Annotated in this window: 33 protein-coding genes (1 of these 33 cut by a window edge); 27 read left to right on the top strand and 6 right to left on the bottom strand. The window is 36.8% G+C overall.

The features are described 5' to 3' along the window. From D1Z92_RS11740 to D1Z92_RS11665, 16 genes are all read left to right on the top strand, one after another. Positions 1-130 (top strand): transposase (locus D1Z92_RS11740; RefSeq protein ID WP_206099752.1); only part of this gene is annotated, 130 nt, incomplete at its 5' end. A 171-nt stretch (positions 131-301) separates the two neighbouring features. Beyond that, positions 302-757, top strand: a complete 456-nt coding sequence (locus D1Z92_RS11735) for a hypothetical protein (protein ID WP_128895865.1) — start codon at positions 302-304, stop codon at positions 755-757. 806 nt (positions 758-1,563) lie between these two features. Then, a complete protein-coding gene (locus tag D1Z92_RS11730) occupies positions 1,564-1,740 on the top strand; it encodes a thiazolylpeptide-type bacteriocin (RefSeq protein ID WP_128895864.1) in 177 nt (58 codons plus the stop codon). Between the two features lie 282 nt (positions 1,741-2,022). Continuing rightward, a complete protein-coding gene (locus tag D1Z92_RS11725) occupies positions 2,023-4,656 on the top strand; it encodes a lantibiotic dehydratase (protein ID WP_128895863.1) in 2,634 nt (877 codons plus the stop codon). Between the two features lie 2 nt (positions 4,657-4,658). Next, on the top strand, positions 4,659-5,744 hold the full coding sequence (locus tag D1Z92_RS11720) for a hypothetical protein (protein WP_128895862.1): 1,086 nt from the start codon (positions 4,659-4,661) through the stop codon (positions 5,742-5,744). Further along, positions 5,741-7,348, top strand: a complete 1,608-nt coding sequence (locus D1Z92_RS11715) for a hypothetical protein (protein WP_128895861.1) — start codon at positions 5,741-5,743, stop codon at positions 7,346-7,348. Before D1Z92_RS11720 ends, D1Z92_RS11715 begins: the two co-directional genes overlap by 4 nt. A gap of 4 nt (positions 7,349-7,352) precedes the next feature. Next, the gene (locus tag D1Z92_RS11710) at positions 7,353-9,050 is read left to right on the top strand and encodes a YcaO-like family protein (protein WP_128895860.1); all 1,698 of its coding nucleotides are present in this window, start codon (positions 7,353-7,355) and stop codon (positions 9,048-9,050) included. A gap of 8 nt (positions 9,051-9,058) precedes the next feature. After that, positions 9,059-10,402, top strand: a complete 1,344-nt coding sequence (locus tag D1Z92_RS11705; RefSeq protein ID WP_128895859.1) for a nitroreductase family protein — start codon at positions 9,059-9,061, stop codon at positions 10,400-10,402. Continuing rightward, positions 10,399-11,262, top strand: coding sequence for a thiopeptide-type bacteriocin biosynthesis protein (locus tag D1Z92_RS11700; RefSeq protein WP_128895858.1), 864 nt, complete (start codon positions 10,399-10,401; stop codon positions 11,260-11,262). The genes D1Z92_RS11705 and D1Z92_RS11700 overlap by 4 nt, the downstream gene beginning before the upstream one ends. Next, positions 11,255-12,031, top strand: a complete 777-nt coding sequence (locus tag D1Z92_RS11695; protein WP_128895857.1) for a SagB/ThcOx family dehydrogenase — start codon at positions 11,255-11,257, stop codon at positions 12,029-12,031. Before D1Z92_RS11700 ends, D1Z92_RS11695 begins: the two co-directional genes overlap by 8 nt. 5 nt (positions 12,032-12,036) lie before the next feature. Further along, positions 12,037-13,086 (top strand): hypothetical protein, encoded by a 1,050-nt coding sequence (locus D1Z92_RS11690; protein ID WP_128895856.1) that lies wholly within the window; start codon positions 12,037-12,039, stop codon positions 13,084-13,086. Continuing rightward, on the top strand, positions 13,043-13,795 hold the full coding sequence (locus tag D1Z92_RS11685) for an ABC transporter ATP-binding protein (protein ID WP_128895855.1): 753 nt from the start codon (positions 13,043-13,045) through the stop codon (positions 13,793-13,795). The genes D1Z92_RS11690 and D1Z92_RS11685 overlap by 44 nt, the downstream gene beginning before the upstream one ends. Further along, positions 13,767-14,495, top strand: coding sequence for an ABC transporter permease (locus D1Z92_RS11680; RefSeq protein WP_164931592.1), 729 nt, complete (start codon positions 13,767-13,769; stop codon positions 14,493-14,495). The genes D1Z92_RS11685 and D1Z92_RS11680 overlap by 29 nt, the downstream gene beginning before the upstream one ends. 176 nt (positions 14,496-14,671) lie before the next feature. Continuing rightward, a complete protein-coding gene (locus D1Z92_RS11675; RefSeq protein ID WP_128895853.1) occupies positions 14,672-15,193 on the top strand; it encodes a peroxiredoxin-like family protein in 522 nt (173 codons plus the stop codon). A gap of 105 nt (positions 15,194-15,298) precedes the next feature. Next, positions 15,299-16,147: a MerR family transcriptional regulator gene (locus D1Z92_RS11670; protein ID WP_128895852.1), complete on the top strand. Its 849-nt coding sequence runs from the start codon at positions 15,299-15,301 to the stop codon at positions 16,145-16,147. A 106-nt stretch (positions 16,148-16,253) separates the two neighbouring features. After that, the gene (locus D1Z92_RS11665; protein ID WP_128895851.1) at positions 16,254-17,243 is read left to right on the top strand and encodes a C45 family autoproteolytic acyltransferase/hydrolase; all 990 of its coding nucleotides are present in this window, start codon (positions 16,254-16,256) and stop codon (positions 17,241-17,243) included. A gap of 152 nt (positions 17,244-17,395) precedes the next feature. Here D1Z92_RS11665 and D1Z92_RS11660 read toward each other — a convergent pair whose 3' ends face one another. From D1Z92_RS11660 to D1Z92_RS11650, 3 genes are read right to left on the bottom strand one after another with little or no spacing between them, the layout of a single operon-like run. Further along, on the bottom strand, positions 17,396-18,592 hold the full coding sequence (locus D1Z92_RS11660) for an ABC transporter permease (protein ID WP_128895850.1): 1,197 nt from the start codon (positions 18,590-18,592) through the stop codon (positions 17,396-17,398). After that, the gene (locus D1Z92_RS11655; protein ID WP_128895849.1) at positions 18,589-19,455 is read right to left on the bottom strand and encodes an ABC transporter permease; all 867 of its coding nucleotides are present in this window, start codon (positions 19,453-19,455) and stop codon (positions 18,589-18,591) included. The genes D1Z92_RS11660 and D1Z92_RS11655 overlap by 4 nt, the downstream gene beginning before the upstream one ends. A gap of 12 nt (positions 19,456-19,467) precedes the next feature. Then, complete coding sequence (locus tag D1Z92_RS11650; protein ID WP_240666705.1) at positions 19,468-20,406, bottom strand: ABC transporter ATP-binding protein; 939 nt, start codon at positions 20,404-20,406, stop codon at positions 19,468-19,470. Positions 20,407-20,728: 322 nt separating this feature from the next. Between D1Z92_RS11650 and D1Z92_RS11645 the strand changes: the two genes are divergently transcribed. Then, positions 20,729-23,311 (top strand): outer membrane protein assembly factor BamB family protein, encoded by a 2,583-nt coding sequence (locus tag D1Z92_RS11645; RefSeq protein WP_128895847.1) that lies wholly within the window; start codon positions 20,729-20,731, stop codon positions 23,309-23,311. On the opposite strand, the gene D1Z92_RS11640 is transcribed toward D1Z92_RS11645, so the two are convergent. After that, a complete protein-coding gene (locus D1Z92_RS11640; protein ID WP_128895846.1) occupies positions 23,308-23,730 on the bottom strand; it encodes an HIT family protein in 423 nt (140 codons plus the stop codon). The two genes, D1Z92_RS11645 and D1Z92_RS11640, sit on opposite strands and share 4 nt — an antisense overlap. 396 nt (positions 23,731-24,126) lie before the next feature. On the opposite strand from D1Z92_RS11640, the gene D1Z92_RS11635 reads away from it, so the two are divergent. The 6 genes from D1Z92_RS11635 to D1Z92_RS11610 all read left to right on the top strand — a co-directional run bounded on the left by D1Z92_RS11635 (position 24,127) and on the right by D1Z92_RS11610 (position 33,555). Then, positions 24,127-25,284: a sensor histidine kinase gene (locus D1Z92_RS11635; RefSeq protein WP_128895845.1), complete on the top strand. Its 1,158-nt coding sequence runs from the start codon at positions 24,127-24,129 to the stop codon at positions 25,282-25,284. Positions 25,285-25,286: 2 nt separating this feature from the next. Then, positions 25,287-25,943: a response regulator transcription factor gene (locus D1Z92_RS11630; protein ID WP_128895844.1), complete on the top strand. Its 657-nt coding sequence runs from the start codon at positions 25,287-25,289 to the stop codon at positions 25,941-25,943. A 125-nt stretch (positions 25,944-26,068) separates the two neighbouring features. Then, positions 26,069-27,070 carry an ankyrin repeat domain-containing protein gene (locus D1Z92_RS11625; RefSeq protein WP_128895843.1) on the top strand — a complete coding sequence of 334 codons (1,002 nt, stop codon included), beginning with the start codon at positions 26,069-26,071 and terminating at the stop codon, positions 27,068-27,070. 167 nt (positions 27,071-27,237) lie between these two features. Beyond that, the gene (locus D1Z92_RS11620) at positions 27,238-30,411 is read left to right on the top strand and encodes an ankyrin repeat domain-containing protein (protein WP_128895842.1); all 3,174 of its coding nucleotides are present in this window, start codon (positions 27,238-27,240) and stop codon (positions 30,409-30,411) included. A gap of 199 nt (positions 30,412-30,610) precedes the next feature. Continuing rightward, a complete protein-coding gene (locus D1Z92_RS11615; RefSeq protein ID WP_164931591.1) occupies positions 30,611-32,023 on the top strand; it encodes an ABC transporter substrate-binding protein in 1,413 nt (470 codons plus the stop codon). A 179-nt stretch (positions 32,024-32,202) separates the two neighbouring features. Then, complete coding sequence (locus tag D1Z92_RS11610; RefSeq protein ID WP_128895840.1) at positions 32,203-33,555, top strand: ABC transporter substrate-binding protein; 1,353 nt, start codon at positions 32,203-32,205, stop codon at positions 33,553-33,555. 99 nt (positions 33,556-33,654) lie between these two features. Here D1Z92_RS11610 and D1Z92_RS11605 read toward each other — a convergent pair whose 3' ends face one another. Together D1Z92_RS11605 and D1Z92_RS11600 are read right to left on the bottom strand one after the other, a co-directional pair. Continuing rightward, positions 33,655-34,419, bottom strand: a complete 765-nt coding sequence (locus tag D1Z92_RS11605) for a TspO-related membrane protein (protein ID WP_128895839.1) — start codon at positions 34,417-34,419, stop codon at positions 33,655-33,657. Between the two features lie 368 nt (positions 34,420-34,787). After that, positions 34,788-36,470 (bottom strand): L-lactate permease, encoded by a 1,683-nt coding sequence (locus tag D1Z92_RS11600; RefSeq protein WP_128895838.1) that lies wholly within the window; start codon positions 36,468-36,470, stop codon positions 34,788-34,790. A gap of 453 nt (positions 36,471-36,923) precedes the next feature. Between D1Z92_RS11600 and D1Z92_RS11595 the strand changes: the two genes are divergently transcribed. From D1Z92_RS11595 to D1Z92_RS11580, 4 genes are all read left to right on the top strand, one after another. Then, entirely contained in the window at positions 36,924-37,964 is a 1,041-nt protein-coding gene (locus D1Z92_RS11595) for an ABC transporter substrate-binding protein (protein WP_128895837.1), read from the top strand. Between the two features lie 56 nt (positions 37,965-38,020). Continuing rightward, positions 38,021-39,079, top strand: coding sequence for a FecCD family ABC transporter permease (locus D1Z92_RS11590; RefSeq protein ID WP_370741273.1), 1,059 nt, complete (start codon positions 38,021-38,023; stop codon positions 39,077-39,079). Next, positions 39,079-40,113, top strand: a complete 1,035-nt coding sequence (locus D1Z92_RS11585; protein ID WP_128895835.1) for a FecCD family ABC transporter permease — start codon at positions 39,079-39,081, stop codon at positions 40,111-40,113. Before D1Z92_RS11590 ends, D1Z92_RS11585 begins: the two co-directional genes overlap by 1 nt. A gap of 105 nt (positions 40,114-40,218) precedes the next feature. Continuing rightward, a protein-coding gene (locus D1Z92_RS11580; protein ID WP_164931590.1) for an ABC transporter ATP-binding protein crosses the window boundary here: on the top strand, positions 40,219-40,863 show its 5' portion. It continues 171 nt past the right edge of the window; only the first 645 of its 816 coding nucleotides appear in the window; it begins with the start codon at positions 40,219-40,221; the stop codon falls past the right edge of the window.

The raw sequence follows: 40,863 nt of genomic DNA, 5'->3' as shown, positions 1-40,863 counted from the left end.
TGACTACCCCTTCATTCGAAAAAAGCTTTGGAAAGAAATGTTTTGGTCAAGAAGCTTCTGCTTAATGACAACGGGTCGTGCTTCCATAGAAACCATCAAACAGTACATTGAAAAGCAAGGAAGAAAGTAGGTGTCCGTGATGTTGAAAGCATTAAAGAAGCTACAAGAGAATTGGTTCGTGCCAAAGATGACATTATCGTGTATCATACAGAGAAAAAAATATTGAAATTGAAATTAAAATAGCTTTGGCTTTAGGGTGCGATCATCATTTCATAGACAATAGAAAAGGAAGTTAAATGTTATGTCTTCAAACAAAAAATTCATTTTAATTGTAATTTTACATATATTATTATTTTTTGGGTATTTTGTATATAACTTTACAGATAAACCTTCTGAAATCATTGATCAAGACTTACTTAATGTAAATAATATAGAACGAATAGAATTTTATGATTTAAGAAATGCGCAAATTGATAATAAAGGCATAAAGGATGATACAGAATATATAATAACAAATCCATATAAAATAGCTGGTATCCTTCATTTCTTATCAAAAATATCTGATTCCAACGAAACCAATATACATTTCTCAGATAAAGAATTAATTTTCATGGTTATTGTTAAACAAAAAGGATTCTATCCTGATAACCCATTCCTCATCTATCATTCAGGATTGAATTATGGAAATTCCGACATTTCAATATCAAGGGACAGCTTAAATGATTTTATCCAATATATCGATTTCATACTGAAATAATTATCATTCAGGAAGTCAGATATTATATGTACCGAGTAAATGGATACAAACCTCACTACGAATGGTATAAACCAGAAGCATTTCGAGGAATGGGATCAGGTACTATAAGACGATAAGCGTCTTTTTATTTTTAATTGTAAAATAATCAGAAAATACAAATATTTTAAATAAATGAATTGAAATCATTATCATATAATGGTATTATTTTATAAAATAACATATTTTATTAAAAATATACGCTGAAATGTACTCGGAAAATATATTCTATTCAACAATACTACGATTCTATTATTATCTTTTTTAATAAACCTTCCTTTATTTATACTATCCGCTGCGGTTTAACCGTCACTACATCAAGATAAATATCTTAGTTCTTTTTGCTTTTTATCGTATGCATAATGATCCACCGCATGCATAACGATTCACCGTATGCAGAACAAAAGACAACAAAAGATATTTGTCACACACATCCTTAGTTTAACTTTTTCACACATCCATCTATTACTGAATGACTTAAGTACAATGAAAATACATCCATGATGCGGTCTTGAACGTTATCTTTTTTCATAGAAAATGGACAAGCTGTGCAATGACCTTTACTGTCTGTGTTTACCATCTTTTATTGGTAAAGTATGTACTAGTTTCCGTTACCCTCAGTCTATTAGTCTATGTTAAATAGATTATATTTCATACGTTGTGATACATGTTGAAATGAAGTGAAGGAGGTGATGTGAAGTAAGCATAGTAGTTTTATGGACAAGGTCTCATTTAGGTGTCAAAAAAATAGGATAAAGGAGGAAGAAAATATGAGTACAACGACAACGTTAAAAAGTATATTAGATGAAATTGACAGCATTGAAATTATGGAGGTTTCAGAAGGTAGATTACTATCTGAAACGGCAGCTACTAGTGGTTCCAGCTCTAGTGGTTCGACGTCATGTTGTGGTTCAAGTTCATGTGTGAGTTGCGGTGGTGGAAACTAATAACTTCTCTGATACGTCAACATATTGATATTAGGTGTACATGCTCTATGTTCAAGTCTATTTGCATACAAGATGATGTTTTAAAACAACTTGCATGCAAATAGACTTCCTTCACAAAGTTTAGTTCATTTTCATTTACGAAGTTTAGCTCATTTTTTCATTTGCTAGAGTACAACATAGCAATCGTGGCATTTCAACCCCGATTCGTAGTAGGGTACAGATACTGATTCACTTTATTTATATTCATTACTATAAGCATATGCGTAGATTGGAGTGGATAGGATGAACGTGTTTCCTTGGTACATGATTCGAAAAAATCCCATATCGATGCATCGCTTCCACCACTTTAGAGATTCGGAATGGATAAAGGCTGTTGTGGATTGGCAGGATGCTGTGCAGATGAAAGAAAATAGGAAAGCGGACGTCATTGCGCTGCTTGAAAAGCTATTTAAAAACACACAAGATCATACGCTGTTAACGTTGAAAAGGCGCATATACAATGATAAAAACATAAACTGGGATAAGTACTCTCCTGACATTGTACAAGCATTGTCATCCTTTAAAAAAGTGGATGAAGATTGCGATGAAGCGTATGAGAAAATGCATCAACTATATGAAAATAAGCTCCAGTTAGATAGAGCAGCATTGCAGCGAATGTTTCAACAATATGATGCGTTATCTATTCCTTTACCGCTCATTAATCCAGATATGCATTTTAAGTACAAAAAATATATACATACTCCAAGTGAGGCACATAATGCTAAATTAAGAAAATTAGACTATCCGTTGAGTCGAATTTTAGCGAGGTCTGCAGTGAAATCTAGTCCGTTTAGTTCTTTTACTAGTGTGGAATTGGTAAAGATAGGAACAGAGCCTAACGAGAATAGGAAGACCACGGAGACCACCAAGACCACGGACACTAAGGAACCGACGGAAACGAGAAAAACGGAGGAAACGAAGAAAACGGTTAACAGCATGAAGGATGCTCCATATGTGCGGATGCAAGAACAGGAGGAGCCGGTTCAACGATTAGTAACAGAAATTAATTATTTCATATTACAAAAAATTGTACAGTTGTTAGCGAACGACTTGTATTATGCAAAACAGCTATCGTATCGAAAATCTTTTTCTATGAAAGACAATCAAGATCACGTTCATTTTATTATTCAAGTTGATATGAACGGAGGAAAAGTATTTAACAACGTGGAGAAAAAGATATCGATGAAAAATAATTTTATATTAGACATTCTTTTCGATGCTTTGCAGCAAAAAGGGACGCTAAGCTACAGGGAGTTGGAATCATTGCTACGTCCTCATGCAGATGAAGAGACGATAACAAAATTGTTATTTCATGGACTGATTCAAAAAGGAATACTTTATCCAGACATCTGTGTGAATGAATATAGTGAGCACGTGTATGAACATTTTGAGCATACATTGCGAAGTTTTGATGATAAGCCAGGAAAAGTAGCTGCAACACTGGAGCATACGAATAAAATCATGGATTTACTACATGAATTTGAACATGCAACTGGGGGACAGCGATTTGATATTCATGCAAAAATGATATCGGAAGTAAAGTGCTTGGAGAATTTGCTGCACTACACCTTTCCGAAAGATTTAATGTTGTATGAAGATGCAGTGGTGTCTCACTCCGGGGAACATTATACGTTAAGCAAAGAAACGCAGAGGGACATACATGATGTACAAAAATTAGCACTCATTTTGAATCCAGCAGTGTCATTTCAGCTGGAATTTGCGCATCATTTTTACGAGCGATACGGCATGAAGGAGGTAGCATTAACGGATATAGAGGTCAGATCATTATATTTGGAGGTGCTACAGAAATATGATAGTTGGAATAATGTGTTGGCTCCTGTACACTTGCAATCCAAAACGGCATCACAGCTTGAGCAGATCAAAGATGAAATACGCACCTATTTCCTTTCCATGAAAAACAGACAAGACGGAGTTTATGCTGGTATAGATAAAAAACAAATTGCGACATGGTACCAAACGTTTAAAACGATGTATCAGCGTGAAGAGGTTTTATCATCCACGGTACTATTGCAACAGTTGAATGGGGAGCCAGTACTAAATAAAATGTATACGGGCAGTTTGCGATTGTTTGCGCGCTTTTTCGAGCATGAACCGTCTATATACGAGGATAAAGACTTCCAATCTTACGTGAACACGTTATTTGGTGATCAAACGATCAACATTAGAGAGAGTTACGGTTTTAATGCGAACCGGCACCGAAATATCTTGCCTACTAGATTAATATTTGACAACAGTAGAGGAACGGAAAATGAGAATGAAACCGTTCACATGAATCAGCTATGTTTTGCTTTTAATGAACAACTGGGGTTAGTAGATATCAAGCAAAAAGAGACAGGTGAGACGGTAAAAGTGCTAAGATTAGGCAGTTTAGTGGATGTGATGCTGCCGCATACGGTGCAAATCGTGCAAGATGTGATTAGTCCTATTTTTGATATGAACCTCATGGATTTATGGGATAACTCGAAAAAACATTTCGTTACCGATCATATTCCTCGCATGTATGTAGGAAATACGATCATTGGTAGGGAAAGGTGGCTACTAGATACGAGTTATTTTGATTGGAATGCACCTTCCAATGAAATTGCTGTACAATTGGCCACGTATTTTATGCAACATGCATTACCGATGGAATTTTTCTCGCGACCACATACGGCGCAAACGACGATGAATTATTTAACCATGAAAAGAACGGAGTTAAAACCGCAGTATTACAATCTTTTTTCACCGCTATTTATAAAAGGTTTCGTCAAACTGTGTTCCAATTATACACACGTCATCGTAGAAGAAGCATTTCCTTCACTATCAGACTACGCTAACAATAAAGAATATCAATTTGAAGTGATCATGGGGGAATGAGTATGAATGAAAAGTGGATGGAGGTAAAAGCATATTTTTTCGGAAGTGAAGCACAGAAGGAATACACGTATTTTCACTTTATCATCCCTTATTTTAAAAACATAGTTGGAAATTACTTTGCAGATCGAGGCTGGAACGGGGGGCCACATTATCGAGTGGTGATACCAGAAAAGTTTGCCTACATGCTGGCTCCGTTGCAACAACAATTCCAAGACTTTGTCACGTCCCATTTTGGGCAGTTATCGAAGGAAGAAATTAAAGCGAATTTACAAAAATACGAAAAACAAAATAGTACGATATCGCAAATGGAGAGCGTGCAATATGAACATATAGATGTTCAGCAACATGTAAAAGTAAACATAGCGCCTTACAGCGAAACGTATTTACATCAAACTTTCAATTCGTATCATCATTTCCTAGTACATCATCATTGCTTATTCCAGATGCAAACGTTTATTAGTTCCAACGGGGAAAGATTTATTCAAATAGATGATGACACGAAATTACGTTATCTCATTCGCATGATGTATGATGTGTTGACGTTTTCTGCTTTTTCTCCTAAATACGCTGTACTTGTCTACGTTTCCAACATAGAAGGCGTGATGGCCTTAGCAGAAAAATACGGAAAGAAAGAGCTGTTCGAAAAGTCCTATCAAAGTCTGTATGAGAAAGTGGATGTCGATGCTGTATTTGAGGATAGTCAATATGAAAGAGAGATTGGAGCGGCGTGGAATGAAGTGATCGGCTCCAACTTTGCATATATTAAAGAGCAAGCATCTCATTTATTTACGGACGAACCTGGTTACTATACATCAGATAAACAAAAGCAAACGTTGATCGACAATATGGAAGGAATCCCAAGTGAATTTCATCATTATTTGCTGTCTAATGAACTAGATCAAACGATTCAGCACGAGGAGCATATTATTTATCGGGTCTTGATGAATATCGTATATCGTGGTATTTACATGCTGCAATTTAGCTTTTCAGAGAAAAATTTTGCATGCTATGCAGTATGTCAGTACATGATGGACAAGCACAACACATCGTGGAAAGAAATTTTGCAGGAAAGAAGAGGTGTCTTATGAGTCCTATGAGGTGGAAAACGAAAACCAACTTTTTTCTCAAACATACGGATCAAACCTTGCTTATCCGCAAAGATACTGGAGCACTGGAGGCAAACATAGGAACAGAAGATTATGAGACGTTATTACATATGCTCATTGAATTGAAAGATGGAAAGGACATTGATTTGCATGCATGGACAAAGCAAGAGCTGAAACTATTTAAACTAGCGGTGACATTGAATTTAGTATATGAGGTGAAACAGAAATCGTATCGCTTTTCCACTTATGTTATACATCATATGGAGAATGCTTTTGAACGGCATGATGAGGTATTAGAGCAATTGGAAAACGTGACGTTTTCATTACGAGGTGCACCTACGCATGTCGTTGACTTTTTTAGAAGTAATGGGTTGATGCATAGCACTTGTGAAAAAACGGTTTCGGTATATTGGAATGATGACATGTTCGGAGCGCCTTTAGGTAGCTTTATCGTTCTACATCATGAAGGACATTATATGATGTTCAAAAAAACAACGCATGCATTGCTTACCCAGTGGAATGCCATATTACAGTCCACGCAAGGAAATAAAGGATATTTAGGCAATATGATTATTCCTATGGTGTTATTTCGTTTTATGATGGAGCAATTATTTGCAAAAGAAAAATACAATATGGACAGACAGAAAGAGCTTTACAATCAACATGCAGCAAGTATTGTTTTTTCTGATGGGTCGATGCAAACGATACAACATCCTGCGAAGGTAACAAGTACGTTTGAGTATTATGAACGGATCATGGGGAAGGAGGAAGTGAAGGAAGACAATACATTAGCATTTGTGCAGCATGTGGAGTCGATGTTATTGGAACAGAAATCGTTAGTGAGGGGAATGAATAGCGTAGAGACAGCGAGAAAGAAGCAGCTGTTTGTTTCTCATTATCAAGTCGATTTTGTAGACAGTTTTTCCTCTTTGACGGTGGATACCGCTTTTATTTCAGCGGCCGAGTTTGGATTAGTACAAGCACTGGAATCTTATTTGCAGTGGAAAGAAAACGAAAACGAACTACATCAACAACATGCTACAGCTTCAACTAGTCCATCCATTTGGATAGGGGATAGGAATGAAACTCACTTTTATTTGCGCGGTATGGCTGCTTTTGTGGAAGAAGACAAGCCTTTACGTATCGTAGTGTCTTTACCAGCATCGATACAACATTTAATACAGTTTTTGAAAGAGCAAACGGGTGTTGAAGTACGTATAGCACTTAAATCTATCGTTGGAGAAGATATAGGTCGCATGTATGTCGTAAAGGAACAAGGCGAAGTGCTTTATGAAAGTGAAATCACCATGACATTGTTAGCGGCAATGAGAAGAGGATTGTGTAAGGTTATTAGTGATACGGTGAATGATATACAACAGGAAAGCGAATGGAAATTAACACGACCAACCATCATGAACAGTAGCATTCCTTACTCTATGCTCAATAGAAGAAGTAGTGACGAAGTGCAGCGGGCATTAATGAAGCAATTAGAAGGTAGAACCATTGTAGAAAAGCCTTGGATACAACAGCCATTATTTCAGCAGCAACGTATATGGATAGGGAAGTTTACGGAGAAAGGAGGATAAGAGTATGGCTATCGCTGCGGAACAAAATCACCTTATGCCGATACATACGTTTGCTAATGGCACTGCGTACATGGAGAGAGGCAGTTACGTCTTTATCGGTCCGTTAAAAATGAGAGACGAAGATGCATGCGTACAGTGCTTTTTGACAGCATTGGAGCAGAACGATAGTGACTATTTGTATGCCCTTCGATATGAGCCAGTAAAGCAGGATTGTGAAGCTTGGTTTGAAGCGCAGTGGCAAAATGTAGAGGAAAAGCTAGTGAATACGGTCTATGTATGGAACAAACATACTTGCCATATGCAGGTGAAAAGCATATATAAACACCCACTTTGTCCCGCTTGTGTGGAAGACGATGTATGTACTCATGATGATACGGAAGACTTGCAGCACACGCTGCCCTTTCACGATGGTAGGACAAAAAATGTACTGCACATCATGGAGCAAATGGAGCAAATGGAGAACGTGCTTTTGGATGCAGACACAGGCATAGGCAAGCGGTTGTTCCGAGATGTGGAGTCCAGCCTCATTCCCATGTACGGGATACAGTCGTATATGGGATCTTCGCCGTACCATTCCTATGGTCGTTCTAGTAGTTTGATCACTTCGAAAATGGCGGCAAAGTTAGAAATGATAGAAAGATTCGCTAGTATGGTTCCTTATTTCAAACAGGACATACGTGCATCGTACGATGACTTACTGGCACAGGGTAAGGAGGTCATCGATCCAACTACATTTGCGTTAGAGGGTGGAACGTATACACAACTCCACTATACTTATGATCCTACTAAAGCATATTACTGGACTTCTTGCTTCCATTGGAGAGATGAACAAGCGGTGCTGCTGCCAGAGCAATTCGTTTATTATGATAATCAGCTGCTGCATCAAGAAGAGCGTTTTCTGTACGAAACGTCGAACGGTACAGCACTGGGTGGAACGTTACAGGAAGCGATTATATATGGGGTATTCGAAGCGCTCGAACGCGATCACTTTCTCCTTCACTGGTACACGCAGAAGCTGCCACGTAGAATCGACGTGACATCCATTAAAGATGACCGTATACATGGTATTTTATGTTTGCTAGCAGCACATCAATTCGAAATGTACTTATTTGATATCACGCTCGAAGTGGGCATTCCAACCGTATGGGTACTCGCACGTAGTCAGAGTGAGCACCATCACATTCACCTATACAATGCAGCGGGCAGTAACTACGATCCAGAAAAAGCGATATTTTCAGGCTTAGTAGAAGTCGTTACGTCCATTTTTGTGTATGACAAATTATATGCCAATAAGGAAGAGGAACTCGCAGCATGGATTGGCAATCCTCAACGCGTAGTCAGTATGGAAGATCATATTAAATATTACGCATTAAAAGAAAATGCCGGTGCATTTGATTTCTTATTTAATCATATACAGCAATGTCAATGGATTACGACAGAAGAAATGAAGCCGTCATTTGAATTTGATTATGAACAGATTAAGCAGCGGGTGTATGAGTATCATCCTGATATTTACGTGGCGAATATGAGTAATCAGATAACGAAACAAATGGGGCTGTATGTGGCCAAAGTATTCATTCCCTCCTTACAACCTATCACATTCGGAGTGCAAAATGAAAGAATCAACTGGGAGAGACTATCACAATATGGAGGGGCAGCGTTTATACCATATCAGCACCTACAACCACACCCGTTCCCATGAGTATGACATTGGATCAGCTGACTATACGGAGGAGGGAGGAAAATGTAACGCTACCGTTATCGAGATTTGTTTCTTTTATCGGAAGTGAGATGGAGTGTCATGACGGCCAACTACCACGTGCACCACAACACATCGTAGAAGATGAAGTGTTTCAACATTGGTTGAAGTGGATAAAAGCACATTTTCAGTTTCAATATTTTAACGATGGGAGTCCGTATCCCTTTCAAAAGCATATTCCGTCGGCAAGAAGTATTCATTCTCTCGTGCCATTTCTGATTTATAGTGGACATCTCTTTATGTATAGTGACAGCAGCAATATGCTGCATTACATAGGGTATCACGAAAGCAAGCGGCACGATGTGGAATTAGTGGTTGGGGTGGATGTGTGGAGAACGTGCAGTGTGTATGGAAGTTTTGGCTTAGCCTTGTGTTTATTAGAGCTTGGTCATATGATAGGCAGCTTGAAAATAGAAGCAAAATTGAAGAACATGAGCATGCACAAGACGCTCTATATGTTTCATCGATCTCATTATTTGAAGTTATTCGGGATGGAGTTACCAAGCGATATGTTGATGGGCTGTGTTTGTCAGTTTCATGTTCCTGCCAACGCATCGGAATGTCATGCATCAGCACATGCCACACGTACTTTCCTACACGATTATAGGAAAAGGTATACGTATCAGCAGGAACTCATGCACATTGGTGTACTGCATTATATGACAGATGATGCTTTAAACAGTGAGGTTGAAGAAGATATGGTTGTTCAGTCTGATTGGAAGTTGCCCGATGCCCTACAACATACGAGGATGGAGCGAAGTTCAGATCATACCTATACTGGGTTACTAGATTTAAGCAAACCGATGAAAAAAGAAGTTTGGGATGACATCCTGACTTTGTTGGAAGAGGTGAGACAGCATTTTATTTATGCAGATCGATTTTCTATTTATGTGGTAGTACAACAAGTAGAAGGAGTAGAAAGAGGGGTGTATGACGTCGAAAAAGGGAAGTGCACATTGCGTAATGCTAACGTCCATTTACGTGAAGTATGGTTAGACCCATACGATTATATGAACGTAGATGTCATGCCCAGTTTCTTCTATGTGACGTACAAGGCAGAAGAAAAGAGGGAGAGTAGAGACATCTACTATGCACACGTCTTTGCGGGAGAAATGATGCAAAGTATGTCTAGGTATTTATCGTCAACATGCAACATGTATGTACGTCCTGTAAAAAGTTATCGCGACGACATACTAGCAGAAATCACTAGATTGGATCACAAAGAGAGAATTATTTATGGAGTACTGGCAGGGACAAGTCATGCTAGTAATAAGATAGGAGTTGGTGAACATTGAAGTGGTATTCCTATCATCTGTTTATTCACGATCATCAGTATCATGATACGTTTGTGAAACATACATTACGAGATTGGGTACAGGATCAACAATCGTATTTGCATCAATGGTTTTTTATACGATATTGGCAAGGTGGACCGCATATTCGAGTTAGGTTTAAAACATATGATCCACCACAAACGATAGCAAGCTTAACTTCTCATGTGCAGTCTTTTTTACAAGATTATGATCCTCAAATCCAGGTAACGAAAGCACAATATTATCAAGCTCATTCCTTCGATGGAGTTAAACCACAGGAAGAGGCGCTGTATTGGATGGAGGATCGCTCTTTTGTTGAGATAGATTATGAGCCTGAGGTGGAAAGGTATGGAGGGGAGAGTGCGTTGCCTTATTCCGAATCTCTTTTTCATACGTCTAGTAGTCTTGCAGTGGAAGTGATGCAGCATATGTCCAAGCGTAACATGCTCAATACATTAATTTTGGCAGCAGATTTTTTTCATATAACGAAAACACTGCTCAGTCCATCAGAGTTACAGCAATTGACGCAGCACTATCACACATTCTGGCTTCGTTTTAGAAAAGAAGAAGCAGAGAAACATGAAATCGCACAATGGAAACGTGTGTATAAGCAGAGGCTCTCACATGGTTTACCAGAGCGTGATGCAATCTATGTTCCCATGTTGCAAGCGTTACAGGATACAGTGAGTAAAATAAGAAAGGAAACGTCATCACAAACGACATTGTATATTTTACTGTCCCAACTTCATATGTACAATAATCGCATCGGATTGCCTCCACAGCTAGAATACATGGTTCCCCTCGTGATGACACATCAAGAAGGGAGGTTAAATAATGTTTAGTTGGGATTTCTCGCAGCAAGTACCGGAAAAACCGCATTATCGTACGTATCATTATGTATCGAATCAAGCACCACAAACGCAAATGATTGCCGCACCGAGAGAGAAATATGAAGTTGCAGACATCATACAACCAGACAGAGAAATCTATATGCATCTTCCCTCGACAGAAGAGGAGCAACAGCATCAAGTACAGTTGACATTAAGCGACGCGCTGTATAAGCGAAGAAGCTCATGGCAATTTAAAGGGAAAGACTTGAGCAAATTCACCTTAGCTCAATTACTGACTACAAGTTTTGGGTTGAGTCATCAAGAGAAGGGACTTAGAACGTATCCCAGCGGTGGTATGTTTTACAGTGTGGATATTTACATGATTCCTACTAAAAGAACGATAAATAGCGGGCTGATGGAAGCCAAAGTATATCATTACAATGTAGAACAAAAAAGAATAGATGTAGTGAGGTCTCTGGACATGGAACATATGCATCACATTAGCTCATTTACGGATATTGGCCACTTTTCCATCGACGATGCACAGGTCGTCCTCTTTTTAGTCGCCAATGACACCAATGTAAGCAAAAAATATATGGAGTACACGTATCGTATTTTACTGTTAGAGGCTGGGCATATGGCACAAAACTTTTTGTTAGTATCTACTGCATTAGGATTGTCTTGTGTACCGTTAGGAGGATTTCACGAAGTCATAGTCAAAAAAGTGTTGGGATTAGAGCAACCGCAATATATGGTCTTATATACTTTGCTAGGAGGGTGAATGCGATGAATATGAATGGATGCATAAAGCTGCAACCGCATATTACGATCTTCGAAGATGATGATATTCATCATGTATTATTAGTGTATAATGTAAAAGAGGAGAAAATTTTCTTGAAAATACCACTTACTAAGATCCCAGCTTTCTCTATCGTAGAGTTGAAAACGATATTGTATCGATTTACCTCCCTTGAAGTCGTTACCAAATCAAAATATGCATCATTAGTGTTATCTCTTTACTCTAAATATCCAGACATATTTGTGTATAGTGATGAACCCTCTTTATTGAAAAAAGATGCAATGCGGTACGAAATGGAGCAAACCATGGATGTTAGCAAATTGTATGCGACGTATCCGTTCTCCATGGATAACATGTTGAATAAACAGTTGGTGTTATGGGGTGGTAGCAAGGCGAATGTATATGTATATGAAAGTGCAAGAGGAATGGGGGTTCCTGTCACATTTGTTCTTTCCATGGACGAAGTGATAGAACCTAATGATATGTTACATGCTGAAGAACAGGTCGGTACAAGAAAAATAGAGCTCATTCAAAAGATGATTGCCGATGATGAACACGCTAAACTTTATGTGTTGGAGGAGGAGTTATATAAAGAAGAGGTTAGTAAAATACATAGCTTACACGTTTTATGCTGCAATTGCTTTTCAGCCCCACAAATTGATCACATCAATGAAATCATACAACAAGATCACCAACATCTACTGTATTACGGGATGTATGAATCCGAGCTCGTTATTGGACCGCTAGTCATCCCAAACCAGACGCAACACTATGCCGATTTTGAAAAACATGATGTAAGTCATAAAATTCCATTCCCCACTATTTTCCATCACCTAAGTGCTGGAATCATTCAGAGAATATCATATTATGTATGGATGGATGCTTTAAAATATGTTGCAGAAGATGCCCAACTTCCTTTAAATTCGATATTTGTCATTCATCAACGTTCGTTATTAGGAACGTCTAAAAAATGGAATGAAATGAGGATGGTTCATGAAAGTAAAAGTGGAGCAATTACAGAAGCATTATGGCAATAAGCAAGTATTAAAAAATATAAATTTTTGTATTGAACATAACGAAATCGTTTCCATAGTAGGTCCTAACGGTGCGGGAAAAACCACGTTACTAGAAATATTAATGACGCTAAGAAGTTGGGACGAAGGTAGTGTGGAAGTGATGGGGTACAATCTGAAACGGGAATCACAAGTGCAAGCATTGCGTGGTGAAATGGGTGTCGTTATTCAAGAAGGTGGGATGTACGCCTATTTGAAAATAAAAGAAATTCTCGATTTGTTTGCAGGACTGTATAAAGTCCCTTCATCCCGTGTGAAAGAAGTCATCACTTTGTTCTCTTTGTCCTCTCATTTAAATAGTAAATATATTAAACTATCAGGTGGATGGAAGCAGAGAGTGTTACTGGCGATATCTTTCTTACATCATCCTACGCTTCTCTTTTTAGATGAGCCAACGACGGGGTTAGATCCTAAAGCTACCAGAGATTTGTGGGAGATTGTTCATACAGCAAAAAAAAGAGGAACGACCATTCTATTATCTACACATTCACTAGAAGAAATTGATATGTATGCCGATCGGGTCATGATGTTAAACGAAGGGAAGATCGTAGAATACGATACACCTTCTACCTTAAAAACAAAATACAATTGTACTTACTTTAAAGATGTTTACTTTGGTGTCATGGAAGGAAGGGGGAACCAACGTGATAACGTCGCTCAACAGGCTAATTAAATATGATTTTATTGTTTTTTTTCGTGAACCATTTTTTGCACTTCCTATTCTAGTGTTACCAGGTTTATTTTACTACATTTTCATGTCTATCTATGGGATAGAAGGGACGGAATCGGTTGGACAATATATCCCAACGTACGGTTTATTAATTTGTTTTCTTATTTTGTTTTTTAATATTGGGGTGCAATACGTTACGGAGAAGGAGAGAGGTATTCACAAGCGGCTCACCCTTTCCTCGATTACGACGTTTCATATTATTTTGACGTACATTATTAGGGGCGTTGTGTTATCGTTAGTCGGATTAACAGAAATACTGTTTATTGCTGTTTTTGTATTTAAAGGCCAACTTACCGATCATTTTATCCTCTTCTTTCTTAGTTTCTTATTTGTCATTGCTGTTACGTTTTTATTTAGTTTGTCTACACATAATTTCTTCAAAACATCTAACCAAGTGTATCCTTACACGATTATTATGTTTCAATATGTACTTTTCGCTTCGGGGCTGATGTTTCCAGTAGAATCTATACCAGATGCATTTCAATTTATCGTGTACATTAACCCGTTCTATCATATGAACATACTGCTCATCGCCGTGTGGAATGGATTGCAAGTGGAATGGAATCACATTGTCTATTTTGCTATTTTTATTCTTTTCTGTTTTGGTCTATTATTTTTCAAAAATCGAAGAAGAGAAAAATAATGCGTTTAAAAATAGTATAAAACCTCCTTCTATAGCACAACAAACCCAAAGTATTGTTAGTATATTTATTAAAAGGTATATTAAAAGTAATATAAAAAGAAATTTCTTTAAACTCAGACAATAATATGTATAGGTTCATACTTTGGGCGACAAGTATATAAGGAGGGATACAGCGTATGAGATTGCAAGAAGGTCAAAAAGCAATTCCTTTTATGGTTAAAGATATTTTTGGTCATGAAGTATCTTTGCAGAAATTTGAAAACAAAAAAATATTGCTTTCTTTTTATCGTTTCGCTGCTTGTCCATTATGCAATTTAAGAGTGGATGAATTGATTACCTTGTATCCATTTTTTGAAAAAGAAAACATTGAAGTTGTAGCTGTGTTTCAATCATCCATAGAGAGAATAAAAGAATTCGTAGGCAAACAAAACCCTCCATTCCCTATTGTTTCAGATCCAAAAAGTAAGTTATTTGAGCAATATGGTGTGGAGAATTCTACTATAAAGACGATCAAAGCATTGTTCAAACCAAAAAAATTTGTAGATGCTTACAAAAAGGGATTTAAAGGTGGAAAAGCGGATGGTGACTTGACAAGAGTCCCTGCTGACTTTCTCATCGGAGAGGATGGAATACTTCGAAAAGTATATTACGGCAAATATATCGGAGATCATATGCCGATACATAAGCTAGTGGATTAACAAAAGATAGCCATGTTATGATGCATATGAACATGATATTATATCATCATTTATAACATTGTTTTTATATCATTTCTATTTTGTGAAGCTAGGGGGGTAGATTAGGTGTACACGATAGGTAAATTTGCTGAAATATGTGACGTTCCAGTTAAGACTATTCGTTATTATAGTGATATTGGTTTAATCCAACCATCCTATACAGATCCTATTACAAACTATCGCTATTATGATTACGATAAAATTAAGAAGATGGAAAGAATAAAGATTTTAAAGGAATGCAACTTTTCATTAAAGGACATCAAAGCTTATGTAGAGAAGGAAATAGATAAGCTAGAATGGCAGCATTTGCTAAAGCATAAAATAGCAGAACTGCAGGAGCAAAAGGAGCAAATAGATACACAAATCCAACAGATACAACGGTGGAAAGAGCAAGGAATAGAGGAAGGTTCCTTGTTATCTGGTGCGACGCTATCGGATATATATACGGAACAACGTAAAGTGGTCACTGTTTACTCTATTCGTGAGAAAAAAGACGTCATGCTCATGGATGATCTCGTACAGATGTTATTTGATCGTGTATTTGCTTTTAATCTTAAAGTGGATGGCAAACTAATGTCTATCTTTCATGAGAAAGGAACCTCCCCCAAGCAATCAGATATTGAAGTATTGATTCCAGTCCAGAAAGATCAGCAGATCGAAGGATGTAAAACTGTAGCAGGCGGGACGTATGCTTGTATCACGGTAAAAGGACCTTATTCAGAGCTAGTACATGGGTATCATGCTCTGCAGCGTTGGATGAAAGAAAATGATGTCATGGAAGCAGGACACGCGTTGGAAATATATGAAGAAGGACTTATTCCAGCGGAGTACCATCCAAGAGATATCAAACCAGATTTAGATCTACATCCTTCGGCATTTGTAACAAAGATTTGTATTCCAATCATGAAAAAATAAACTTAGATGTATACGCATTCATCTTATTCATCTAAAAAACACGGTAAACTCTCCTGTAAATGGAGGGTTTATTCTTGTTACACATGAGTATATAGGAGGAATGTACATGTATCATCCGAGATTAAAAGGAAATGCGTATGAAGCAGGGAAGCATTATGGTTCTATACTATGGAAAAACGGATTTGTATTGCCCGAAGTGAGCGAAGAGAAATTACGTTACGGAACTTCATGCATACCTATACTAGAAGATTTTGACCCGCATGTCGTGAAGGAAATAAAAGGGTTTGCTGATGGGTGCCAGGCTTCTTATGAAGAAGTATGTTCATTTCTGTTAAGCTTGGGCGTGTTGCAACCCAGTGGGCAGTGTAGTATTTTTGCTGCTTTTAATGGGGATGACATGATCGTGGGTCGAAACTATGACATGTTATTTGATTTAAAGAAATTTACGGAGTCTTCTCTCGTTTGTTATGAAGACAAGCATAAGTATATTGGTCATTCTGATTGTTTTATCGGTAAAGTGGATGGAGTCAATGAGCATGGGCTTTTTGTAGGTATTTCATCTGTTCCGCATGTGGGTGTAAAGCCAGGTTTGAATTTTTATTTCGCTGTAAAATATATTTTAGAAAATTGCAGTACAGTGCAGGAAGGCATAGAAGTACTGCAACAATTCCCTAGCTCCGTTTCCAACAATTATTTATTAGCAGACAAGTCAGGGCAGATGGCAGTGATGGAAGTATCCCCGGATGGTTACCAAGTAAGAAAGCCGAAAGGTCATTATATTCATTGTACGAATCATCACGTGAATATGATTTCTCCTGAAGGTTGGAATTGGAGTAAATCAGAAGAACGCTATGCCACACTGGATAGTAGGTTGAAGGAAGAAGCTGGGCATATGGATGTTGACATTGCACAATCCATCATGTCTGGAACAAAAGGCCATGTGTGCTTGAATTTGAAACAGCAAAAATTTGGAACATTATATTCGGTCGTGACAAACTTAAATGCATTACAACTATTCAGAGCAGAAGGACAACCCAACAAGGCAAAGTACATTCTAGATGAGAGATTGAACAAAAGCATAGCGAAGTCGATGTAACGAAGTCAGTCTTTCCAAACGATATTTGATATTTTTTTCTCTAATACTTGATAATTAAACGAAAGTACAATATAATAAACAAATATTAAATAATTTAAACAATATAATAAATTCCTTTTCTAGTGTTGTGCATAGTACGCAAGGGAGTAAATTTATATGTTACTCCCTTTGTATACCTTATCCTTTGCTAATGATATTTCGTCTGGCTTTAATAACATCGATCCAGTTGTAAGCAGTACAATCGCAAATAATATTAAATTAAGCAAATGCATTTTAACATCCCCTATATTATTTGTTGAAGAGAGAATGTGTACTGCGTTCGTTGCCCATGTTTCAGGAAGGAAGAAAGCAATGTTTTGTAAATATGGTGGCATGGAAGAAGTAGGCCAATGACATCCTCCAATCATGCAAGCCGGAATAAAAATAAAACACTGTACCACAGTTAAATATCTTGTTTTTACAAAAGAAGCAATGGCAGCCGTCATTCCGAACATAGCTAACAAATAAGTAAAAGATATAAAAAATAATAAAAAGAATGAGATGCCAAAATCGTATCGAAATAAATAGGTTGTTATCGTTAAAAATAGGAGGACCTGAATGACTCCTAATGCAATAGCCCCTAAAAAATATCCTAACGTAATTTCACGATGTTTTATCGGGTAATAAAATAAGCGACTTACGGTTTTATTTTTTAATTCTTCTACTATAGAGGAAGTATATAGAATCGAAGATATGGTGATAAACATGGCAATGTAACCAAAAATAATTCCGTTTTGTACTTCTTTATCAATATGAAACGTGATGGAATCATGTAGCTCCCTATCTTTGTTTTGTTGCTCGTTTAACCATGCCAACACGCTATTACTTAATTCGTTAGAAACATCTGCATCTTCTTTCGTTGCTTGGATTGCTTGTTGAATGTCACTCGTTTGTTGCTGCAATAGGGATTGTATTGTCGTATAATCTTTTGTTTGATCTGACACATATAGCGTGGGCTGTAATAAATCTCCACTCATATTGTCCCTAGTAAAATAAGGTGGGATATAAATAATAAAATGAATTTCTCCAATTGCTAGACTGTCTTTTGCTCTTGATATATTTTTTGATGGTTCCCATGATATATTCGTTTTTGCTATGGTTTGTGTTAGCAAGTACTCTGAAATAAGTGTGTTATCCTCATCGATGTACACACCTTTAACGGATAAAATCTCTGATATGTCTGCATCTATAAAAACGATTGCCGTAAGCAGAATCATACAAGGAATAACAAGTAGCATTAAAATTTTTGTCTTCGTTCCTAGCATCTTTTTTATTAAATGCATCGCAATATATAAGCTGTTCTTCATCATTTATAAAAATCTACCTTTCGATAACCTATTAGAGCGATAATATAAAGCATCATTGCTGTACCCATCAAAGGAATGATATGATACATTGCTTCTAAGATATGATAATCTAACATCCCTTGCAATAAGCTTTTGAAAGCCCAATGGTGTACAGTATATGACCCTATAAACTCAAGTTGATTACTTAAATCTTTGATCATGCCACCGCTTATAAAAGTCATAACGATAATAAAAGTATAAAAGAAACTATAAATAACTTTCACAGATTGAAAGAGAAAAGTAACATGAAGCGCGATTAACATAGAAATACAAATGGTAAGTAAACATGTGATCGTAAGAATTTCTATATGCTGGCCCCAGTCGACTTGAAAAAGTAAGGTAGATATCATAATAATCCATAACGATTGGATCAGACATATCAATGCATTGCCTACTAACTTTCCTGTTAATATCGTAGATGTTTTCATGGGTAGCATTCGTAATCTGGTAAAAGTCTTGTCCTTTCTTTCATCTATAATAGAAATAGCTGCTCCTAGTCCTTGAAAAAGGATGCAGGTCACAAGTGTGGAAGCAGTATAATATTGCAACGGTGACAACGCAGTAACTTGTTCAACGTTGATCTCGTTTATCGATAACGTATTCTCATTTGTTGTCGATGCGATGGTTGGCTCTGCACCTGAATGAGTGGATTGCATGGTTGATTTTGTTTCTACGTATCCTTCCTCATATATCATGATGTTGACTGAGGAAGTCATACTAATGATAAAAATAAGCATAAATGGCAGCGCAAATATGATTAATGCAAGCGGCCAAGACCTGAAAACTTGTAGTAGTTCATTTTTACTGATTAAAGCAATATGTCTCATACTACTGTCCCCTTATTGATGTGATGTGCCACTTGTTAAGTTTAAAAATAACGTTTCTAAATCCACTTTTTCAATGTGTAGGGACTGTACACTGATTTCATATTTCGATAATAAAAACAAAATATCTTGCAAGATGAGTTGAGCAGATTGTAGTGTAATTTCTAATTGCTGATTTTCCCACAAGACATTGCTAACTTGCATATGATTTTCTAGCTCTTCTTTGGCCGCGCTATTCATAAGTGAAGAAACTTGAATGTATACTTTTTCGTGAAGATCTAATTGGGACAACAATTCTTTTTTCGTCCCATTTGCGATGAGCTGACCATGATCTAAAATGGCAATCTGATTACATAACACTTTAATTTCTTCTATATAATGACTAATGTAAATGACCGTGGTTCCTTGTTTGTTTAGCTCTTTCACCGATTCAAGTATGTGGTTCCTGGATTGCGGGTCAATACATACCGTAGGCTCGTCCATAATAAGATAAGCAGGGTTGTGTGCAACAGCACATGCAATATTTAGCCTTCTTTTCTGTCCTTCAGAGAAACGAGTTATTTTTTCATGTCTAAGATCGTATAGTCGAACAAATTGCAATGCATTGGCAACATTTTCTTTTAATTGATTTCCTTTTAAGCCATACAATTTAGCGAAGAAAGTAACATTTTCTTCTGCCGATAAATGATCATATAGGGCAATATGTTGAGGTACAACACCAATCAATTTTTTAGCTTCTAGTACATGCTGTTTTACAGATATGTCATTAATGGTAATGTCTCCGTAATCGATAGGCAATAGTCCACATAACATATGAATGCAAGTACTTTTTCCAGCACCATTTGGTCCTAATAATCCGAGAATATCACCTTGATTAATTTTTAAATTTAGGTGATCCACTACAATATGATGATCAAATCGTTTGATAACGTCTTTAAAATGAATACCGCTCAAGATAACACCCCTTCTTTCTGCCATAACTTCTATAAATCGACTTTAAGTTATCTATTATTAAAATAACAGAATATGTGAATAAAATCATCATTTTAATTGAGTTAGCATTATTTTCTTTTGATGATTGATAAGTGGAGTGAACTTGTTTAATCAAAACTTATTACCACAAATCATAAGATGGAGAAAATTCGATTAAAGCAGGATAGAAACTTATGGTAATATAAAGCGTATTGTAAATAACAGTCATTTTTTATAATATTTTTAGGATAATACAAGTGTGCCGGGTGTACCATCATTTCAATGTTAAGGGGCGATTGAATAGATGTTTGAGAATCAAATGAAAAATAAGTTGAAAATATATTTCTTTATAAGTACATGTGGATGTACTATCTTGCTCATTGCTTTTTTTATGTATACTTCACTGTCAACCCCAGACGTACTGGCCTCAGCTGACAAGTTGATACAGAAGGAAGGGCAAGCAAAGAAAATGAGCGCTATGAACAATATGAATGATCAAGGAAATCAGGAAAACCTTCTTCATGAAGAAGGTGAGTATTCTAATACAGATGTAGGGGAGTTCACGCCATCGGAGCTGGCAACATGGATAAGTTCAGCTAATATGACACAAACCAAAGTTCAAGAAGTATTGGGTAAAGCGCAGGATGAGAAGAAGGATAGGAATAAAGGAGAAACCATATGGCGTTATGATTTCGATTCTACTACATATTCACCTGTTACACACAATGCACTACCTGATTTTGCGGGAATACGTGATGGTGATATCAGTTCTCAACTATTTTTACATTGGGACGATAACAATAAGTTAGTGACGTATCGCATTTATTTCAAAGATGATGAGGATCAAATCCAATTGGAATTAGGCTTGCCACTAGCGAACATAACATATGATTCTACGCTGATTCATGCTAACTCCTCTATGTCATGGCATATAGGGCAGTCGGTGCAAGTGGAGCACGACGATGCGTTTGTGGTAGAAGAAAGCGCTGCAATATTAAAGGGGAAGTATACGGACGTTGCATGGTCGAGGGATACAGTTGATCCTGATAGGACCTATACCGTGACGGCAGTACATCCCTTTTTCGTTGAATTAGATTACCGTATGTGGATCTCTATATGGCATTTGTCTCAGGAGAAGCAACAAGTGGCACGAACTTCTTTACAGGAAGTAGAAGTGGAGCAAGCAGACGGTAAACTACTTTATTTATATCCTAATGGACCCGTTATCAATACATTAGAAAAAAATCAAAAGCTAGTCATTTTTGCAGAGTGGGAAGACTGGTATGCTATTGATGAGTACGATAATCAAGAAGCTGAAAGTTCGATGTATACACAGTGGGTACGTAAAGATGTGTTGGACGAAGAGGAAATAAAGGAAGTTACGTATTTGAAACTAGAATCACCTGAACAAATGACGGCTTATTTGTCTCATATGTTATTAGAAGGAACAACACAAGAGCACGTAAAGGAGCAGCTAGATGAGCCGACGTTTATAGAACAGCTTCCAGCAAGTAGCGATCGCCCTATTACGTTTAGCGAAACATGGACATATGAACAACCAGACATGAAACTCACTATTGAATTTAATGACGAGAGACGTTTAACGGATTGGTCTATGACATGGTTTACTTCTTGGTATCAATCCATGTATGGTGAGAAACAGGAAAGAACATGGCAAGCATTTGTCCCAACGAAAGAAGCAGACTGGTCATGGAAAGTAAACGGCGAGTTATCACATAACTATATCGTAGATATGATGGACCCTATTATGTTAGTTTATGGAGATGACGGCTATATTTCTGGAATGCATTATTACTCTCACTTGTCTGCTCTGGATATGAACACTGGGGATACAGTATGGACGATTGAGGCAAGTTTCTGGGGGTTTGATTATGCTATTTCCTCAGATCGCAAAACAGTAGCAGTCTATACAGACTTTAATGATCCGACATGGAGAATGGTGGATATCCGCACGGGGGATATTCTATTTGAGCAACAACTAGAAGGGAATTATTATCATAACGAATTAATTAAAGGAAACAATACGTTTGCTATGGTAGTTCAATCGGGTGATGAAGAAGTTCAAGAAAAGTGGATACACGTATATGATGATGTTACTGGACAACAGAAGTGGTCAAAAGAGTTAGCGTTAGATGAAACGGCTGTAGAGGGTCATTCTGGAGATGATTTTATCGTTGTCGGTCCGGATCGAATAACATCGTATGATACGGACAGTGGAGCAGTGGTTTGGTTTTTAGAAAAGGAAGGATTACAACCACATGTTAATAAGAGTATAGATGCGCAAGTCCGTGGGTTTGATAAACCGCCATCTGTTCAGGGGAATTGGTTTTTATTTGAGCGTGAGTTGTGTGAGATTCAATTGATAACAGGTACGGTCGTGCAATGTATTGCTGTAGAAGAATACGCTAAATATGAAATTATAAATGATACGTATATTGTTCTTCGTTCTGCTGGAGAAATAAAAAGTGATGTAGCAATATATGATGTAAATACAGCAGCACTTGTATGGTCTGGTGAAGTGAAAGGATGGTTAAGTGAGGTAAATGCAATCAACAACAAAATATATTTTCACGCTTACACAGACCAAACGATATTGTATGTGCTAGATGTGCAAACAGGAATGTTGCAAGAAAAACCAAATAATCATTTCTTCCCTAGTTATATCGATGAGTCCAACTATTTTGCCATACAATCTGATGAATATTTCTCCAATATGTACGCGGTAGATAGGGAGAATGATGAAATACTGTATCGAATAAACAACGTCAAACTAAACAGTAATTTATACTCTCTCAGTATTGTTCCTTACGATGGCCACTACTATATCGCAACGGAAAATGGTGTTATAGGTAAAGCTTCTTTTTAAAGCTCGCGAATGATCACTTGAGATAAGGCTTGTAATTCCTGTAAAGAAGCTTTTTTAGCATTGGCATGGAGATCCATGTGAACAAAATCATTTTCGTATCTCGGAATAATATGAAAATGAACGTGCTGGATGTCTTGATCTGCTAGTAGTCCGTTGCTTTGAACGATAGAATAATCTGTGCATACATTAGCCTTGATCATAGTGGAGCTTACCCGTTGTAATGATTCTATTAAGTCATGCAATACGGATCTGTTTGTCATTTCTTCAAATGTTTCATAGTGTTGCTTAGGAATGATTAATATATGTCCTCTTGTTGCGGGATAAATGTCCATCAATGCAAGTGTGTGATGGCTTTCTAGAATCGTTACGGATGGTTCCTTTTTTTGAATAATATTACAAAATACGCAGTTATTCTCCATTTATGTTCTCCTTCGTTTTAATTTTCCACTACATTCCCCATATTTCATCTCGAAAGTCATCATTTCTACATGACAAAAGTCATATCTTAAGGAAATTGTATTTCAATACATATGAACAACGCTATAATATATAAGATAAGAAATCAATAAATACAAGTTTACGCCTCAGAAGCCAGGCGTAAAGGTCTAGATAAAGAAATTTCTCAATCTTATGCATAGTGGTAATAATTTGCTTGAACAAGTTCATTCAAATTATTTATAAGATAAGAAATCATTGAAACATAAGTTTACGCCTCAGTAGCCAAAAACTACTTACTGTATTCGCCTAAACGTTTTCATTAGATTATAATGTATATTTGTAATGCTAGCGACAAGGCGAAGGAGCACTTATGATAGATGAAAAATCTTTTTCTTAATTTAAAACTAATTTTAATCATCATTCCAGCGATTGCTACCATTTTTATTTCCAATATAGCAGATGTTTCTTATTATATTTTTTCTGTGTTGTTACTGCTTTTTATTGTGGTATTTCGCTGGGTAGGAATGATACCCACAAAATATTATATTTTTTTAATTTTGATAGAAGCGGCAGCTGTCATATGGATTTGTTATCAATATAAAGGAATAACGTATTTACTTGCTTATTCTATTCTTATCTCTGTATGGGAAGAGCTAAATATTAAGCATAAACACACGTATTCTTTGTTGATTTTAATTGTGATGGATTTTTTGTTTCTATCTGAGGGTGTCCTCACATTGTTTATGATGAATTTTATATTTATAATTTTTAGTTTCTTGTTTTCCTCCCATACGTTTACAAAAGAAAAACAAGATGAGCTGACTATCATTTATGATCAATTAAGGAAGAAGCATTACGAGTTAGAAGAAGCAAAAAAACAAGTAGATAATTTTGCGAAACAAATTGAAAAATACGCGCAAAATGAAGAGAGAGAAAGAATATCTAGGCAATTGCACGATGATTTTGGCCACCAATTAATTCGTTTGAAAATGATGATGGAAGCAGCTGTTCAAGTGTATGATACAGATCAAGAACAAGCACGTACCATTGTTGTCAAAGTACGAGATCAATTAACGGATAGTATGAAGTCGTTACAGCAAACGGTGAGAAAAATGCATGATACAACGACGAACCAGTATGAATTGCGTACTTTAATTGACGAATTTGTGCAAGATTGTGGTGTTCATGTTCAATACGATATGCAAGGCATACCTTATGAATTGTACCCTAGCGAAGAAATGATATTATACAACAATGTGAAAGAAGCAATGACGAACGCTGTGAAGCACGGCAATGCAACAGAAATAACCGTAAGTTTGCAATATGAACAACATGCTTTTACATTTTCTATTTCTAACAACGGTGTACTACCTACAAGCATTAAGCGAAAAGGGCTGGGTTTACTCAATATGGAGGAAAGAGTGAAATTGCTGAACGGAGAAGTTTCCTATTCCATGCAATATCCATTTACAGTGATATGTCGCTTGACTCGGAATGTTAGAGAAGAACACGAACATATAGAAAGGACGACATGAAGATGAATCGAGTTGTCATTGTAGACGATGATCCTTTTATAAGAGATAGCCTAGAAATGATTATTAATTTGAATGCTTCATTTCAAGTCGTGTATACATGTGCAAATGGAGACGAAGCATTTCAATATGTACAAGAAAATCATGAAGCCATTGATATCGTTTTAATGGATATACGAATGCCTATTTGTGATGGAGTAGAAGGAACGAAAAAAATAAAACAATCTTTCCCTCATGTTGCGGTCATGATCCTGACTACGTTTGATGATGATGATTACATTGTGCAGGCAATCAAACATGGAGCGAACGGATATTTACTGAAAAATATCCCTCCAGATCAAATTATTCAAGGTATCTCATCTGTTTTACAAGGAAATTTATTAATTCATCCGCATATTGCGAAAAAAATAAGTTCTTTTATTCAGTCACCAGTTGGATCTGCTCATTCAAAAGTGAATCAAACGTTAGAAGAAATGAAACTAACAAGTAATGAGCAAAAAATTGTAGAAAAAATAGCAGATGGCTATTCTAACAAAGAAATTGCTTCTGCATTATTTTTAAGCGAAGGAACGGTTAAAAATTACATCAGTGATATACTTCATAAACTGAAATTGCGAGATCGAACGCAAATTGCTATTTTTTACTTAAAACAGAAGATCTAATTTCCACCTCTTTGTAAAGACATAAGATCATGAGATCACATTTCATTTTAAAATACTACGTTTTATAACGTTATGTAGTACTATGTATCAAAAATGTGAAAATCATTAAGTATGAGGTGATCCAATTGAAAATTAATGAAGCTTATATTAAACAGGTGAACAATGTCATTGAAACAGGAGGGAACATTAATATACAGGATGAGCACGGTAGAACTGCATTATACTACGCGGCTTGGAACGGGGATATGCAGCTGGCAAAGAGTTTGATTGAAGTAGGGGCAGCAGTGGATGCAAAAAATAAAGGATATTGTGAAACGGCTTTGATGGTAGCCGTTCAAAGGAGGCATTTTGACATGGTTAGTTTATTTGTTGAATCTGGTACGGATGTGAATAATCAGAATGTGTTCGCTTTACTCCATGAGAGTTATCAATCTATAGCGATGCTAGAGCAGTTAGTGGAAGCGGGTATAGCATTAAAGGGAGAGGATACATGTAGAACGAGAGTATTGCTAGATGCTATAGCTTGGTATCATGTACACCCAGATTGTTTGAAAGCCATCGATCTTTTGCTTAAAACAAACATTGATGTCAACATGCAGACGTATAGTGCATATAGGGAGATGGGGAATACTGCCCTCATTGTACTAGCGAAACAATTACAACGTAAAGATAAAAATAATGTATTGCTTAGTGCAGCAGAGAAGTTAATAGAAGCTGGTGCGGACGTAAATAAAAGAAATGATTTCGGTGTCTCTCCGCTGGAAGAAGCCGTAAAAGCAAATCATGTGGGTATGGTAAAGTTATTGATGAAAGCCGGAGTGGATATACAAATTGTTTTTTCAAGTGGCAGAACGGCATTAGATGAAGCGATACATTGTGGGGATCAAAAAATGATCGAACTGTTATTGTATACGGATTCCACGATGGATGAAAAAGACATTGTTTTTTACAACGGGGTTAAGGCAATAATTAACGAAGACACGGAATTACTACAACAATTGTTAGTTAGTGGATACGATGCTTTTTACAGAAGCACTTCAGGAGAAACATGGTTAGGAGTGGCTGCTGAAAGAAGTAAACTATCGCTCAATGTGTTATTAAACAACAATAAATGTGTTCATCCATAATACGTGCTTTTTATACACCTAGCTAAGCTTCATGAGCTAGGTGTTTTTGTTTTACCTATTTTACATAGATTGGTATGTTGCCGATATGTAAGTAGAAAGGTTAAATGTATATCATGTTTTGTACTGACAGCAAACTATAATATTCAATAGCGAGAGAAGGGTAAAAGATGAAGAAATTTAAGTTTATGATGGTGCTATGTATATTGTTTACTAGCGTATTAAGCATAGGGATGCATAGTGTCGTAGCGGATGAAGAAAGAGCACCAAAGATATATGTAAGCACGTGGGATCAACAACTACGTGATCAACTTGGACCTCCTATCATAAAAGAAGATAGTAAGCTAATACCATTTATTTCACTGCCAAGAGCAATGTTATATAACGTCGGACAAGTCTTTGATGTCGATTGGAATCAAAGTACTAATGAGATAACGCTGACAAGTGAAGATAAAGAAATAAAGCTAACCGTTGGGGATAAAACAGCCTATGTAAATAATAAAAAAATACCCCTACAATCTGCACCGCAAATAGCATTATTTGAAAATCATCAATATGTGTATTTGCCCGTTACTTTTATCAATCATCAGTTTGATATCTATGTAAAAGATAGTCTTTTTTATAACGACGTAACCGTATATCCTTATGACACGTTGCTGTGCCTAGCAGTGTGGGATAAGGATAAGGAAACAATTACAAGATTAGTAGAGAATGGAATAAACATTGATGAGTACAATTCCACTTGTTCACCATTACATGCAGCAATAGACTACAATGATGCAGAGATGGTAGATTTTTTGTTGCAATTAGGAGCAAATGTGAATGTAGTCTATGAAGATAAAACGGCTTTAAAGCGGGCAATGTTCGATAATGATGAAAAGATGATAAAGACTATTCTTCAATATGAGCCCGAAATTAAAACAAATGATAAAGCATTTTATGATGGCATTCATATACTTCTGAATGAAGATACTAATGCCATGCAACAATGGTTAAAAGATGGCTTCGATCCTTATCTTGAGAATGTTACTGGGGATACGTTGTTATCGATAGCAGTAGATTGGGACAAGGAAAATATGATATCCACTATATTGGAAAACAAGCCTATAGATCGTTATCAAAGAGGACAAGGTGAAAGAGCATTGCTTCACGCGATTGATGGTGAAAAGACGAATATCATAAATTTATTATTAGATGCGGGAGCAACTTTATCACTTGAAAATAACGAACTTGTGAAAGCTCTAGAAAACGATAATGTAGAGAAAGTTAAGCTATTGCTGGCAGCTAAAGCAAATGTACTTGCAAACAAAAGCAGTTTTTCCATGACAGCATTAGATCATGCTATTAAAAAAAATAATAAGGACGTGATTAAACTCCTTTTTGCAACAGAACCTGACTTTGAAGAGGATACAATATTTTATAAAGTAATAGAAGCACTAATTTTCGAAGATGAAGAAGCGTTGCAAAAATTGCTGGAAAGTGGACTGGATATTAATGAAGTGAATAAGAATGGAGATATGCTTTTACATTTCGCTGTGAATGTATTAGATGCAAAAGCATTTGAACGTTTATTAAATATAGAAAATATAAATGTGGACGTACCTAACGAAGAAATGGAAACTCCATTAATGTTAGCAAGTAAACAAGGATATGCGGACAAAGTCGAGACACTTATCCGTTTTGGGGCGGATGTGAATTATAGAAATAACGATACATCCGTACTAGAACATGCTATAAAAGACAGTCATCCGAATGTTGTTACAGTGTTAATAGAAGGAAATGTAGATGTAAATGTACAAGATAACGATGGGGAAACGGCGTTAATGATTGCAGCAAATAGGAACGAGGAAATAGTTAAGATTTTATTAGAAGCAAATGCAGATGTGAATGTGCAAAATAATAAGGGAAAAACAGCCATCATGTTTGCAGCAGAAGAAAAGGAAGAGCAGATAGTTCAATCTCTCATTGAAGCAAATGCAGATGTGAATGTACAAGATAACGATGGGGAAACGGCTTTAATTTATGCGTTAAAGAACAGTTATGCTTTAAACGAGATGAATAAAGGACTAATTGCGCACTTATTACAAGCAGGAGCTGATAGTACCATAACCACAGTGGATGGTTATTCAGCTGTAGATCTAGCAATTAGACATATGAATAAATATAGAGATAAAGAAATATTGCTTTGGATGTACGATGAAAATTTTCAATTTTCGTCAGAGGAGCAAGCATATTATGATGCAGTATACGCGTTAGTGCAAGCAGATAGCGGCGCTGTCCAGGAAATCATAGATACCGGTTTTGATCCTAACATATCTCACCGAAATGGAGATACTTTATTAAATATTGCCGTTCATTTAGGAAAAGAAGCAGTAGAGTTACTATTAAATGTAGATGAAATTGACGTCAATGTGCAAGATAGTAAAGGGATAACGGCTTTAATGTATGCTGTTTATTTACAGGATGAGCAAATTACCAATATGCTACTTGATGCCGGAGCTAATCCTAATTTAAAGGCTGATGAACGGCTTTCATACTATGAGTTAAACATATCCTATGGTATAGAGGAAAGCTTTGATTCTGAAACAGCCTTAATGCTAGCTGTGGCTAGAGAGAATACATCGTTAGTGAAAGTGCTTTTAGATGCTGGGGCAGATCCGAATATTGCGACTACATACAGAGGAGAAACTGCCTTAATGTATGCTGTTGAATTGCATAATGTAGAAATAACAAAGTTGCTATTAGATGCCAAAGCAGATGTAAATCAACAAATGGAAAATGGGGTAACTCCGTTAATCATAACTGCGAAAGTCGCAGGAGATCCTACCATAGCAGAAATGTTAATAGAAGCAGGAGCAATGATAGATCATAGAGATGAAAAAGAGAAGACTGCACTGATGTGGAATTTGGATTCTTTAATTATTGGCTCTAATATCGCATATACATTAATAGAAGCAGGGGCAGATGTGAATACAACTTACAAAGACAATTTTTTGGAGGGATTTACACCTTTAACAGTTGCAGTAGTAATAAATAATATGCATAGTGTGACTGGAACACAATTAATCGAGGCTATGCTTAATAACGGAGCAGATGTCAATGCACCAGATGGTAGCATAAGTAGTGCTTTGTTATATGCATCCTATGATTTCGGTTACGGTATAGATTTTGAAGTGATACAAATGCTACTGGATCATGGTGCAGACCCACAATTGAAAGATGAGAATGGCGATACAATTTTAGATTATATAAAGGAATTAAAAGAGGACGCAATAGCATGGGAAAGAGATTATAACCCACTTTATGACGAAGTGATATCTCTGCTAGAGAAAGCAATGCAGTAAAAAAATACAATTGAACGGTATCCACTCAACACCTAGCTACGCTTCATGTGCTAGGTGTTTTTGTTTTATACAAGTTCTTGCACCATCATAAACTGTGTATGACTTGAAGAACGCACCATACTGTAAGTTGCTATACCCTCATATAAAGATTAGAATGAGAATAAGTGTGTTGCTTAACTATACTGGGAGGGGGGATATCATGAGTAAAAAATGGTGTTGGATGCTTCCGATGTTGCTATGCTTTGTTTTTATCATGGGATGCAGTAGCGATGAAGACATGTCCTCTGAAGCAGAACCAGTCGTGTTAAAAGTGATGGTAGATAATAGAGATCAATTTTATAACGACTACGGTAAAATGTATTTGTTTGAGAATCAACATGTGGAGTTTGAAATTATATCACCTTATGAGTTATTGCAATATTACTATTATAATGATAGAGATAGTGATTTTGATTATGTCGGTGAATTGCATGAATTTATTGAAGCACAACAACCAGATATTTTATTTTTAGATGAAAAAGATTTTGCCATCTTAGCGGATACAAATTATTTATTCGAACTATCTTCATTAATGGAGAATTCGGAGTTTGATAGCGATGCTTTGCATGATAACGTATTGCAGTATATTCAATCTTACGGTGGCGGTACATTATATGGTTTGACTTCTTCTTTTCAATCCTCGGTCATGTATTACAATAAAGAGCTGTTTGATCAATACGACGTGCCATATCCTCAAGACCATATGACGTGGAAGCAAATCATGGATTTAGCAGCGATGTTTCCTGTATCACAGGATGAAGAGCACGAGTTGTACGGGTATCAAATAGGAGGTACTTCTGGTGACCTTAGTGATTTTATTTTACAATTAGGAAGAACACATGGATTAACGTCCATCGATGTGGAAGCGATGGAAATAACGATGAATACAGAGGGATGGGAAGACGTATTTACCTTAGCATTGCAAGCCTCTGATGCAAATTTGTTATTTATCCCCGGCGAATATGTTGAAAAAGAGCATCAAGCAGGTCGTATGGTGCATTATATGGATACAGAAATGTTCTTAAGAGGTAAAAGTGCAATGGCATTACAAAGTGATGCGTACATAAGTGAATTAAACAATCTAAAAACACAGTGGGAATTCTGGCAAGGGGAATTAAGACCGATAGATTATGATGTAGTCACTGCTCCAGTAAATCCAAGTTTCTCGGATCAGGGCGGGAAGTTAGAGGTGCAGCAATATCATGCGATTTATGCCAATTCGGATCATATAGACCAAGCTTGGGATTTTGTCTCCTTTATGAATGGAGAGAAACTAGCAAAAGTCATGGCGAAAACGACCGAAAATCAATTGATGTTAAGAAGTGAGTACACGCAAATACCGAGTGCTGTCAATAAGGATGCATTTTACAAATTAACTCCTCCTTCTAATGAAAATGAGCTTAGGCAAGATTTATTATTGAACAGTCAATTTCGTTCTGATTTTTATGCTTTATGGAAAGAAGAAGTAACAGCACTAATGAATAACGAAAAGACGATAAAGGAAGCACTAGAAGCAATAGAAGAGAGAGGACAGGACTACCTAGATTTAGCTGTTATGCGGAGTAAGGAATAAACGACTTCGCATAACGTAACTGTAAGAGGTAGACTGTAAAATAATTTTAAATAAACATATAATGTAATCATGTTTAGTGATTGTAAATTGATCTAAATTTAGAAGATAAATAACAATGACGGCATAAAGCTTTGTTGCCACATTGTTGATCATAATTAAACGAAGAGGAGAAATGTAAAATGAAAAAATGGATAGGTATATTCGTATTATTATTTTTATTTGTTTCTGTAATTGGATGTAGTAATGGTGGAGACACAATAAATCATACAGAAGATGAACCTCAAGTGATAAAAATCATGGGGCAGTGGTGGGATGAACAATTCTTTTATGAGCAGTTCGGGAACTACTATATGTTTCAACATCCAAATGTAGAGTTTGAAGTAATATCCATAAACAATTTGTATGAAAAAGTAGATGAAGAGGAGATTGAATTTGAAGAAGCTTTACATCAATTGATTATTGAAGAACAGCCAGATGTTTTTATTTTACAACAAGATGAACTTTTTTCTGATTTAGCAGCAAATAATCATTTGATGGATTTATCGACATTAATTACTGATACTGAATTTGATATAGAAAACATAAACGAGAATATCATTGAGTTTGTAAAGACAATGGGAGGAGGAACGCTATATGGTCTCCCGACGTCATTTGATAATGAAGCACTCTTTTATAACAAAAGTCTTTTCGATACATATAACATACCATATCCAACAGATTATATGACTTGGGAGCAATTACTTTCTCTTTCGAAACAATTTTCCAACGTGGAGGGAGAAAAAGTGTACGGCTTACAGATGGGAGGTAACGATTCATTATACAATCTCATACGTGATATTGGTAAGACAAATACTTTAAGTGTAGCGGACGCAGCTAATCAAAACATTACGATAGATACGAAATCGTGGTATGAAGTGTTTAGTTTAGCCTATGATGCTTACTTGTCCGGTAGTTTATACTTTCCTAACGAGAATAAAGAGGAAGGCGACCGGAATTTTTTTAAAGTAGGTAAGAGCGCTATGATGTTGAAAAAATATACCAGTATAGATAATCTTATGCAATCAAAGGAGACTCCAATAAATTTTGATATGGTTACTGCTCCAGTTCACTCGGAACTAAATCATTTAGGTGGGAAATTTGAAATTGAAGATATTATTTCTATACATTCAGCATCTCAAAATGTAGAGGCGGCATGGGAATTTGTGCAATTTATCAACGGTGACGAGCTTGCCAGAGTTAAATCGAAGTCAATTAGAACATTGCTAGCTAGATCATCCTATATGGAATCTGCTTATCCTACTATGAATATAAGTGCTTTTTATTCGCTAGCACCTTTACCGTATAATGAAAATGATAATCATATGTCTTATCCTACTGAATTTTTAAGTGCTTTTTATGGTATGTCTGTAAAAGAAGTTGAAGCACTTGTAAACAATGAACAGTCGGTAAAGCAAACATTGCAGGCAATACAGGCAAGGGGAGAAAAACTATTGAAAGAGACAGCTGCGATGGATGAAGAACAGCCTAATTAAATCATGATTATAAATAAAGGAAGGTAGGTGTATCGCGTGCTGTCGATCACCTATCCTTCCTTTTATGTTCTATGAAGATTTTTTTTCTGGTATCAACAGTTAAGTTGACCTTTTCCTAAATAAGTAAAGTGAGTATACAAACAGTAACCCGCTTAATACGTAGGCAACGACCATAATAGAAGTATAATCTGACTGCTTAATAGCAATGCCGATGAAAGCCCAAATAAAGACGAGTACAACGGCAATATCATTGTATTTTCTACTTATGAGAACTGCCAGTGCAGTAGCTATAATGAGCATAGTGATGGTCCAGCCTGTATCACTAATGCCCCAGCCATTCCACTCGATATCATATAACCAAGTACTAATATTGACGATCGTAGCCACACTGATCCAACCTAAATAAAGACTGAAAGGAAGCTGTGTAAATATTTTCACTATTCTCGTGGCATTCTTCGTGTTCTGATGCGTGAGATGATATAACTTAATAATGCTAATAAGTAGGGCGATCATGGTTAAAACGGAAAAGAATACGAGTTCACCATGCCAGAAGAAAAGCCAGGTAATGTTCAATGCAGAACTAATAATAAACCAAGCACTGATTTTCTTCACTTCACCTATTTGTTTTCTTCCAGAAGGTAATAACGTTAAAATGACAAAACCCGCAAGTAAAGTGTAGATGACACTCCATATGGAAAAAACGTAGGATTCTGGTGTAATGAGAACGGGATATTGATCTGATAATTCACGTGTATCTTTCCCGAATAAGGGAAGCGCATTAGCTAAGTAATTGACGATAAGCGTACTTAAATATGCAACAAGATTAAACCATGTAATAATATAATTCCTTTGATTTGAGGACATTGTTATCAACTCCTTGTTTATCCATGTTGTTTATAGTGTATGCGCATACAAATAAAAGTTTCATGCAAAAATGAATTTTACTCTATTCAACATACTATAAAATGTAAATGAATATCATGATAGACTAATGTAAGTGTAAGTGCACCTCCTCTTTAAAACAGTTAAATTCAACATACATATCCTACTGTATGTAAAGTATAATTTAAAATGGTATATATTTCAATTCATATACTGTGAATGCATTGTGCTTTAATTGCGAGGTAATATATAAAAAAGTGGTTGTCAGACATGTGCTGACAACCACTTCTTAAATTATTTCTTTTTACAACTTCTGCTTTATATTCTTTCAAATAACCATCACATCACCATCACAACAATAAAAGGAAGCCAATGATACCGCTTAGCAAAGCGTAATATGCCATTGGAATTAACGTGTAACGAATGATGGTTCCTTCTTTACCGACCAAATTGACAACGGAAGCGGCAGCAACTACGTTGAGTACACAGATCATATTTCCTGCATTCGCCCCTAATGCTTGTAAGGCTACAATCGTTTGCGGGCTAGCATTAATCTGATCTGCAACACTGAATTGGAATAGAGAGAACATCATGTTGCTGAATGTTGCACTTCCAGAAATAAACGAACCTAACGCACCGATAAATGGAGCAATCAGTGGCCACATACCACCTAACGCCTCTGCTGCTGCATTAGCTAACTCAATCGGCATTTCTGCTAGTCCGGCATTGTTGACGTTCGAATTAATAAAAATACGTACCATAGGTACCGCAGTTCCAAGGGCTATGACACTGCCAACCATCGTAGAAAGGGATGTGCCTAGTGTTTTGGTCACATCGTTAACAGATGATCTTTTCAGGAAAAACATGATAATAAACGTGATAAGCACCGTAAATATGAAAATCGTTCCTGGTAAATACAACGGCTGAAAATCAACGGAAATATCCGTGCCAAGTATGTTATTCCAAGCTACTGTGACTTTTTCACTATTCAACCAATTTTTAAATGGTAGTTGTTCTACTCTGGTTAAGACGAGCAATATAGCCACGATGAAATAAGGCGTCCAGGCAAGCAATAAAGGCATTGGCTTTCTTTTTTCGTTTGATTCTATATCGTCTTCTTTACTATCTTGTGTTGCAGTGGCTTCACGATCGCTTTTAAATAACCAAGGTTCTTCTGGTAATAAGAATTTACGTTTCGCCGCAGGAATGATAATCGCTAGTCCAAATAATCCACCAAAAATAGAAGGAAATTCAGGTCCAAGGAATGTTGCAACGAGCAATGCGGGAATGGTAAAGCTAATACCTGCAAAGAGAGCAAATTTCCATATTGCCAAACCTTCACGCCAAGACTTGTTTTCACCAAAAAAACGAGTTAGAAAAGCGACAAGAATAAGCGGGATAAACGAACCAACAATCACATCAATGGATGAAATTTGTATAGCGATGTCTTGTATGTATTGTGTAAATGAAACATCTTGTTTAGCGAGTTCATTCACAACCAATTCATTTGATTCTTCTAATCCTTTACCTATACCTACTAACATGGGTGTACCAACAGCACCAAATGTGACAGGTGAGCTGTCAGCAATCAGCATGAGTACGACGGCAGGTAATGGTGCAAATCCTAAAGCTACAAGCAACGGAGCACCGATAGCCGCTGGTGTACCGAAACCCGCAGCACCTTCAATAAATGATCCGAATAGCCATGCAATAATAATGACTTGAACTCTTCGATCTCGGCTAATGCCCATAAACCCTCTACGGATTGCATCTACTGCTCCTGTAATTTTTAACGTGTTCAACAGCAGTATCGCACCAAATACAATAAATAGTATGGTAAAGGCAACGATAAACCCTTCTATAATAGAAGCGGAAATTTGTGTAGAAGGCATTTCCCAAAATACATACGCTAATATACCTGTAATAATAAGACTGAGTGGCATCGCACGTGTGGCAGGCATACGAAGAATAACAAGAAAGACAAAGACAGAAAGAATAGGCATCAAGGCTGTTAGCCATTGCATGATTGACATTTTAACACTTCCTTTAATTCCATTTGTGTAGTAGTAACATTCTGAGTTGCAACCCTTTATGTCCACAATGTTTTAATATTAAACTTTAACCATTTTGATAACAAAGAGAACGGGATATTTACTGTACAGATGTAACTTATATTTTTTATTGTTCCCACTAGCTTCATTAAACACTCACAACTATTCATTATTATACTCGTATGACGAGTAAATGAAAATCGAAAATAATGTCCATACTCTGTGACGAAATCATGAATACGATGAAAAGAAAGTTTACGAAAATGTAAAAAAACTTTAATATAGAACTGAACCTAACGTAAACATGTTCATAGTGTGAAAAAAGGGATATAAACGTAGTGAGTATACAATATTTTACCTAGACATTTAATTGGATAGCTGATATCATTTAATCGATAATGATTATCAATCACAATTAATATTGGGGGATCACAAATGAAAGAGTTCAAAATATCAAAAATGTTAGTGGTTTTATGTTTAGCTTTAATGATTTCAATACTATCCGCTTGTAGTGATACAGGTGAAGAGAATACAGAAGAGCCAAGTGTGTCTGAAGAAACATCTAATGCAGAGACAGGCAACACGGATGATGAAGAAGCGAAAGAAGAGGAGCAACAAGAAGCTACTACTAAAATGTACACCACTTTACAAGGTGAAGAAGTAGAAATTCCTGTAAATCCTCAGCGTGTAGTAACAGATTTCAGCGTTGGTGCTTTGTTGAAGCTAGGAATTAAACCAGTGGGAGCTGTTCAAGAGTATGGCCTAGATAATCCACATTTCCCAGCAGAAGAAATTGAAGGTATTGAAGACATTGGTAGTTCTATTTCATTGGAAAAGGTAACTTCTCTAAATCCGGATCTCATTATTACCATTTCTCCAGATCAATATGAAAGTTTATCCAAAATAGCACCTACTATTCTCATTCCTTACGGTTCATATGATAATTTCGAAGATGAATTACTAGCTTACGGGGAAATTGTGAATAAAACAGAGGAAGCTGAAGCGTGGATAGCAGATTTTAAAGTTAAAATAAGTGAAGCAAAACAGAAGTTAGAAGGAGTTATTGGTGAAGACGAAACAGCAGGGATTTATCAATACTACGAAAAAGCATTCTATGTATACGGAAATAAATTTGGTAGAGGTGGACCAGTAATATATGATTTACTTGGACTAAAGATGCCAGATAAAATACAAGAAATGGTTGATGGCGGTGAGCAGTGGGGTAACATCTCTTTGGAAGTATTACCAGAGTATGCAGCTGATCACATGTTCTTGACGGACAATGCAGCCGCGGAAAATGGGATGATGCTGAGTCAGGAAGTGTTAGATAGCTCCATTTATCAAAACTTAGCAAAAGAAAACGAAGTGTATGTCGTTGATCCTGACAGAATGTGGTATGACGATCCGTACGCAATCGAAGGTCAACTTGAAGATGTTGTGGAACTATTATTAGCCGTTAACAGCAGCAAGGAGTAATATGCTTAAACGGTAAGCATGAGGATGGAAGACGAGGGAGCTTGTGCATGAGTTCAATGGAAAAAAATATGCAACCTAAAAACAGTAGTACATACTCAGAACGGACTAAACAAATACATGTTAGACCTAAAACGGCGATGATGACGATGTCTATAGGTATGGCTGCCATCGTCTTCACATTAGGTGTATCCATTGCGGTTGGAGCGGCAGACATTAATTTAGTCACAGTATGGAATGCCATCTTTCATTTTGATGCCAATATGGTTCAGCATGATGTGATTCGAGAGCTTCGAATACCACGTTCGCTTGCAGATATTGTTGTAGGTGCTTCATTTGCTGTTGCTGGGGCAGTGATGCAAGGGATGACGAGGAACCCTTTAGCGGATTCAGGACTACTTGGTATTAATGCGGGTGCTGTTTTTATGATTTCCATTTGTTTTGCCTTTCTTCCTCAAGCATCTTATTCTACATTAATGATGTTCTCCTTTATTGGTGCAGCATTTGCTACAACTCTCGTTTATGGTAGTAGCGCACTTTCAAAAGGAGGAGCAACTCCTGTCCGATTAGTACTCGCTGGAGCTGCGGTGACCGCTTTACTTACTGCACTTAGTGAAGGCATTGCTATACAATTTAGATTAAGCCAAGACATTGCATACTGGTTTGCAGCTGGCGTAGCAGGGGTTAACATGGATCAACTTACTATGGTTGTACCATGGGTTATTGTAGCATTTGTTGGTGCGATGATGCTTTCTCGTTCTATTACTTTACTTAGTATGGGTGATGAAGTAGCAACAGGTTTAGGACAACGGACAGGTATGATTAAGTTACTAGGTAGTATCATTGTTCTACTCTTAGCAGGTACTGCAGTATCGTTGGCAGGTCCTATCATGTTTGTTGGTCTTGTTATCCCGCACATTGCAAGATTTATTGTGGGAGTAGACTATCGTTGGATTATCCCTTGTTCAGCTATTTTAGGAGCATTGTTAATGCTTTTTGCAGATATTGGTGCAAGAATGATTAACCCTCCATATGAAACACCGATTTCTGCTTTATTCGCCTTAATTGGTGTTCCATTTTTTCTGTTTGTAGCACGTAAACAACGGAGGGAACTGTAGTGGACATACATCGTATATCAAGAGTAGAACAAAAGAAAACACGTCGTCAGTGGCGAATCTTAGCGGTCTTATTCTTTCTGTTATGTGGAGCCATGTTATTCGCTTTAAATACAGGGTATGTTAAACTCACTCCGTTTGAAGTTATCAAAACGTTTCTGGGTATGGGTACGGAAAAGCAAGCATTAATATTATTTGAATTTCGTCTTTCACGTATTATTGTTGCGATGCTTGTAGGTGCAGGGTTAGCGGTGTCAGGCTGTATTCTACAAGGAATTTCACGGAATCCGCTCGCAGATCCAGGTATCATCGGCATTACGACAGGAGCAGGATTGTTTGTCATTGTGTTTGTGGCTTTTTATGATAATGTGAGTCTAATTCCTACTTATATTGTTCCTATCTTTGCATTTTTAGGAGGAGCAATAACCGCAGCTGTTATTTATGTACTGTCTTATCGAAGACATGAGGGATTGTTACCGACGAGACTTATTCTTACAGGTGTTGCTATTGCTGCAGCTTTAAATGGTCTGATGATGGTTTTGGTGATGAGACTAAACCCGAAAGAATTTCATTGGGTATCTGTTTGGTTATCTGGTACGATTTGGGGATACGAATGGAAACACGTTATTGTGCTTTTCCCACTCATTCTTTTATTTATCGTAGCAGCGTTATGGAAAAGTAAGCTTTTAGACGTACTTTCACTAGGCGATCAAATCTCCACAGGTTTTGGCGTTACATTAGAGAAAGAACGGATCATATTATTAGCTATTGCTGTTGGCTTAGCCGCAAGTAGTGTTTCCGTATCAGGTGGCATTGCATTTGTCGGTCTCATTGCGCCCCACATCGCGAGAAGGCTGATTGGTCCGTATCATCAGTATCTTGTACCTGCATCTGCATTAATAGGTGGAATCATGTTGGTCGTTGCGGATACGATAGGTCGTTCCATTATTGCGCCATCAGAAATTCAAGCCGGTATCGTGGTTGCTATCATCGGTGCACCTTACTTTTTATATTTGCTGTCCAGAACGAAAGTATAGCTTATATATGTGATGTCAATCACGCTGAAAGACGTAGATGTACAAATGAATCATTGTCGTGAAAAAAGTAGAGTGGGTATGTTCATAAACGAGGAGGAAGTAAAGATGATAAATACAAAGGATTTACGTATTTGCTATGATAAGCAAGTGGTTGTAGAGGGTTTGAATGTATGTATTCCAATAGGTGAAATTACAGCCTTAGTCGGTTCAAACGGATCTGGAAAATCAACCATTCTAAAAACACTTTCTAGATTAATGAAACCTAGTCATGGTCATATTTACATAGATGGAAAGCTGTTGCATAAGCAAAGTACGAAACAAATAGCGAAGCAGCTTGCTATTTTACCTCAAAATCCTACTGCTCCTCAAGGACTCACCGTATACGAACTCGTTTCATTTGGACGTTTTCCACATCAAAAAGGAATGTCCTCTCTATCTGCGAAAGATAAAGAAATGATCTTCTGGGCACTTGAAGTGACAGGGATCATAGAGTTTGCAGATCGACCGATTGAAGCTTTGTCTGGGGGACAAAGACAAAAAGCATGGATAGCGATGGCACTAGTGCAAGAAACGAAAATCATATTTTTAGATGAGCCAACGACATTTTTAGATATGGGTCATCAAATCGAAGTCATGAATTTATTGCAAAAATTAAATGAAGAAGAAGATCGAACCATTGTGATGGTTGTGCATGACTTAAATCATGCAAGCCGCTATGCACATCATATGGTAGCGATTAAAAAAGGGCAA

The sequence above is a fragment of the Longirhabdus pacifica genome (assembly GCF_004115085.1).
Lineage (GTDB): Bacteria > Bacillota > Bacilli > Paenibacillales > DSM-105158 > Longirhabdus > Longirhabdus pacifica.
Note: the sequence above shows the minus strand (reverse complement) of the source record. Positions and strands in the feature narration are given on the sequence as shown.

Excerpts from the sequence above, each read along its gene's own strand:
- D1Z92_RS11715 (WP_128895861.1), top strand. The coding sequence starts at position 5,741 with ATGAGTCCTATGAGGTGGAAAACGAAAACCAACTTTTTTCTCAAACAT.
- D1Z92_RS11595 (WP_128895837.1), top strand. The coding sequence starts at position 36,924 with ATGAAAGAGTTCAAAATATCAAAAATGTTAGTGGTTTTATGTTTAGCT.
- D1Z92_RS11665 (WP_128895851.1), top strand. The coding sequence starts at position 16,254 with ATGTATCATCCGAGATTAAAAGGAAATGCGTATGAAGCAGGGAAGCAT.
- D1Z92_RS11695 (WP_128895857.1), top strand. The coding sequence starts at position 11,255 with ATGTTTAGTTGGGATTTCTCGCAGCAAGTACCGGAAAAACCGCATTAT.
- D1Z92_RS11655 (WP_128895849.1), bottom strand. The coding sequence starts at position 19,455 with ATGAGACATATTGCTTTAATCAGTAAAAATGAACTACTACAAGTTTTC.
- D1Z92_RS11735 (WP_128895865.1), top strand. The coding sequence starts at position 302 with ATGTCTTCAAACAAAAAATTCATTTTAATTGTAATTTTACATATATTA.
- D1Z92_RS11620 (WP_128895842.1), top strand. The coding sequence starts at position 27,238 with ATGAAGAAATTTAAGTTTATGATGGTGCTATGTATATTGTTTACTAGC.
- D1Z92_RS11590 (WP_370741273.1), top strand. The coding sequence starts at position 38,021 with ATGGAAAAAAATATGCAACCTAAAAACAGTAGTACATACTCAGAACGG.
- D1Z92_RS11710 (WP_128895860.1), top strand. The coding sequence starts at position 7,353 with ATGGCTATCGCTGCGGAACAAAATCACCTTATGCCGATACATACGTTT.
- D1Z92_RS11690 (WP_128895856.1), top strand. The coding sequence starts at position 12,037 with ATGAATATGAATGGATGCATAAAGCTGCAACCGCATATTACGATCTTC.
- D1Z92_RS11660 (WP_128895850.1), bottom strand. The coding sequence starts at position 18,592 with ATGATGAAGAACAGCTTATATATTGCGATGCATTTAATAAAAAAGATG.
- D1Z92_RS11645 (WP_128895847.1), top strand. The coding sequence starts at position 20,729 with ATGTTTGAGAATCAAATGAAAAATAAGTTGAAAATATATTTCTTTATA.
- D1Z92_RS11730 (WP_128895864.1), top strand. The coding sequence starts at position 1,564 with ATGAGTACAACGACAACGTTAAAAAGTATATTAGATGAAATTGACAGC.
- D1Z92_RS11605 (WP_128895839.1), bottom strand. The coding sequence starts at position 34,419 with ATGTCCTCAAATCAAAGGAATTATATTATTACATGGTTTAATCTTGTT.
- D1Z92_RS11610 (WP_128895840.1), top strand. The coding sequence starts at position 32,203 with ATGAAAAAATGGATAGGTATATTCGTATTATTATTTTTATTTGTTTCT.
- D1Z92_RS11720 (WP_128895862.1), top strand. The coding sequence starts at position 4,659 with ATGAATGAAAAGTGGATGGAGGTAAAAGCATATTTTTTCGGAAGTGAA.
- D1Z92_RS11725 (WP_128895863.1), top strand. The coding sequence starts at position 2,023 with ATGAACGTGTTTCCTTGGTACATGATTCGAAAAAATCCCATATCGATG.
- D1Z92_RS11685 (WP_128895855.1), top strand. The coding sequence starts at position 13,043 with ATGAAAGTAAAAGTGGAGCAATTACAGAAGCATTATGGCAATAAGCAA.
- D1Z92_RS11630 (WP_128895844.1), top strand. The coding sequence starts at position 25,287 with ATGAATCGAGTTGTCATTGTAGACGATGATCCTTTTATAAGAGATAGC.
- D1Z92_RS11640 (WP_128895846.1), bottom strand. The coding sequence starts at position 23,730 with ATGGAGAATAACTGCGTATTTTGTAATATTATTCAAAAAAAGGAACCA.
- D1Z92_RS11615 (WP_164931591.1), top strand. The coding sequence starts at position 30,611 with ATGAGTAAAAAATGGTGTTGGATGCTTCCGATGTTGCTATGCTTTGTT.
- D1Z92_RS11600 (WP_128895838.1), bottom strand. The coding sequence starts at position 36,470 with ATGTCAATCATGCAATGGCTAACAGCCTTGATGCCTATTCTTTCTGTC.
- D1Z92_RS11635 (WP_128895845.1), top strand. The coding sequence starts at position 24,127 with ATGAAAAATCTTTTTCTTAATTTAAAACTAATTTTAATCATCATTCCA.
- D1Z92_RS11675 (WP_128895853.1), top strand. The coding sequence starts at position 14,672 with ATGAGATTGCAAGAAGGTCAAAAAGCAATTCCTTTTATGGTTAAAGAT.